49 protein-coding genes and 4 pseudogenes (1 of these 53 cut by a window edge) are annotated in these 57347 nt (G+C 68.4%); 19 read left to right on the forward strand and 34 right to left on the reverse strand.

Annotated features, from left to right (window positions below; translation table 11 throughout):
- Positions 1-209, forward strand: a 209-nt coding sequence (locus tag NBG84_RS15770) for a hypothetical protein (protein ID WP_250920075.1), incomplete at its 5' end; no start/stop codon positions are given.
- A gap of 713 nt (positions 210-922) precedes the next feature.
- Here NBG84_RS15770 and NBG84_RS15775 read toward each other — a convergent pair.
- Complete coding sequence (locus NBG84_RS15775) at positions 923-1636, reverse strand: hypothetical protein (RefSeq protein ID WP_250920076.1); 714 nt, start codon at positions 1634-1636, stop codon at positions 923-925.
- A 391-nt stretch (positions 1637-2027) separates the two neighbouring features.
- Between NBG84_RS15775 and NBG84_RS15780 the strand changes: the two genes are divergently transcribed.
- Entirely contained in the window at positions 2028-2276 is a 249-nt protein-coding gene (locus NBG84_RS15780; protein ID WP_250920077.1) for a hypothetical protein, read from the forward strand.
- 338 nt (positions 2277-2614) lie between these two features.
- Positions 2615-3379, forward strand: coding sequence for a class I SAM-dependent methyltransferase (locus NBG84_RS15785; RefSeq protein ID WP_250920078.1), 765 nt, complete (start codon positions 2615-2617; stop codon positions 3377-3379).
- 24 nt (positions 3380-3403) lie between these two features.
- On the opposite strand, the pseudogene NBG84_RS15790 reads toward NBG84_RS15785, so the two are convergent.
- Positions 3404-4126, reverse strand: a pseudogene (locus NBG84_RS15790) (IS5 family transposase); the annotation flags it as partial.
- A gap of 90 nt (positions 4127-4216) precedes the next feature.
- Between NBG84_RS15790 and NBG84_RS15795 the strand changes: the two are divergent.
- Both NBG84_RS15795 and NBG84_RS15800 read left to right on the forward strand, forming a co-directional pair.
- On the forward strand, positions 4217-4927 hold the full coding sequence (locus tag NBG84_RS15795; protein ID WP_250920079.1) for a DUF1259 domain-containing protein: 711 nt from the start codon (positions 4217-4219) through the stop codon (positions 4925-4927).
- Complete coding sequence (locus NBG84_RS15800) at positions 4924-5187, forward strand: DUF1259 domain-containing protein (RefSeq protein WP_250920080.1); 264 nt, start codon at positions 4924-4926, stop codon at positions 5185-5187. The genes NBG84_RS15795 and NBG84_RS15800 overlap by 4 nt, the downstream gene beginning before the upstream one ends.
- A gap of 450 nt (positions 5188-5637) precedes the next feature.
- On the opposite strand, the gene NBG84_RS15805 is transcribed toward NBG84_RS15800, so the two are convergent.
- A complete protein-coding gene (locus tag NBG84_RS15805; RefSeq protein WP_250920081.1) occupies positions 5638-6153 on the reverse strand; it encodes an SLATT domain-containing protein in 516 nt (171 codons plus the stop codon).
- A gap of 570 nt (positions 6154-6723) precedes the next feature.
- Positions 6724-7326: a hypothetical protein gene (locus tag NBG84_RS15810; RefSeq protein WP_250920082.1), complete on the reverse strand. Its 603-nt coding sequence runs from the start codon at positions 7324-7326 to the stop codon at positions 6724-6726.
- 410 nt (positions 7327-7736) lie between these two features.
- On the opposite strand from NBG84_RS15810, the gene NBG84_RS15815 reads away from it, so the two are divergent.
- The gene (locus tag NBG84_RS15815; protein WP_250920083.1) at positions 7737-8321 is read left to right on the forward strand and encodes a dihydrofolate reductase family protein; all 585 of its coding nucleotides are present in this window, start codon (positions 7737-7739) and stop codon (positions 8319-8321) included.
- 37 nt (positions 8322-8358) lie between these two features.
- Here NBG84_RS15815 and NBG84_RS15820 read toward each other — a convergent pair whose 3' ends face one another.
- A complete protein-coding gene (locus tag NBG84_RS15820) occupies positions 8359-9369 on the reverse strand; it encodes a LacI family DNA-binding transcriptional regulator (protein ID WP_308312070.1) in 1011 nt (336 codons plus the stop codon).
- Between the two features lie 178 nt (positions 9370-9547).
- Between NBG84_RS15820 and NBG84_RS15825 the strand changes: the two genes are divergently transcribed.
- The 6 genes from NBG84_RS15825 to NBG84_RS15850 all read left to right on the forward strand — a co-directional run bounded on the left by NBG84_RS15825 (position 9548) and on the right by NBG84_RS15850 (position 15948).
- Positions 9548-10843, forward strand: a complete 1296-nt coding sequence (locus NBG84_RS15825) for an extracellular solute-binding protein (protein ID WP_250920085.1) — start codon at positions 9548-9550, stop codon at positions 10841-10843.
- Positions 10840-11739 (forward strand): carbohydrate ABC transporter permease, encoded by a 900-nt coding sequence (locus NBG84_RS15830; protein ID WP_250920086.1) that lies wholly within the window; start codon positions 10840-10842, stop codon positions 11737-11739. Before NBG84_RS15825 ends, NBG84_RS15830 begins: the two co-directional genes overlap by 4 nt.
- Positions 11740-11741: 2 nt before the next feature.
- Positions 11742-12602 carry a carbohydrate ABC transporter permease gene (locus NBG84_RS15835; protein WP_250920087.1) on the forward strand — a complete coding sequence of 287 codons (861 nt, stop codon included), beginning with the start codon at positions 11742-11744 and terminating at the stop codon, positions 12600-12602.
- 105 nt (positions 12603-12707) lie between these two features.
- Complete coding sequence (locus NBG84_RS15840; RefSeq protein ID WP_250920088.1) at positions 12708-13598, forward strand: nucleoside hydrolase; 891 nt, start codon at positions 12708-12710, stop codon at positions 13596-13598.
- Positions 13598-14527: a ribokinase gene (locus NBG84_RS15845; protein ID WP_250920089.1), complete on the forward strand. Its 930-nt coding sequence runs from the start codon at positions 13598-13600 to the stop codon at positions 14525-14527. Before NBG84_RS15840 ends, NBG84_RS15845 begins: the two co-directional genes overlap by 1 nt.
- A gap of 368 nt (positions 14528-14895) precedes the next feature.
- On the forward strand, positions 14896-15948 hold the full coding sequence (locus tag NBG84_RS15850; protein ID WP_250920090.1) for a TolB-like translocation protein: 1053 nt from the start codon (positions 14896-14898) through the stop codon (positions 15946-15948).
- 262 nt (positions 15949-16210) lie between these two features.
- On the opposite strand, the gene NBG84_RS15855 is transcribed toward NBG84_RS15850, so the two are convergent.
- The 13 genes and pseudogenes from NBG84_RS15855 to NBG84_RS15915 form a co-directional block, all read right to left on the reverse strand.
- Entirely contained in the window at positions 16211-17614 is a 1404-nt protein-coding gene (locus NBG84_RS15855; protein ID WP_250920091.1) for a glycosyl hydrolase family 18 protein, read from the reverse strand.
- A gap of 732 nt (positions 17615-18346) precedes the next feature.
- The gene (locus tag NBG84_RS15860) at positions 18347-18700 is read right to left on the reverse strand and encodes a peptidase inhibitor family I36 protein (RefSeq protein ID WP_250920092.1); all 354 of its coding nucleotides are present in this window, start codon (positions 18698-18700) and stop codon (positions 18347-18349) included.
- 447 nt (positions 18701-19147) lie between these two features.
- Positions 19148-20566, reverse strand: coding sequence for an NADH-quinone oxidoreductase subunit N (locus NBG84_RS15865; RefSeq protein ID WP_250920093.1), 1419 nt, complete (start codon positions 20564-20566; stop codon positions 19148-19150).
- On the reverse strand, positions 20563-22068 hold the full coding sequence (locus NBG84_RS15870; protein WP_250920094.1) for a complex I subunit 4 family protein: 1506 nt from the start codon (positions 22066-22068) through the stop codon (positions 20563-20565). The genes NBG84_RS15865 and NBG84_RS15870 overlap by 4 nt, the downstream gene beginning before the upstream one ends.
- A gap of 5 nt (positions 22069-22073) precedes the next feature.
- Positions 22074-23897, reverse strand: coding sequence for an NADH-quinone oxidoreductase subunit 5 family protein (locus tag NBG84_RS15875; RefSeq protein ID WP_250920095.1), 1824 nt, complete (start codon positions 23895-23897; stop codon positions 22074-22076).
- Entirely contained in the window at positions 23894-24199 is a 306-nt protein-coding gene (nuoK, locus tag NBG84_RS15880; protein ID WP_250920096.1) for an NADH-quinone oxidoreductase subunit NuoK, read from the reverse strand. The genes NBG84_RS15875 and nuoK overlap by 4 nt, the downstream gene beginning before the upstream one ends.
- Positions 24196-24759: an NADH-quinone oxidoreductase subunit J gene (locus tag NBG84_RS15885; protein WP_250920097.1), complete on the reverse strand. Its 564-nt coding sequence runs from the start codon at positions 24757-24759 to the stop codon at positions 24196-24198. Before NBG84_RS15885 ends, nuoK begins: the two co-directional genes overlap by 4 nt.
- A 32-nt stretch (positions 24760-24791) precedes the next feature.
- Positions 24792-25736, reverse strand: a complete 945-nt coding sequence (locus NBG84_RS15890; protein ID WP_250920098.1) for an NADH-quinone oxidoreductase subunit H — start codon at positions 25734-25736, stop codon at positions 24792-24794.
- A complete protein-coding gene (locus NBG84_RS15895) occupies positions 25729-27039 on the reverse strand; it encodes a hypothetical protein (protein ID WP_250920099.1) in 1311 nt (436 codons plus the stop codon). Before NBG84_RS15895 ends, NBG84_RS15890 begins: the two co-directional genes overlap by 8 nt.
- Positions 27030-27410, reverse strand: coding sequence for an NADH-quinone oxidoreductase subunit A (locus NBG84_RS15900; RefSeq protein ID WP_250920100.1), 381 nt, complete (start codon positions 27408-27410; stop codon positions 27030-27032). Before NBG84_RS15900 ends, NBG84_RS15895 begins: the two co-directional genes overlap by 10 nt.
- A gap of 764 nt (positions 27411-28174) precedes the next feature.
- The gene (locus NBG84_RS15905; RefSeq protein WP_250920101.1) at positions 28175-28567 is read right to left on the reverse strand and encodes a hypothetical protein; all 393 of its coding nucleotides are present in this window, start codon (positions 28565-28567) and stop codon (positions 28175-28177) included.
- A 34-nt stretch (positions 28568-28601) separates the two neighbouring features.
- A pseudogene (locus tag NBG84_RS15910) lies at positions 28602-29228 on the reverse strand (TerD family protein); the annotation flags it as partial.
- A 66-nt stretch (positions 29229-29294) separates the two neighbouring features.
- Positions 29295-29831, reverse strand: coding sequence for a hypothetical protein (locus NBG84_RS15915; protein WP_250920103.1), 537 nt, complete (start codon positions 29829-29831; stop codon positions 29295-29297).
- Positions 29832-30290: 459 nt separating this feature from the next.
- Here NBG84_RS15915 and NBG84_RS15920 point away from each other — a divergent pair, with 459 nt between their 5' ends.
- Complete coding sequence (locus NBG84_RS15920) at positions 30291-30944, forward strand: hydrolase (RefSeq protein WP_250920104.1); 654 nt, start codon at positions 30291-30293, stop codon at positions 30942-30944.
- 235 nt (positions 30945-31179) lie between these two features.
- Positions 31180-31728 (forward strand): NAD(P)-binding domain-containing protein, encoded by a 549-nt coding sequence (locus NBG84_RS15925; protein WP_250920105.1) that lies wholly within the window; start codon positions 31180-31182, stop codon positions 31726-31728.
- Here NBG84_RS15925 and NBG84_RS15930 read toward each other — a convergent pair.
- From NBG84_RS15930 to NBG84_RS41120, 5 genes are all read right to left on the reverse strand, one after another.
- The gene (locus NBG84_RS15930; RefSeq protein ID WP_250920106.1) at positions 31654-32376 is read right to left on the reverse strand and encodes an antibiotic biosynthesis monooxygenase; all 723 of its coding nucleotides are present in this window, start codon (positions 32374-32376) and stop codon (positions 31654-31656) included. The two genes, NBG84_RS15925 and NBG84_RS15930, sit on opposite strands and share 75 nt — an antisense overlap.
- 140 nt (positions 32377-32516) lie before the next feature.
- On the reverse strand, positions 32517-33530 hold the full coding sequence (locus NBG84_RS15935) for an alpha/beta hydrolase (RefSeq protein ID WP_250920107.1): 1014 nt from the start codon (positions 33528-33530) through the stop codon (positions 32517-32519).
- A 752-nt stretch (positions 33531-34282) separates the two neighbouring features.
- Positions 34283-34747: a MarR family winged helix-turn-helix transcriptional regulator gene (locus NBG84_RS15940; RefSeq protein WP_250920108.1), complete on the reverse strand. Its 465-nt coding sequence runs from the start codon at positions 34745-34747 to the stop codon at positions 34283-34285.
- A gap of 181 nt (positions 34748-34928) precedes the next feature.
- Positions 34929-37667, reverse strand: a complete 2739-nt coding sequence (locus NBG84_RS15945; protein WP_250920109.1) for a helix-turn-helix transcriptional regulator — start codon at positions 37665-37667, stop codon at positions 34929-34931.
- Positions 37668-37958: 291 nt separating this feature from the next.
- A complete protein-coding gene (locus NBG84_RS41120) occupies positions 37959-40769 on the reverse strand; it encodes a helix-turn-helix transcriptional regulator (protein ID WP_250920110.1) in 2811 nt (936 codons plus the stop codon).
- Between the two features lie 584 nt (positions 40770-41353).
- Between NBG84_RS41120 and NBG84_RS15955 the strand changes: the two genes are divergently transcribed.
- Complete coding sequence (locus tag NBG84_RS15955) at positions 41354-42454, forward strand: ABC transporter substrate-binding protein (RefSeq protein ID WP_250920111.1); 1101 nt, start codon at positions 41354-41356, stop codon at positions 42452-42454.
- Positions 42455-42676: 222 nt separating this feature from the next.
- Here NBG84_RS15955 and NBG84_RS15960 read toward each other — a convergent pair.
- The 5 genes and pseudogenes from NBG84_RS15960 to NBG84_RS15980 all read right to left on the reverse strand — a co-directional run.
- A pseudogene (locus tag NBG84_RS15960) lies at positions 42677-42793 on the reverse strand (IS5/IS1182 family transposase); the annotation flags it as partial.
- A gap of 17 nt (positions 42794-42810) precedes the next feature.
- Positions 42811-44325 (reverse strand): sensor histidine kinase, encoded by a 1515-nt coding sequence (locus NBG84_RS15965; RefSeq protein WP_250920112.1) that lies wholly within the window; start codon positions 44323-44325, stop codon positions 42811-42813.
- Entirely contained in the window at positions 44322-45011 is a 690-nt protein-coding gene (locus NBG84_RS15970) for a response regulator transcription factor (RefSeq protein ID WP_250920113.1), read from the reverse strand. The genes NBG84_RS15965 and NBG84_RS15970 overlap by 4 nt, the downstream gene beginning before the upstream one ends.
- Positions 45012-45207: 196 nt before the next feature.
- Entirely contained in the window at positions 45208-45882 is a 675-nt protein-coding gene (locus NBG84_RS15975; RefSeq protein ID WP_250920114.1) for a TetR/AcrR family transcriptional regulator, read from the reverse strand.
- A 23-nt stretch (positions 45883-45905) separates the two neighbouring features.
- Positions 45906-47120: pseudogene (locus NBG84_RS15980) on the reverse strand (MFS transporter).
- Positions 47121-47892: 772 nt separating this feature from the next.
- On the opposite strand from NBG84_RS15980, the gene NBG84_RS15985 reads away from it, so the two are divergent.
- Positions 47893-48756 carry a prolyl oligopeptidase family serine peptidase gene (locus NBG84_RS15985; protein ID WP_250920115.1) on the forward strand — a complete coding sequence of 288 codons (864 nt, stop codon included), beginning with the start codon at positions 47893-47895 and terminating at the stop codon, positions 48754-48756.
- Between the two features lie 223 nt (positions 48757-48979).
- Here NBG84_RS15985 and NBG84_RS15990 read toward each other — a convergent pair whose 3' ends face one another.
- Both NBG84_RS15990 and NBG84_RS15995 read right to left on the reverse strand, forming a co-directional pair.
- Positions 48980-49630: a TetR/AcrR family transcriptional regulator gene (locus NBG84_RS15990; protein ID WP_250920116.1), complete on the reverse strand. Its 651-nt coding sequence runs from the start codon at positions 49628-49630 to the stop codon at positions 48980-48982.
- A gap of 143 nt (positions 49631-49773) precedes the next feature.
- A complete protein-coding gene (locus NBG84_RS15995) occupies positions 49774-50994 on the reverse strand; it encodes an FAD-dependent monooxygenase (RefSeq protein WP_250920117.1) in 1221 nt (406 codons plus the stop codon).
- Positions 50995-51847: 853 nt separating this feature from the next.
- On the opposite strand from NBG84_RS15995, the gene NBG84_RS16000 reads away from it, so the two are divergent.
- Positions 51848-52576: a hypothetical protein gene (locus NBG84_RS16000; protein ID WP_250920118.1), complete on the forward strand. Its 729-nt coding sequence runs from the start codon at positions 51848-51850 to the stop codon at positions 52574-52576.
- Between the two features lie 232 nt (positions 52577-52808).
- On the forward strand, positions 52809-52979 hold the full coding sequence (locus NBG84_RS16005) for a hypothetical protein (RefSeq protein ID WP_250920119.1): 171 nt from the start codon (positions 52809-52811) through the stop codon (positions 52977-52979).
- A 132-nt stretch (positions 52980-53111) separates the two neighbouring features.
- Here the strand turns inward: NBG84_RS16005 and NBG84_RS16010 are convergent, their stop codons facing one another.
- Positions 53112-53669 (reverse strand): DUF1062 domain-containing protein, encoded by a 558-nt coding sequence (locus tag NBG84_RS16010; protein ID WP_250920120.1) that lies wholly within the window; start codon positions 53667-53669, stop codon positions 53112-53114.
- Positions 53670-54206: 537 nt separating this feature from the next.
- Between NBG84_RS16010 and NBG84_RS16015 the strand changes: the two genes are divergently transcribed.
- A complete protein-coding gene (locus NBG84_RS16015; protein ID WP_250920121.1) occupies positions 54207-54986 on the forward strand; it encodes a YqjF family protein in 780 nt (259 codons plus the stop codon).
- Positions 54987-55841: 855 nt separating this feature from the next.
- On the opposite strand, the gene NBG84_RS16020 is transcribed toward NBG84_RS16015, so the two are convergent.
- From NBG84_RS16020 to NBG84_RS16030, 3 genes are all read right to left on the reverse strand, one after another.
- Positions 55842-56441, reverse strand: coding sequence for a hypothetical protein (locus NBG84_RS16020; protein ID WP_250920122.1), 600 nt, complete (start codon positions 56439-56441; stop codon positions 55842-55844).
- Positions 56438-56980 (reverse strand): hypothetical protein, encoded by a 543-nt coding sequence (locus NBG84_RS16025; protein WP_250920123.1) that lies wholly within the window; start codon positions 56978-56980, stop codon positions 56438-56440. The genes NBG84_RS16020 and NBG84_RS16025 overlap by 4 nt, the downstream gene beginning before the upstream one ends.
- 233 nt (positions 56981-57213) lie before the next feature.
- Positions 57214-57347: the 3' end of an ABC transporter permease gene (locus tag NBG84_RS16030; protein ID WP_250920124.1), read on the reverse strand. 1060 nt of this gene lie beyond the right edge of the window; the window shows 134 of its 1194 coding nt (coding positions 1061-1194); its start codon lies beyond the right edge, outside the window; it ends in the stop codon at positions 57214-57216.

The raw sequence follows: 57347 nt of genomic DNA on the forward strand, positions 1-57347 counted from the left end.
CGTGGAGCTTCGCCACCCCGGTCAGGCTGTACGACTGGTACTTCACCAAGTCCTTCAGCAAGCTCCCCGACGGAACGGAGTTCTGGGTCGACGCCCCGTCCGCGGCGACCTGGTGGAACGACACGGTCGGCTTCTCCGGCCGGGCTGACTCAGTCCGCACCGGCGCGAAGTTCTACAAGGCCCGATTCTGGTCCCACGCCCTCACCTAACACCCCCCACCCGGACCAGAAACACTCCTGCCCACCATCTGAAGGCGGTCTGGTCCGGTGCGTTGAAGTCGGTGGCCCCTGCGGTGGATCATCGGGTGCGCAGCTTCCGCCGACACGACCTGATGTTGCGTCAGGCGATATCACGTCGGGATGGCTTCGTCCGATTCCGTGTCCTCACCCGAGACGGCGCAACTGGACCGAATGTGCACGCCACCGGCTGGTCCCTCTGGCGTCACATCGGTGAGTACTGAGGCCGTTCGGCGGCGCTCGCCGGAGGTAGGGCGGTTGGGAGCGCGGCCCACCGGCACCGGGCCGGGAGGCCGCGCCGGGCAGTGCCCGGTACGCTTGAAGTCGCCCAGGGCCGGTCGGGGGCGTCCTGAGTGTCCAGGGCCCCGGGGGCGGCCCGCCCGTGTGTACGTCCTGGAGGGCCAGCCGCTCGAACCGCGCCTCCGCTCGGTCCCGACATCCCCCAAAGTGACCAGCCACCCCAACGGGTGAAACACCCTGGGTCACCGGTCAAGTGACCGGGGGGCATCGCGCACCGCGCAAAGCCGGGTGTCGTCGCGCGGCGATGTGCGGCACAACGGACCGGGTGTACGGCACAACTGGACCGGGTGAGCACGCCGCAGCATCCGCCGTCTCCCGCCCGGAGGCTGAGACCGTTCTCGCGCGAACGCAGCAATGCGAGCGCCGGGGTGAACGGGCACAGGCTTCTAAAGCTCCCACCACCAGGTTTCGAGGTCGTAGTGATCGGCGAACTCCACGGGAACCGCGTAGGGCGACCGTTGTGCGATGGGTAGGGCGTCGGTACGGCGGACTACAGCGCGCAGGTCACGTACGGCAGGCATCTCGGCGAGTTCGGCGACGTCGAAGGGGCAGCCCGCGGGGCCGCCGAGGAGGGTTTCACAGCCGAACGCGTACCACATGCCGATGAGTTCGCGGTCCTGCTCCATCTCGGCGGCGGCAGCCACCTCGTACGCTACTTCGATCAGCCGGGTGGGGCGCGGCGGGGCGGCGTCGGGGCCGCGGAGTTCGCCGGCGACGACCATGCGCCGCCACAGGTCGGTGCCGGCGTCGCAGTAGAGGAACGGCGGTTCGACGTAGCCGTCTTCGAGCCAGGAGTCATAGCCCTCGAAGTCAAGGGCCTCCTCGTCGAACGTGCGCAGGCCGGTGAACTCGGCCAGTGCGTCGAAGTACTCGGGCCGCTCAGCGTAGTCGGGGTGCCGGTCGACCGGAAACCGGTACGTGTACCCCCGACGCAGCAGAACGTCCATCACACGGAAGTGCGTGAACGAGCAGTCGTACCCGCGCTGGAAGTCGTACAGCACCGCGAACCAGTCCCTAACGCGTGGATCGTCCGACGCGGTGTGGGCGTCCAGCACACGGACGGAGTCCGCGACCAGATCCTCGATCTCATGCATGGACATCGAATTCTCCCTCCTTGAGCCCGCGACAACGTACCCGCTCCCGTCCGCCGGGCCGACCACCGCACACGACGCGAACACAGCCGCCGCCAGCCGAACCGACCACCCCCAGGGCCTCAACCTCCTCATCGAAGCGCCCGCTCCCTTCGCCATGAGGCCGGCTAGGGCCTGCGTCGGAAGCGGATCTCTTCAGGCGTCGAGTGGCAGTTCCAACAGCTCCTCTGGAGGTTGGAAGCCAAACCGCCGCCAGACAGGGCCGGCGGGTGTTTCGGGCGGGTGGGCGCCCCAGCGGAGTTCCCGCCTGACGACTGCGACGGACGCACCTGTCCGCCTCCGTGACTAAACGGATCACTAGTCCCGCCCTCAAGCGCAGGGCGGACATAGGCTTCTCTCCATGGACGTGAATGCAGGCCCCGAGACCAATCAGATGTACGAGATCGGACCGCTGACGTACCGCCAGGGGTACGTCTCCGTGTCGATGGAAAGCTACGGGTGCAGAGCTGATGCGCTCATGAACGACCGTGCGATGGTCACCGTGTACACCGGCACTCCAGAGCACCAGGGAAACCAAGTGTTCCGGGCGTGGGTGGACGCCGCGGAGCTGCCTTCAGTCCTGGGCCACTGGGCCAACACACTGAGCTGACCACACCCGCTGCTCCTCACCGGCTGGAAGGGAACAGTGCCGACCCTGAAGGCTCGGGTTGGCTGTTCCACCTGCTGGTCGACCCGCCACCGGAGGCATACCGGCGGTTTCCTGAGGACTACTACGAGATCCCGGTCGGCATCGACGCGGTGCGCCATGTGTGCGCCGCCCGCTGACACAGGAGGCCTTCCTAGGGCTTGGCTTAGAGCTTGCGCACATGGGCGTGCCTCATGGGCAGCAGTTCACCCGCTGCCGTACGTTGTTCCCGTAACGGTCTTGCTGGGGCCACAGCGGAATACTGTGTGCGTTCGGGTGGGATGGGGCTTAATGATGTAGGTATGTCACGTAGCTTTGAAGAGTTGGTCGCCGAAGCTGAGTCGGCTTCCGTGGAAGGCTGGGATTTCTCCTGGCTGGATGGCCGGGCGACCGAGGAACGCCCGTCGTGGGGCTATCAGCAGGCGATGAGTCGGCGGCTCGCGGTGGTGTCGGCGGCGCTCGATATCCAGACCGGTGGCGGTGAGGTCCTGGCCGCAGCGGAGAAGCTGCCGCCCACGATGGCCGCGACTGAGTCCTGGCCGCCGAACGTAGCCAAAGCGACCAGGCTGCTGCACCCGCGCGGGGCGGTGGTCGTCGCCGACCCGGACGAGCCGCCGCTGCCGTTCGCCGATGAGGCATTCGGCCTGGTGACCAGTCGGCATCCCGCGACGGTGTGGTGGTCCCAGATCGCGCGAGTGCTGCGACCGGGTGGGACATACTTCGCCCAACACGTCGGGCCTGCCAGCGTGTGGGAGCTGGTGGAGTACATCCTGGGGCCGCAGCCCGAGGCGCGCCGGAAGCGGCACCCTGACGACGAGACCGCCGCGGCGAAGGCCGCCGGCCTGGAAATCGTCGACGTGCGCACGGAGCGGCTGAGGGTGGAGTTCTTCGACGTCGGCGCCGTGATCTACTTCCTCCGAAAGGTGATCTGGACGGTGCCCGGTTTCACCGTCGAGCAGTATCGCAGCCGCCTGCGCGAGCTGCACGAGAAGATCGAGTCCGAGGGCCCCTTCGTCGCCCATTCCTCCAGGACCCTCATCGAGGCACGGAAGCCTGAGCGTACGTAAGAGCTCGCGGAGGCAGGCGTGTCCTCACGGACGGCGGTTCGGCCGGTTGTCCCAGCGGTGGGTGGGCCATGCCCGGCGGATCAGGCTACGGACGGTGATGATCGTGTCGGCAAGGTCGAAGAAGGCGTTGACGACGGTGGTCCGGCGTTCGTAGCAGCGGGTGAGCCGGTGGAAGGCGTTCTGCCAGGCGTGCGTGCGCTCGACGTGCCACCGCTGGGTGGCCTGGGCTGGCGCCTTGGTCCTCTTGCGGGCGATCCGGCCACGCAACCCCTCGTTCGTCGAGCAGCGCACGTGAAGTGGCCGAGTCATAGCCGGCGTCGAGGTGCACGGTGACCCGGTCGAGTAGTGTCCCAAGTTCGTTCAAAAGATCCAGAGTTGGAGCCAGCGGCGGCGAGTCGTGGCAGTTGGCGCGGGCCAGGACTCGGCCGATGGGGATGCCGTAGCCGTCGGTCATGCCCGAACGCTTCATGCCTTGCTTGCCTCGGTCGACCGGTGAGCGTCCGGCCACTTCACCACCGCCGGGGCCTTGGTGATAGCCCCGTCCACAGAGATCTGGTCGAGAACGAGACCGACGATGCGGTCGTAGGCGTCGAGCGCGATCTGCTTCAGCCGGGCGAACAGTCCGAGCTGTATCCACTCGTCGCGGCGGTTGCGGATGGTGGTGGCCGAGCAAGCGGAGTCCGCGATCGCCTCGTAGGAACAGCCGAAACAAAGGACTTGCAGGAGCTTGCCGAAGATGATCCGGTCGCCCGATCCGGCGTGGCGCTTCAGCAGTTCGGTGGCCCCGCTCGGTTTCAATGTCCTGACCGGCCGTCTGGCAGTGGAGGAGCTGATGTGGTGAGCGGGATTCCGGCGCGGGGTGCGATGGATGTCCGGGGGAACCCGTCGCGTCGGCGGCTGCTGGCCGCGGCGGCGGTGGCTCCGGTGCTGGCCGGCGCAGGTCCGGGGGTGGCCGCGGCACAGGCGGCACGGCAGCGCGGGATGCTGCCGGTGCCGACGGCGGAGGCGGACTGGAGCAGGGTGGCCGATGTCCTGGGCCGGACGGGGACGATGGTGGACGGCTCGGTCTACCGGGTGCGCTTCGCCCGGCAGGACCTGCCGGTGACCACCTACGGTGTCAGGCTGTTCCTGGGCTCCTACGCGGCGTTCACCCGCTACGGCGACGGCCGGACACTACTGATGGGCAGCCTGGCGGTGACCGAGTCCGAGCTGCAGCACGCCGCCGACGCGCTCCATACGGGCGGCCTGGAACTGACCGCGGTTCACAAGCACCTGCTCGCCCACGAGCCGGCCATGTGGTGGATCCACTTCCATGGACATGCCGGGGACCCCCTGGCCCTGGCCCACGGCGTGAAGGCCGCTCTGGCGGTCACGACCACGCCCTCCACAGCACCGGCCGCCTCGCGACCGGAGGTGGACCTGGACATGGCCGCCATCGAAGAGGCGCTGAACGCGAGAGGCGTCAACGACAGCGGAATCCTCCGGTTCACCTTCAACCGCCGGGAGACGGTCACCACGGACGCGTCCTGCCCCCGGCCACGGGCATGACCACGCTCATCAGCTTCCAGCCGATCGGCGCCCGCCGGGCCGCGGTCCACGGTGACTTCGCCATGACCGCCGGCGAGGTGCAGAACGTGCTGGCAGCCCTGCGCCGCAGCGGCATCAGCATCGTTGAGATCCACAACCACGGCCTCACCGAAGAACCCAGGTTGCTCTTCGCCCACTTCTGGGCAATCGATGACGGCGCGACCCTGGCCCGCGCACTGCGCACGGCACTCGACGCCACCAACACCACCCCAGCCGCCTGACCCAGGAGAGGAGTTGGCATGGCACATTCGGGCGCTGGTGGCCGTATTGCTGCGAAGGGCGCACACACTCGCGCTGTCCGAGGCATGCTCCCGGGGATGAGGAGTGGTGTCCTCACCATCAGGGAGGGATGCGAGGTCTCATGACGTTCCATCATGCGAGTGATGTGATCATGACAGTCCTTGTTGTGAGGGTTGATCGGCCGCTTCGGGATACCGTCGACCCGATCGGTTAGTTGGAGGAGAGCCTCAGCCTCGTCCAACGCCATCAACAAACTGCCGCCGCCTCAGATGGACGTGGAGGAACACGGAGGAATCGCCTCGGTGGACGAGGTCGAAACTCGCATACGACAGCGTGTACGGACTTCCCTCTCCACGGTCTGGCAGCCGCCCACTCCTTGCCGCGGTCCCACCGTCGACCCAGGCAGCCACCGGGGGGAACAACTGGAGGGTCTACGCCAAAGCCCCTTTATGCTCACGCTGTCGCGAATCCTCCAACTGCCTCTTGCGCCTCTCTTCCTTCTCGCGCTCCTTTACCGCCCACTGCTCCACACCGACCGATTCGTTCTCCAACTCCTTCTGTCGGAGTGTCAGTTCCTCCAGAGCCTTCAGTTGCTGCTCACGATCGCTCAGATATTGCAGGTTGTAGTAGGAAGTTCCCAACGCTCCAAAGGAGCTTCCAGCCCTCCGGTGGGCTTCAGCCTGCTTCGAGTATCCGAGTAGCGGTTCAATGGTGGCGAGCAAAGCACTAAGAAATCCCATGCCCGCAACAGCCGTTGCCCACCCACCAGTCAAGCCGGCCAGCAGCGATGCGCCTGCCGTCGCTGCCAACAGAGCGCCTACTACACTGATCACGCGAGACCACCTGCGGTAACGGTCATGCGACAGATTATGCTCAATCGACCTGTTCGAGACACGCATACTGAGGTGCATGCCCCGCTTCGCAATATCAGACTGGCCATCACTCATATAGCCAGGATACCGCCGAAATTTTGTTGAATTAAGCATCACACAGCTATTGTTCAGGTTTGGAATACGTTCCACACTGCGGTAGCGAGTCGAGACGGGCATCAGCATCTCGCGAATTGAGGGCCACAGGTACCGTGGACAAGGGCTCTCCCGCGCCGAAGGCCATCCCGGCGGGCCCGTTCTTCATCAGAGACGGCCCAGCCCCAGCCACTCGCCTAGATCGGCCGGCGGTGCGCGCGCCGGTCGCGACCTCATCGCCGGGTTGACCACCCTGCGCGTGCTCTGATGGCGGGCCCAGAGCCTTGAGCTCCTCGCTCTCACCCGCCGGGACGCAAACCGTCTACAGGCCCGCGAACTCCTGGAACAGGCGCGCGTGCTCACCGCGGCCAGCACCGCCTACGCCGCCACTTGCCCAGGACCACTCGCGCGAGGCACGGTATCCGGCCCGGGCCGCTCCGTCCGTCCCTGGGTGAGACCCATGGTGTCGGGGAATGGTGTCGGGGAATGCTCGGTCCGGTCGCGGCAAGCTGAAACGGAAGAGAGGACATACCCATGGCGTGGTAGGCCGGTTCAGCATTGTTCGACGGTTCCCCAGCCATCCCGGTCTAGTTTTTGCCAAGGGTCGAACCAGTCCACCCAGTATCTCTCCGCGTGCAGATTGGTGACGTGGAAATTGTTGTGTCCGCACGCTAGTTTTACCCCGGGACTCAGTCTGTGCTGGTAGACAATCCCGCCGGCTGAACTCCTGAAATTCAGTTGGACCGCCATCGGTCCGCCGTCGTAGCCGTCGAAGATGCGATAGCCATGCGAGGTCAGGCGGTAGTCCATGCCCAGCCAGAGCAGCGGCTTACCCGTCTGCGGGTCCGTTCCCTTGGTCGCGGCAACGGTGAAATCCGTAAGCGTAGCGATGGGTGTTTGGTCGCCTGTGTCAACGAAGCGCATGCGTTTGATCTTCCTGGTCTTCGATGTCAACTCGAAGTGGAAGTCGTCCCAGACGGAAGAGTCCAGAGGGAACCAGAGGCCGAGCTGAATGAGAAGTTGCGCCGGTGCAGAGAAATCACGCTGCACAATCTCCTGCTGATCGTCTTCATCGGTGATCAGTTTACCGTTGTATACGGGAGGGATTTTTCCCTGTACGGGCGAGGATGCCTCTTGCGGGCTCTTCTGCGTCATGGCTTCTCCCTTGTGCGTGTCTGGATGAAGTCTTGATCTGGCGCCCAGACCGCGCGAGCCGGAGTAGCCGACTGGGCTAGGCACGGCCCGACACCTTCCCCCTCTCGACCAACGACGTCCTTCTCTTCATTACCGACGGAGTCACCGAGGCCACACCCACGCGGGAGCCTTCCGCGACCTCACCGCACTCACCATCCCCGCAGTGGCCACACCGCCCGCCGACGTACCGACGATGCGTCCCGGTCACGGCATGGGTGGCCGCCCGCGTCGATGTGGAGATCCGGCGCGCCGTCCCCGGTCCGTCTCGGACCTACGCGATTCATCCGGCGAGCTCGTGTGTGGCGATGAGTTCCGCCATGGATTCGGGTCTGTACTTTTGATGTGATCAAACTGTGTTCAAGGAGAGCACGATGACGGTTACCTACACTTTCGACGTCTTCTCCAGCCTGGACGGCTTCGGCTCCTACAGCGGTGGGGACTGGGGCGGCTACTGGGGTAAGCAGGGCCCCGAGCTCCTCGACCACCGCCTCGCCCAGTACGGTGCGGAGCAGCGGATGGTCTTCGGGGCCAACACCTACCGGGAATTCCTGCAACTGCTGGGCCCGGGTGCCCAGGGCTCCGACGTGGCTGACCCGTGGGTCGCACGGATGCGGAGTCTGCCGACGACGGTGGTCTCATCGACGCTCGAAGAGCCCCTCGACTGGCCGGGGGACGCACACGTCGTGCGGGGCGACGCCATCGATGTCGTCGCCCGGCTCAAGAGGGAGTCCGCGGTGCCGTTGCGCTCACACGGCAGCCTGTCGATGAACCGGGCGCTGATGGCCGCCAACCTGGTCGACCGCGTCCAAGTGACGATCTTCCCGGTCATCACCGGTCAGACCGGCTCCGCGCCGATCTTCCCGGGCGCGGCCGACTTCGACCTTGAGCTGATCGAGCACCGGACGCTCGACGGCCGCATCCAGGAGCTCGTCTACCGGCCCACCCTCCACGTCTGAGTTCTTCCTGACCGGCCGTGGCGTGGGCGGAGGGCGGTCAGGCTGATTCCCGGGTCACAACGCGGTGTGCCAACACCACCTCACGTGCCGGTCCGTGGTCGTCGTCGTCCAGTCGCTGCATCAGGATCCGCGCTGCGGAGCGGCCGATCTCACGGGCCGGGTTGAGCACGGTCGTCAGCGCGGGGGAGACCAGGGATGCCGCTTCGATGTTGTCGTAGCCAGTGATCGCCACTTGCCCGGGCACGTCCACACCCCGCTCCCGCAAGGTGTCCAGGGCCCCGATGGCGATCAGGTCGTTGGCGCAGACCAGAGCGTCTGGCGGTTCGGTCGCGGCCAGGAGCCGCGCCGCGCCGATACGTCCGCCGTCACGGGTGAAGCTGGTCCAGACCACTAGGTCGTCGGGGATGTCCAACCCCGCCTCCGCCAGTGCGTCCCGATACCCCTGGAAGCGTTCGCCCCCGGGCTCGACGCCCTCTTCGCCGCCGATGAAACCGATGCGGCGGTAGCCGCGCTCCTTGACCAGATGCCGTACCAGATCCCGCATCCCCTCGACCTCGGCCGCGCGCACCACGTCGCCGGGACCCGCCTCCAGGGGGCCGCCGAGGCGCACCAGTCGGGTTCCGGAGCCGGTGATCAGGTCGAGGTCCCGGCGGGTGGCGCCGTAGCGGCCGAGCACGATGCCGTCCATGCGACGGGCGACCAGTTGCCGCAGGACGGCGGGCAGGTACGGTCCGCCCAAGGGCGCCTCGCAGACCACGGTGAGGTAGTCGTGGGCCAACGTGATCTCCTGCATTCCGACGGCGAGTTCCGCGTTGAAGGGGTTCGCGAGGTCGGGCACGACCAGGCCCAGGGTGCGGGTGCGCTGGGTGCGTAGTCCCCGGGCTGAGGGGTCCGCCTGGTAGCCGAGTCGGTGTATCACCTCCTCCACCCGTGCCCGGGTGGCCGCTGACACCGGGCGGCGGCCGCTGATCACGTGCGACACGGTCGTGACGCTGACCCCGGCTTCGGCCGCCACGTCCCCGATCTTCGCGCGGCATCCACCGTGCACAGCGCCCTCCCGTTCTCCGCGCGCCGAGGCGCCCCACTGTTCCGATGGTCACACTACCCAGAACGCAAAACGTTTTGTAGTGTGCCGTCCAAACGTAACCGGATCTCACCCATCCGGTCTTCTCATGCAATGCAAAACGATTTGGACATACGATGGTCCTTGATCCGAAGCGGACGCCATGACCGGCCTCCTCAGCCGCAGACGCCTCCTGGGCACGGCCCTCGCCGCCGCTTCCGGTGCGGCCCTCGCCGGCTGCGCCGACGACCGGCCGGCCGGCGGAAGAACAGCGGTGCGCTTCCTCGGCCCCGAGACCGCTGACACCTTCCGGCCCGTCATCCGGGGCTTCGAGCGGGCGCATCCCGACCTCCGCGTGGAGTACACCCCGGTCCCACCCGCCCAGCTGAACGACGTGCTGCAACTGCGCCTGTCCGCGAACGACACCGCGATCGACGTGTACTGCGTCGATCAGCCGCGCGTCCCCGCTCTCACCGCCCGCGGATTCCTCACCGACCTCCGCGCGGTGGACCGCCGCACGCGAGCCGCGGTGAGCCAGGAGCAGTACGGGATCAGCACCTGGGAGAATGTGCTGCGCTGCCTCCCGGTGTGGACCTCCACCCAGTACCTCTTCTACAACGCGGACCTGCTCAAGAAGGCGGGCGTCACGGCGCCCGGCGCCGATCCCGCCGACCGGTGGTCCTGGGAGCACATCCTCCAGATCGGGCGCCGCACCATGGAGCGCTCCGGCGCCGACTACGCGCTGCTCATCGAGCAGACCGACGCCTACTACGGCATCCAGCCGCTGGCCGAGTCACTGGGCGGTGGATCCGGCATCACCGGCGACGACATGCTCACCCCCGCCGTCACCACCCACGGCTGGATCGCGGCCATGACCTGGTACGGAAAGCTGTTCGCCGACGGGCTCTCCCCCCGCGGGGTCTCCTCATTCGAGATGGCCTCGCTGTTCACCGCCGGCCGGGCGCCCTTCTTCGTCGGAGGCCCCTGGAACCTCGGAGCCTTCGCGTCCCTGAAGGCCTTCTCCTGGGGAACCGCGCCGCAGCCCAAGTTCGCCCAGGGGCGGGCCGTCACCCCGACCGACTCCTGGTCCTGGGGCATCAACCCCTACTCCAACCGGGCGGACGCGGCCCTGCGCTTCATGGAGTACGCCTCCCTCACCACGGAGGGCAGCCTCGCCACCATCGCCGCCTCGCCCCTGATCCCATCCCACCGCGGGGCCTTCGACCGATACGCGGCCGACCTGGACCGCAACGCCACCCGAAGCACCCAGGGAGTTGCCGCGATCATGCGCCATGAACTGGCCGAAACGGCCGTCAGCCGGCCGAGGAGCATTGGCTACACACAGTTCGAGACCGTCATGGGCTCGGCGTTCTCCGACATACGCAACGGCTCGCCTGCCGAGGCCCGACTGGCCAAGGCGTCGGCGGAACTGGTTCGCACCTGGGAGCGATTGAGATGAAGACCGAGCCTCCCACCCGTAGGCGTCCGGTAGGTCCCTCACAGGGCCGGCTCGCGCTGTACTTCCTGGCCCCCGCACTGCTCGCGCTCGTGCTGCTGCGCCTGCTGCCCGCGCTGATGGCACTGATCAGCAGCCTGCGGCACCACAGCCTGACCGACGGCGTCACGCGCTTCGTCGGCCTCGCGAACTACGCAGACCTCTGGGCCGATCCGCAGTTCTGGCAGAGCACCCGAGTGACCCTGCTCTTCAGCCTGGTCATCAACCCGCTCCAAGTGCTGCTCGCACTGGGCCTCGCGGTGCTGTTCAACCGGCGATTCGCCGGCGCCCGCTTCTGGCGCTCGCTCGTCTTCGCGCCGATCGCGGTGCCACCTGCCGTGTCCGCCGTCATCTGGGGCATCCTCTACCGGCCGGAAGGCCCGCTGAACGCCTTCCTCGGCGCACTCGGCATCCCCGCCCAGCCCTTCCTCACCAGTCCCGAGCAAGCGCTCTACGCCCTGATCGTGCTGATGTCGTGGGTCGGCGTCGGATACTGGATGACCTTCCTGATCGCCGGGCTCCAGGACATCCCGCAGGAGGTGTACGACGCGGCCGGAATGGACGGCGCGAACGCCTGGCAGCGCTTTGTGCACATCACCCTGCCGTTGCTGCGTCGCCCGCTCTCGTTCGTCCTCGTCGCCGCCACCGTCTCCAACTTCCTGGTGTTCGCACCCGTGCAACTCCTCACCGGCGGCGGCCCCGACGGATCGACCAACCTGATGATGCACGACGTATTCCGCCGCGCCTACAGCGTGGGCGACATCCACTACGCCCAGGCGGAGGTGGTGGTGCTGGTCGCCGTCACGCTCGCCGTCGTCGCCGTGCAGTACCGGCTGATGCAGGGCAAGGGCGAGGAGTAGCCATGGCCATCGAAACGCACCGGAGCCCACGGCGCCGGATCTCCCCCGCGCGACACGCGCCCCTGATCGCCGCCGTAGTGATCGGCCTGCTCTTCACCCTGCCCCTGCTCTGGGTGCTGGCCGGTTCGCTGCGCCCCGGCGACCAGGTACTCGCCGGACTCGAAACGCTGTCCTGGCGCAGCGTCGTCCCCACCGACGCGACGCTCGACAACTACCTCACCCTGTTCCAGGGGGACTTCGGACGAGCGGTCCTCAACTCCGTGGTCGTTGCCGCGGTGACCGTCTGCGTCGGTCTGCTGCTGTCGGCCACCGCCGCCTTCGGCCTCGCCGTGTTCGACTTCCGTGGCCGCGGGGCCGTGTTCGCCGTGATCCTGCTGAGCTTCATGATCCCGTTCGACGCCATAGCCATCCCGCTCGCCTCCACCTTCCGCGCCTGGGACCTGCAGAACACCTACGCGGGACTGATCCTCCCGGGCATCGGCAACGGGCTGGCCATCTTCCTGCTGCGCCAGTTCTTCCTCGCCGTACCCCGCGAGCTCGTCGAAGCCGCCCGGCTCGACGGTCTCGGCTGGTGGGGCATCTTCCGACGGATCTACCTGCCGCTGTCCCGACCGGCCCTGATCGCCGCCGGCCTGACCCTGTTCACGTTTCAGTGGCAGTCGTACATGTGGCCGCTGCTGATCGGCACCGAGCCTGCCAAGCAACTCGGCCCCATCGCCCTCGGGACCCTCCAGGGACAGATGGTGGTCGACTACGGACAGGTCTTCGCCGCTGCCGTCGTCCTCACCGTGATCCCCCTGGTGGTCCTGCTGCGACTACAGCGCTACTTCACCCAGTCCATCGCGGGCAGCGGCCTCAAGTAGCCATCAGCGCCCACCGGCCGCACCGCCCTTCCACCCGCACTCCCGCACTCCCGCACTCCCGCACTCCCGCACTCCCGCACTCCCGCACTCTCCAAGAGGTATCCCATGAGCGCCCCCCGACCGTATGACGTCCTGCTCGACACCGACATCGGCAGCGATGTCGACGACGCCCTCGCCCTCGGCGTACTCCTGGGATCGCCCGAGGTATCCCTGAGTGGGGTGACGACGGTATACGGCGACACCCTGCTGCGCGCCCGCCTCGCCCACCGCCTCGCCTCGCTCGCCGGGCACGACCTCACCGTGGTCCCGGGCACCGCCGAGACGCTGTCCGGGCGCGAGGTGTGGTGGGCCGGACACGAGGGCAACGCCTTCGACGACCTCAACACCGAGCGGGTGCGCGATGACACCAGCGCCCCCCGCTTCCTCACCGAGTCCGTGCGAGCCCGCCCCGGCGCGATCGACCTCGTCGCCATCGGACCGCTCGCCAACGTCGCCCGGGCCATCGCACACGACGCGGACTTCGTGACCGATGTGCGTTCGCTGTATCTGATGGGTGGCCGGTTCCGTTCCGACGGCGCGCCAGAGCACAACATCGTCAGCGACGTCACCGCCGCCCGTGCCGTCTTCACGTCCGGTCTCCGTACCGTCGTGACCGGCCTGGAGATCACCACGCGGATGCGCATCGGTCCCGAGGGGATCGAGACGATCCGCGCATCCGGCCCCTACGGCACCGCGCTCGCCCGCGAGATCGACGCGTGGACCGGCTTCACCGGGGAGGGGTGGAGCGTCCCGCACGACCCGATCACGGTCCTGTCGATGCTGCGCCCCGACCTCTACACCACCGAACGAGGCACCGTCACCGTCGCTGACGACGGAAGCACCCGCTTCCACCCGGACTCGGACGGAACCGTGTCCCTCGTCGTCGACGCGGACCTGGAGACCATCGCCGACGAGATCGTCACCCGTATCGTCCGCGCCTCCGAGGGCGTCCGCTGATGCCCACCACCTCGCCGGTGCCCGACGTTCCGCTGGTGGTCGTGGGCTCCGCCAATGTGGACCTGGTGGTCCGGGTCGAGCGCAGGCCTCTCCCGGGGGAGACCGTGCGGGGTGGCGACCTCGCCGTCCACCCCGGTGGCAAGGGGGCCAACCAAGCGGTCGCCGCGGCTCGGCTGGGCGGTCGGGTGACCCTGCTCGCACAGATCGGGGACGACCCGCACGGAGAGCTGATCACCCGTGCACTGCGGGATGCCGACGTGGACTTCCCCGAGCTTCCGCACCGGGACCGGCCCACCGGAACCGCGATGATCGTCGTGGGCCCGGAGGGTGACAACAGCATCGTCGTCTCCCCCGGCGCGAACGCCCGACTGTCCCCGCGGGACATCGCTGAGCACCGGGAACGACTCTTCGCCGCGCGGGTGCTCTCCCTCCAACTGGAGATCCCGCTCGCCACGGTCACCGCGGCGGTGCGGGCCGCCGGCCCCGGCACCCGTGTGGTGCTCAACCCGTCCCCGCCCGCCGACCTGCCCACCGAGGTCCTCACCCGCTGCGACCCGCTCGTCCTCAACCAGCACGAGGCGCGGTACCTGTCGGGCTCGGACGCCACGCCCGAGGCGGCGGCCGAGGCACTGCTCACCCGCGGACCCCGTTCCGTCGTCATCACCCTCGGCGCGGAGGGAGCCCTGGTCGCCGAAGGCGACGGAACGATCACCCGGGTGCCAGGGGTGCGGGTGCCGGTGGTGGACACCACCGGCGCGGGCGACGCCTTCACCGCGGCTCTCGCCTGGCGGCTGTCGGAAGGCGAAGGCATTGTCGCGGCGGTGCGGTACGCGGTTCGCATCGGAGCCGAAGCAGTCTCCGCCACCGGAGCTCAAAGCCTGTCACCCCGCGGTAGGGCCATCGCCGCCGCCGGGGCCGATGGTTCGTAGGGCCCCCTGGAATCGCCCCTGGTAGCCCCCTGAGGAGGGGCGGACCTCACCCCCGGGATCCGGACCTCAGGCAAGAGCCGCCCCAGAAAGCCGGGCGGCTCTTGCGCTTCCCGCCCACTCGCACCGCCCCAGCCTTCCCGCGTCGGCTCATTGCCAGGAACGCCGCGTGGTCTGCGAAGTGGGCCGTTTCCACGTGGCTGAAACCGCGTCTCTCGGTCAGATGACGCATTGACCCCACAGCGCCATCGCGGTTGCATGCTCGTGGTCCTCCGGTGGGGAACCGGAGGAGAGACCGTGTCCTACATGGGGGGGAGAATGAGGGAGAGAACTCGAACCGGGGCTCCACCAGACGACGGGCCGTTCTGAGCGTGGCGGTCGCGATCTGCGCGGTCACGGTGGTGCTGCCCGGAGCGGCCTCGGCCGAGCCAACGGCAGTTGCGGGCAACCGCGGAGCCGGTGTCGAGAGGATCAGTGTCGCGGCTGACGGCACCGGGGCCGACGACAACTCCGTCGGCGCCTCGATCACACCCGATGGCCGGCATATCGTCTTCTCCTCGTCGGCGAGGAACCTCACACCCGACGGCACGACAGGAGGCGACCGGGTGTACGTCCGCGACCAGCGGACAGGGCAGACCAAGCGGATCGGCTCCTACTCCCCACTCCAGTCCCCGGTGATCACCGGGGACGGAGCATATGTCGCCTATCCGGTGCAGTGGATGAACGGCGATCGGATTCGCCAGTATCAGGTGAGCACGGGAGCCACCGCGTCCGCCAACTGCTCGGCCCACAGCTGCAACCAGCCCTCACTGAGCGCGGACGGCCGCTCCATCGCCCTGGTCATTCTCTTCAGGCAACCATCGTCCGGCCAGCGCATCGAGGTGCAGGGCTGGAACGGCACCGTGCAGACCGTCGCCAACCTCCATCACACCCACTCGTCCCGGCCGTCCATCAGCGGCGACGGACGCTCTGTCGCCTACCAGGACGGCCAGACGGAGGACGTCTTCGTGTGGGACCGCACCAGCGGCACCGCCTCAGGGCCGGTCGAGGGCCCGACCACGGGGGCGACATTCGTCCAGCTCAGCGACGACGGCAGCAAGGTCGTCTACCTCTCGGGCTCCGACACCCACGTCCACGACGTGCGCCTGGGAACAGCCCAACTGGTGCCGAACGTGCGGGGCGTGGCCATCGATCCCACCGGCCGCTATCTGCTGTACGCCCCACACCACACCAACGGACCGTCCCTCACGCTGCGCGACCTACAGACGGGCACCGAGGAGATCGTCTCGAACCAGCCCGCCTCGGCCCGGACCGACGCGGTCAGCGCCGGGGGGCGCGACGTGGTCTTCCAGTCCACGGCCGACGACATCGTGCCCGGCGACACCAACGGCAAGTCGGACGTCTTCGTCCGCCACTTCTTCTGACCGCCCGACTCCCAGGACCGTGGGCGTAGTTGAGGAACCAGCAATCCCGGGGTGAACGATCTCACCGACTTCCACCTGCTCCGGAGGGAGATCGGGCGCGCTGTGGCCGCTGTCTGGCCAGGGCGCGCTTCCTCCGCAGGTGTCGATCGCGCTATCGGTTGCTTCGCCACCGCGTCAGCGGTGGCGCTTGGCCTCCGTGTCGGTGGCCAGCGCCCCGGGGAGATCGCTCCCCGGGACACATGGCCTCGCGGCGCTCGTCGCGCTACCGCAGTCCGGTGTCGATCGCGGTCAGGAGTTCACCGTCGTCGGTGTCACTGCGGAGGTCGGAGAGGAAGGCTCCCCCGAGGCCCCACTGCTTGGTGTAGGCCATCTTCTCGGCCACCGAGACCGGGGTGTCGTAGGACCACCATTCGATCCCGCAGTGGGAGTAGGCGGCACCGCTGACCACCTGGGGCCCGGGGCACCTGGTCTTGATGGTGCGATAGGCCTCCATGCCCCGGCCCAAGGAGCCGTACGCGGGTCCGTAGTAGCCGTAGTCGGGCTCAGGGCGGGGGACGCCTTCCCATCCCCGGGCGTGGGAGGGAACACCGAAGACGATCTTGTGGGGGTGCACCCCCCGTGCCGTCAGATCCCGGTAGGTGTGGTGGCCGCCCCTGGCATCGTCCCAGTAGCCATACAGGGTGGAGTGCAGAAAGGCCGTTCCCCTGCCCTGGGAGCCCGATGTGGGGGTGTAGTAGTCGTAGGACTTGACATTGATCCAGTCGAGGTAGGGAGCGGCTCCGGCGTAGTCGGCGCCTTCGAAGACCCGGCCGGGGGTGCCGTGGATCGTCGCGGTGAGCAGCTTGTTGTCGCCCAGTGCGGTGCGGGAGGCTTGTGCCAGTGTCTTCAGGGCGGTGTGCCCGCCGGTGTCGCAGGCGGCGGTCACGGGGCATTTCCCGGGGAGTTCCCAGTGCAGGTCGATGCCGTCGAAGACACCTGCCCACTGCCGGTTGTTGATCATGTGGGCACAGGAGGCGGCGAACGCGGCCGGGTCCTTGAGCGCTTGGGGGAAGCCGGCGGAGTACTCACTGCCGCCGAAGGACCAGAGGATCTTGAGTTGCGGATGCAGTTCCTTCAACTTCCGCAACTGGTTGATGTTGCCGCTGACCGCCTGACCCGAGGTGTCTCGCTGGCCATCCACGCTCAGTTCGGCGGGAACCATGCGCTGGAGCGCCCGGTAGGGGTCGCCGAAGGTGCACTTGCCATTCTGGATCTTGCCGGACGCGTAGGTGAGATGGGTGAGCCTGGCGGCGCTTGCGCTGGTCACCAGATTCTTGACCTCAAATCTCCGCGGGCCTTGGTCGTCCTCGGGAAAGATGCCCATTTTGACGGGGTTCGCGGGCGGCGCGGGAATCGTTCCCGTCGTACGGGCTTTGAAGTGGACGCTCGAATAGCCTTCTCGTCCGTTGTTGCCCGTGGCGACCACGCTGAAGTCGTATTCCGTGGCCACATTGAGCTGGGTGGCGGTGAAACTTGTCTCCGTCGTGGTGTTCCGACTGTATCCGTGTCCATTGACATACACGGCGTAGGAGGCGATGCCACCGGGCGCGGTTGAAGGGGACCAACTGATCCTGATAGTGGTGTCGGTGATCGTCACAGCCTTGAGGTCACCGGGCGAGGTGGGCATGTCCGGGTCCGCCGCCAAGGCCTCCCGTGCTTCCCGGTCGGGCGTGGCCGCCTGTGCGGTGGTTGCCAGGCCGGCCGGCAAACACAGCGCAAGCGCCAACGCCCATGAAGCGGCGACTCTGCCCCTTCTCGACCGTGCGGGGAATAAGCCGACTTTCAACGTCACTCCTCAATCCGAATCCGTCATCCTGGAAGGGGACGCGGGGAACCGCACGGCTGAATAAAGCCGATCCACGGTGACCGCGGTAAGTGGAGGCTAGGACCGAAAGAGTGCAGGGGTCAATGAAACTGAAACGAGCACGGCAAAATGAAGTAACTCTCATTTCTGCAATGAAATTCCACTTTTCAAACACCCCGTCAACCGCACGAGGGGAATGCGCCGAACACCCCCGGCAGGGCATAAACCGTCGGCCGTAAGCCACCGCGACGGGGAACGGCCGACGCCGAGCACCAGACCGTGGAGGGCGTGCCGAGGGCGGCAGTGGCCTCGCCGACCGTCCGAGCGGACATAGGGCAACAGCGCAGGAGGCCTGAGCGCTCTATCCGGTTGCCCGCCGCCCGCCGCCCGCCGCCCGACCCGGCGAAACCGCCTACCGCCCCGCCCACGCGTGGGGCGTCGCCGACACCGGGCAGGTCGCCGGCGGCTGGGCTACCGAGGGGTGGAGATCAGACGTAGGCCGTCATGCCGGCTCCGCGGTTCGCGATGGCCGGCCGGTGGGCCAGATGGCGCCGGTCAACACAGGACGCCGATCTGGGTCCAGGACAGGGTGAGCGGAGCGCTGGTGGCCCAGGCGTGCGCGTTGGTGCCTGGCGGGGTGTACAGACAGCCGATCATCCAGGTTTCACGAGGCAGGTAGCGATAGATGACTTTGAAGCGGAGGTCGCCGGACGTGTTGTTGACGATGGACAGGCCCGATGGCGAGTACAGGTCGTAGACCTCCGTGGTGGACTGCCAGGTGGGAGGGCCGGAGTAGGTTCCGTTGGCCCAGACGCAGAGGTGTTCGTCGGGGCAGTCGCTCTGATCGGCTGTCGCCGAGGGGGCGAGCACCAGGCCCGTGGCACACAGAGTGAGGGAGATGGCTCCCATCGCTGCGGTTCTCCGTAAGCTCCTCATCGCGACCCCTTCCGATTTTCTGTTCGAATATCATCCTGCGGCCAGCATGCAGAACCGCCCCAAAGTCCGGAAGGCAGCGTTCCGGCCGTACCCGCAGTGGCCGGAACGCGCGCCCGGTTGCCTGTCCCCTCGGCTTCCGTTCGGCCTTGTCGGGGACCTGGGGGTATCCAGGTCTTGGATCATGTGAGCCGCGGTGCACAGAGCATTCGCCAGCGACCACGACCGGCTGCGGCCTGAAAGCACAGCCCGGCCTCGGCGCCGACGCGATGGCCGCCCTGGCGCGGCTCCACGGGTCCAAGGGGTGCCAGACGCTGGGCGGGAACCGGTGCGACTGTCCCCGCTGAGTCGGGTCGGGTCGGGTCGGGTCGGGTCGGGTCAGGTCAGGTCAGGTCAGGTCAGGTCAGGTCAGGTCAGGTCAGGTCAGGGCATGATGGGCGTCGCGAGGACTTCCAGGACGGGGTTGGCCAGTACGCCGAGGGCGATGGACGCGGTAGCCGCCATGCAGGCGACGCCCGCGGCCGTCTTGGGGCCAGCGGCTGCGGGCCCCGGAGTCCGGGGCGAGAACGTCGGAGCGATCCAGCGCAGGTAGTAGAAGAGTGAGGCGACCGTGTTGACGGCGGCGAGGATCACCAGCCAGGCGTACCCGCCGTCGAGCGCCGCGCTGAACACCTGGAGCTTGCCGAGGAACACGGCGGTGGGTGGGGTACCGACCAGGCCGAGCAGGCAGACGACCAGGGAGGCGATGAGGAGGGGCCGTTGTCGGGCGACTCCTCGGTAGTCCTCGATGGTGTGCGCGTCGGGCAGCGCGCAGACGACGGCGAACGCTCCGAGATTGGTGATGGTGTAGGCAGCCAGGTAGAAGAGCAGTGCCTGCTGGTCGAGGCCGGTGGCGCCGACGACGACGATGGGCATCAGGAGGTAGCCGACCTGGCTGATGGTCGAGTACGCGAGCAGGCGTTTGACGTCCTGTTGGAAGAAGGCCGCCAGATTGCCCAGGGTCATGGAGGCCGCGGAGATCACGGCCACCAGTTCGGGCCAGGGGATCAAAGTGTCCGAGAGGGGCACCGCGGCGAGCCGGTAGAGGGCGGCGAGGGCGCCGATCTTGGGCAGGGTGGTCAGGAACGCCGCCACGGGTGCCGAGCTGCCCTGCACCGCGTCCGGAACCCAGAAGTGTGCCGGCACTCCCCCGATCTTGAAGAGGACTCCGGCCACCAGTGCGGCCGTCCCGGTCATCACCAGCCCGGTGGAAGCCATGGGTAGTTCGGTTCGCAGCATCGGATACATGCTGGCCCGCCCGGCGCCGAGCAGGACGGCGACCCCGGCGAGCATCACCACTCCGAGCAGTGCGCCTACGACGTAGTACTTGAGCGCTGCCTCCGTTCCCGCGGCGTCCTTGCGGAATCCGGCGAGGGTGTACGCGGGAACGCTGGCCAGTAGATAGCCGGCGGCGAGCAGCAGCAGGTCCTGGGCTCCGGCGAGCATCAGGGCGCCGAGGGCCGCGAGTTGCAGCAGCACGTAGAACTCGGTCTCGCGGGGGTGCGCGTTGAGTGGACCGGCCGCCAGGGCGAGGACGAGCAGGGTGCCGGCGAGGATGATGATCCTGCTGGCTCCGGTGACGGGGTCGATGGCGAAGGAGTCCCCGAACGCGGTGGTGTCAGGACCGGCTGCGGCGACGGCGGCTGCCGCGATGCCCGCGATGCAGGCTGCGGCGGCGAGGGCACCGGTCATCCACTGCCGGTGTCGGGGCAGCCAGGCTCCGAGGAGCAGGCCGATGACCGCTGACGCCGCCAGCATCACCTCGGGGAGGAGGTCGAGGGGGTTCTCGTTCATTCCTTTCATCGCGCGAGCAGCTCCAGCACGGTGCGGGAGGCGGGTTCGATGACGTCGAGGACGAAGCGGGGCAGGAGGCCCAGCACAATGCCCAGGGCGATGAGCGGAATGACGGCGGCGCTCTCGTGCGCCCGGAGGTCGGGGAACGGTCTGGCCGCGCCGGGGGCCAGGGCGGGGAGCCGGGTCGGGCCGAGGAAGATCTGTTGCATGGCGCGCAGGAAGAGTGTGGCGGTGATCAGGATGCCCAGGATGGCCAGTCCGGTGGCCACGGGCCGGGGGCCGAGACTGCCGGCGAAGATCTGGAACTCGGCGATGAAGCCGGAGAGGCCGGGCAGCCCCAGTGAACCGAAGGCCGCCAATCCGGTCAGTGCCGCGAAGAGCGGGGCTCGATCGGCCACTCCCGAGTACGCGGCCATCTCGTAGGTGCGCCCGCGTTCGTAGAGCACGCCGGAGAGCAGGAAGAGCGCACCGGTGAGCAGACCGTGGCTGACCATCTGGAACACGGCACCGGTCACGGCGAGTTGGCGCGCCTGCTCGCCGGCGTCCACGGCGGCCGCCGCGCCGATCGCCAGCAGGATGTAGCCCATGTGGTTGACCGAGGTGTAGGCGATCATCCGTTTGAAGTCGGTCTGGGCCATGGCGACCAGTGCCCCGTACAGCACGGAGACCACACCGACGACGACGAAGACCAGGGCGTACTCCCGCCAGGCGCCGGGCAGCACGGGCATCGCGATCCGTAGGAACCCGTAGGTGCCCATCTTGAGCAGTACGCCGGCGAGGACGACCGACCCGATGGCCGGGGCCTCGGTGTGCGCGGGCGGTAGCCAGGTGTGGAAGGGGACGGTGGGGGTCTTCACCGCCAGGCCCACGCCGATGGCGAGCAGGACCAGTGCCCCGTACAGCGAGCGGGTGGCGAGGGGGTTGGCCTCGGTGAGTTCGATGATGTCGAAGGTGTGTGGATCGGCGGCGAGGTAGAGGCCGATGAAGCCGAGCAGCAGGGCGAGGGAGCCGAGGAAGGTGAAGAGGAAGAACTTCAGGGCGGCCCGGGGCGCCGCGGCGTGCCCCCAGCCGGCGATGATGAAGTACATCGCCACGATGGACAGGTCGAAGAAGACGAAGAAGAGGATCAGGTCGAGGGCGGCGAACAGACCGAGGCAGGTCGTTTGGAGGAAGAGGAAGAGCGCGGCGAACTCCCGTACCCGCCGGGTCTCCCGCAGTGCGTAGACGGCGCAGGCGAGGAACAGCACGCAGGTCATGGCCATCAGTGGCAAGGACAGTCCGTCCACACCGATGTGGTAGCTCACCCCGGCGCTGGGGATCCAGTTGACCTGTGTCTCGTACTGCATTCCGCCGCCGGGGCGGTAGCCCGCCCACACGGTCGCCGTGAGCGCGAGTTCGACTGCGGCCGTCGCCACCCACAGGGTGAGGAACAAGCGGCGCGGAGCTGTCCGCGGCACACACATCAGCAGTGCCGCGACAGCGGTGGGGAGCAGGATCAGAGCCGTGAGCAATGCGGTTACCTCACGAAGACGAGTGCGATGGCGAGGACGGTGAACGCGGCGACGGCCTGGGCGAGGTACTGGTGGAGCTGTCCGCTCTGTGGTCTGCGGGCCCATCGGCCCAGTGCGCGGGTGGTGGACGCGACGCCTTCGACGGCCGCGTCCACGCCCGCTTCGACCCGGCGGTCGGTCCAGCGGGCGAGTGAGAGGGCGCTGTGCGCGGCGGCGTCGATGGTCCGGTCCAGGACCCGGTCGTCGAAGACGGCCAGCGCGTGTGCGGCCCGGATCGTCGGGCGTACGAGGAGGAGTCGCGCCGCGGCCTCCAGACGGAGCCAGTCTCGCCACGGTGCTCCGATGGCGGGCGCGCCACGGGTCCACACCACGGCGGACGCGAGCAGGGCGAGCCCGCCGGAAAGGACGAACTCCCAGGCGAGGGGGGCCGGTTCCGCCGTGGTTCGAAGGACTCGGGCGACGGCTTCCCGCGCCGGAGGCAGGGCAAGGGCTGTGAGGCCGACGCAGGCGACGGCGAGGAGGAGAAGCGGTGGTGGTTCCGAGTGCGGCAGGCGGCTGCCGGACACGGGTGTCGGACGCCATACGAACCAGAGCGCCTTGACCGCGTACACCGCGGAGATCACCCCGGCCGCCAGCCCCACCGCGTACAGCCAGACGCTCTCCTTGAGCGCGCCGGCCAGCAGGAGGTCCTTGGCCGCCCAGAGCGACAGCGGCGGAATCCCGGCGAGGGTGAGCGCGGATACGGTGAAGGCGATGCCGGCCGTCCGGTAGCCACGGGCCGCTCCGCGCAGGGCCCGCAGTGTTTTCGCGCCGAGGGCGGTGAGCCAGGCGCCGGCTACGAGGAAGGCCAGGCTCTTGGCTGCCGCGTGGGCCATGAGTTGCACGGTCCCGCCGGTCACGGCGCCCGTCCCGGCTGCCAGCACCATGAAGCCGATCTGGGCGCAACTGGACGCCGCGAGGAGTTGCTTGAGGTCGGTTTGGGCGACAGCGACCAGACCGAGCAGTACCGCCGTGACGGCGCCCGTCCACGCGACGACCGGACCGCCCCAGCCCGAGGCACTGAGCAGCGGCTCCAGGCGGAGCAGCAGATACGCCCCGGCCACCACCATGGTGGCGGAGTGCAGCAGTGCCGAGACCGGGCTGGGGCCCTGCATGGCGCTGGAGAGCCAGAAGCTGAAGGGCAGTTGGGCGGACTTCCCCAGTGCCGCCACGATCACCCCGGCGGTGATGGCCGAGAGCCAGGGATCGGCGGTGTGGGCGAGTTCGTTCAGGGCGAGGGTGTTGGCCTGGCCGCTGGCCAGAGCCGCGCCGGCGGCCAGATAGAGACCGAGATCGGCCGCGCGGGTGGTGAGGAAGGCGGTATTGGCCGCGTGTCCGCGTGCCGGGTCCCGCCACCAGAAGCCGATGAGGGCCCAGGAGGTCGCTCCCATCACCTCCCATGCCATCAGCAGGACGGGGAGGGAGGCGGCGGTGACGGTGGTGAGCATCGAGCCGCTGAACAGGAGCATCAGACCGAAGAATCGGGCTCGGGATTCCCCGCGGCCGATGTCGCCGACGCTGAAGAGGAGGACGGCCGCGGTGATCGCCGCCACGGTCACCGCCATCAGGCCGGACAGGCCATCCACCGCCAGGCGTACGGGCAGGTCCTCCAGCAGCGGCGCCTGGGCGGTCGGGTGCCGCAGGGCGACGGCGATCGCGAGACCGAGGGTCACGGCGGCGCAGGCCACCCCCACCGCCGGGGCGGCCCGGTCGGCGTGCCGTCCGGCCGCTGTCAGCAGTGTCCCGACGGTCAGCGGCAGGGCGATCAGGGCCCACAACAGCGCGCTCACTCCCTGAGCTCCGCCGCCATGTCGGTCATATCGACCTCGCGTGTCCGAAACAGTGCGGTGACCACCGCGAAGCCGACGGCCATTTCCACCGCCATCACCGTCACCGCCAGAACGACCAGGACCTGCCCGTCCGCCGTGTCGGGGGTGATGTAGTGCCAGATCGCGGACGCGCCGACGATGATTCCTCCCAGCATCAGCTCCAGGCCCATCATCAGCATCACGATCGACTGCTGGGTCAGCGCCCCGAACAACCCGATGCTGAACAGGGCCGCGGCGAGCAGCAGAAGCAGGTCCAGACTCACCGGCCGCCACCTCCCGGGACCGGGTCATCGGCGGGACGGGTACGCAGATCGTCGCCGAACCGGTCGTAGCGGCCGCGCCGGGTGGCCAGGACGACGGTCGACACGATGGTGGCGAAGAGGGCCATGCCCAAGGTCACCATCGTGAGCATCTGCGGCCCCATGAGTGACATGCCGAGCGACATCGTGGGGTCGGTGGGCGGTCCACCCCGTCGGGCCGGCCACCGGGCCAGGAGAACCCCGCTGGCGAGTGCGGCGAACACCGACACGCAGATGACGGCCGCGCCCTTCTTGTTGTGCAGCATCGACATCGGCATCAGACCGGCCGGGTTCATCATGTACATCACCATGAAGACGGCCATGATGGCCATCTCCAGGGTCATCATCAGCACGATGACGACACCGAGGTAGTCGAGCCCCAACAGCAGGACCTCGCCGCCGACGCAGAGCAGCGACAACAGCAACGCATAGGTGGCACGGGCCATCGAGTCGAACCGGAACACCATGACACCGGCAGCCACGGCAAGGACCGCCAACACCCAGAAGACGATGTCCTCGGACACCGGTGACACTTCCTCTCCGTCATTCATATGAGTCAGCGATTCAGTACGACCACGGCGACGACAAGGGCCTGCAACAGCGTCGCGGGCACCAGCACCAGCCAGGCGAACTCCGTGTAGCGCTCCATCCGCAGGGTGGGCAGGAGCCTGCGGCCGGCGACCAGCGCCGCCAGGACCAGCGCGGTCTTGACCAAGGTCCACGCCCAGGCGGGCAGTAGCGGACCGTGGCCCCCGCCGAGGAACAGCGGCACGCTGACACCCGCGGTCACGACCATCAGCAGCCATCGGCCGCCCAGGAAGACCAGGCGGTCGACGCCCGACAACTCCATGGCCGCGCCGCCCGCAGCATCCCTGCCCAGCGGATGTCCGAACGGTCCCCAGAAGGACATCGCCATCGCACTGAGCAGATAGACGAAGAACGCGACCGGCATCCACACCGCGAACCACAGCCCGTCCTGAGCCGCCACGACCTCCCCGACCTGGAGCGACTCGGCGCCCAGTGCCGCGGTCGTGATCGCGAACATGTGCGGCAGTTCGTACGCCAGGCCCTGCGCGAGGAACCGGTATCCACCGATCAGTGACAGCGCGGAGTTCGGACCCCACCCCGTCAGCCACACCGCGGCCCAGGCCAACGCCTCCATCGCGTTGAACCACACGATGCCGACGGTGGGGTCGCTCAACGAGCGGAACCCCAGCGGCAGTACGGCTCCCGCCAGTACGGCCGCCACGGGTACGAGCACCACCCCGATCCGGCCCAGCGCGGTATCGGCCGCGGTGGTCCGGCGTGACGGCTGGACGAGCAGCCGCAACACCTCACGCAGCGGGGCCGCCGCCCGGAATCCCAGCTCGCGCAACGACCCCGGGCGCCCTCGCACCGCCGCGGCGGACAGCACCGCGTCGAAGCCGACGGTGACGACCGCGACGGACACCAGGGCGATCGGTAGGATCACCACCGCCCACGGGGGTACGGCCTCAGACATGCGCACCGTCCCCGGCGGATACGGCGACGGACTCATCCACGTCGGGGTCCAGGCTCGCCACGATGAGCCGCGCACAGCCGAACTCGGCACCGGCCAACAGCTCCGGAAGGACGTCGAGCAGCGCCTGCGACGGAGGTCTGCTCCCCCCGACCGTGCCGCGTGGTCCGATCAACTCCCCGGCAGGCAGCGGCCGTACGTCGTCGAAGTCCCGGACCGCCCGGCGGGCCTCCCGCAGCCACACCAGAAGCCGGTCGTGGACATCGCCGTCCGCCTCCAGCGCGGGACCGGTCACTCCCCACCGCCGCGCCCGCTCCGCGGGCAGCCTCCCCAGACCGGCAAGGCCCCAACGCAGCGTCCGCGAGCGTTCGACCCGTCCCGCCACGGCCCGGAGCCGCTCACCGCACTGTCCGGCGGGCGCACCGTCCAGTACCTCGTCCCGCAGCCGCCTCAGACGCGCTGCCGGATCGCCCCAACCCGCGAGGGAAAGAAGCCGGCCGAGGCTGTCCAGATGAGCTGCACAGCGTCGGCGGGCCCCAACGCCGAGCGCGACCGGCTCCCCACGGGATGCCCGCAGCCAGGGCTCGTTCCAGAAGGAGGTGCCGTCCGGTGGACCAGGGAGGCGGTCCACGCGGACTTCCTGCACGATGTCGCCCTGCAACGCGCAGCGCAGGATCAGCCCGGCGGGCCAGTCGGCCAGCACGGGGCCCAGCGGCAGGAGCAGCCGGTCGAGTCTGAGCCCGTCCCGGTCATCGGCCCGATCGGCCATCGGCAACCCCGCCACCGTCGACATCGCATGGTGGTCATGGCCCCCATGACCACCGTGCGCATCCTGCTCCGTGTGACCGGCCGCCTCGTGACCTGGATGCTGGTGCTCGTGCCCGTGGGGTGCCCCATGGCCGGGCTCGGCAGGGGCGGATCCGCTGCCGGAGTGCGCCTGGTGCTCCCCGGCACCGGCGTCCTCGTGCCCGGACGCGGATTCGGAAGGCGAGGCTGCCCTTTCGCTGAGCAGGGCGAGACCCTCGTCCAGGGCCTGTGCGGCGCGACCGGGCCGAGACACGTCGACGCGGAGTGCGGGTTGCGGCATGGCGCGTCGCAGGGTGTCCAGTCGCCGCCCCACATCCGGGTCCGGACTGCCACAGACCACCAGGAGATCCGCGACCGCCGGAGCGCCCGCGATGTCCCAGCCTCGCCGCCGCAACTCCGCCTCGACGTCGAGCCGCAGCTCCGTCGCTCCCGGCAGGACCGCCACCAGAACCACCGGGCTCTGCACCGCCCTACGCCGCAATCGGCTTCTCAGGTCCACCGAAACGCCCCCTCGCGCCCGGCATACAACACACCGGCGAACAGGATCGCGAGGAAGAGGAACATCTCGACGACCGCGGCGACTCCTACTTCCGAAACCACCTTCACCCACGGGTACATGAAGAGCATCTCCATGTCGAAGGCGAGAAAGATCATGGTGATCGGGTACCAACGCACATGGAACCGTGAGAAGGCGTGCTGCTCCGGTGCGAATCCACCACTGAACGGCTCGACTTCCCCAACGGAACGGGCGGGCGCGAGCCACATCGACACCCCGTAAACCACTACCAGCCCCGCCACCACCACCCCCAGGAGCAGCAGGATCGACGCCCATGCGGTCAACACACCGGGTCCTCCGCTCTCTTCGTCCATGCCCCCGGTGCTTCGGCGATCCGGCAGCGAGAAGGGCCGGCGAGAGCGTCAGGGGCTCATGGTGGCTCACCCGGAAGGCAGCGACGGGGAGGCGCGACCGACGAAAGTCCCAAATCGCTGCGAAATACCCATCACCTACTAAAAGGGCGACGCCCCAGAGACCGATGATCCGACCACCGCACGAAGTCGTCTCCACCTCCCCTTCGACCGCAGCCGACCCGGTGACGCCCTCGGCCAGGGAGCTCGTGGATTTCGTCGAGTTGAGCAGCTCGAACCCGGTGCCGGCTGCGCGCCGTCGTTGCGACGGTCTTTGCGGTCTGGAGGAGGTCCGAGTCGTGGCGCGGGGCCTTCTTGGTTGGGAGTGGCCGGTCACTCGGCCTTCCAGTTGTGCCGAGTGCGTCAGGCTGCCGTCTGCCGGAAGAGCGCGCGGAGACCTCTCCAGGCGGGTGCCAAACGGCGCCCGCGTCGATCCCCTTCCGACGGAGTAGCGAGCCGTGGCCGTCCAGCGCCGAACCTGCTCGCCGGCAAAGCCCGCTCCTGGCATGGCGGTTCACCCGGATCTGGCATCCGCTGGCCACAGCCCTTCTCCCCGCGGCGCCAGGCTTCACCGACCGCATCCGCGCCATCACCACAGCGGCGACTCAACCCGCCGCCTCCCCCGCCCGAACGCCGTACCGTTCCCCTCGGGTAGAGCCGCAGGCCCCGGAAGAGGCGGGCGCGGCCCGCCGGCACCGGGCCGGGAGGCCGCGCCGGGCGCGTACGTCCTAGAAGGCCAGGCGGTCGAGCCGTGCCTCCCACTCGGCCCCGCCATCCCCGAAAGTGACCAGGAGCGGGCCCTGCACCAGGGGGAGGATCACGCTGAAGGGGCCGGACATGCTGAAGATCGAGTCACCGTAGTCGGGGAGTTCGCTGCGGTTCGCCACCTCGTAGCAGCGCACGTTGACATACGTCTCGCTCCGGACGTCCAGATACAGATCGGCGGGGCCACCCGTGTGCAGGAAGACCTCGGGGCCCCTCCCGCTCAGGGTGCCTTCGAGCCGGCGGGCGGCCGTCAAGGGCAGGACGCGTACCGTCCAGGGGCGCTTGTCGTCGATCTCCAGGCGCAGGGGTCGGTCCCGGGGGACCTCGACGGTGGCGGATCCCTGGAAGTCCTCCATGCTGCCGCTCAGGAGGTAGCTTTCGGCCTTGTCGTCAGGGCCGAGCGGGCGAAGGGAGAGGTACCCGTCGCCCGTGCACTCGATGTGGACCAGGGCGGGACCCGGCCGGCACGTGCCGGCCGGTGTCCACCACCTCCCTGCCGTGTCCCGCCACGACATGGGGTACGAAGGCCTCGCCGAAGGACCAGTCGGAGGCCGCTGTGTCCGGCCCGTGGGCGCCGACGGGTGCGGTGGGGTGGGGTACGGGCGCGGCCGGGGCCGGGACGGGAGGCGCTGCGGGCGCTGCCGCAAGCGGTGTCGCGGGGGCCGGAGCAGCGGGGTCGTCGGCGACCTCGATGCCGTGAGCCGATACGAGACCGGCGAGCCCGGAGGCATACCCTTCGCCTGTCGCGGAGAATTTCCAGCCGCCCGAGCTGCGGTGAAATGCGCCGAGTACGAGCGCGGTCCCGGCCGCCGCGTCGTCCACCTCGTACCGGAGGACACCCTCCCCGTCCTCGGCGAACGCCTCCATCACCAGGCCGGTCCGCGCGGAGAAGGGGATGCCGTCCCTGGAGGCGACGACGAGGACCCGTTCGATCTCGGCCTCGATCACGGCGAGTCGGAGTTCCAGCCACGGCCCACGGTCATTGGCCCCGAGGTACCGCACCGTCCCGGAGGGGTGCGCGGGCTGTCCGTCGAACCGGGGCGGCTGAGGGCCGGCGGCGACATGGCGACATCAGCCGTTGCGCTACAGCGGGGGCGTTGGTGTAGGGAGCAAGCAGGCCACGGGGAGCGCTTGGGGGCTCACCCTTCTTGTCCCGTTGGCATGAGGTCTACGCGTGGAGGGTGAGGGGGTTGTCCGGGGTGTCGAGCCAGGCGTGGTTGCCCCGCCCCGGGTGTCCACCGTGAGGCCGAAACGTCCGGGGGTTGGTTCACCGGCGTCGGTCCACCAGCGGTAGGCGGCCTCCAGTTCGTCCCACAGTCGTCTCGGACCGCTCTGGTACACGGTCGACGTGGGTGTGTGGTCGTGGAGGACCGCCGCTGCCCAGGAGCGGTCGGTGAGTCCGTAGAGCCAGACGCTGCGGCTCTCCCGACGCCGGTCCCCGAGGTAGGCGCAGCCGCGCACCAGGAGGCGGGCCGCGGTCATGAACGGGTGGCGAAGCGGGGCGTCGAATCCGATGGTGCGGGAGGTGAGGGTGGTGGGGCTGGTGGTGGCGTCGCCGGGGAATCCGTTGGAGAGGTAGGCGGCTTGGTCGAGGTGGCGGCGTTGGGTACGGGCTTTCATGAACTCGACGGGGTCGCCGAGGGTTCCTGTGGCGCTGGTGCCGTCATGGGAGACGGTGAGGCGGAGGATGTGGTCGGCGTTGGTGAAGTGGGTGCCCCAGGGGGTGACGATCAGGCCGCCGGGTCGGGTCTGTTGGACCCAGGTGTAGGGGATGGTGCGCAGTGCCAGTTGTTGTCGAGGAGACGCCTATACGGCTGCAGCGCGACCTCGGCCGTGTGGAGACACTCGCCCGCGCCGCCCGGGTCGGCTTGTTCCGCCAGCCCTCCCCCAGTCCCGTCGCGAGCGAGGCCCCCGGGTGGACAGGAGGTCACTCGCCATGGAGCGGGAGCCTAACCAAGCTGGTGGCAACCGCTGAGGTCTAGGTGGTTGTCGCCGATGCGAGGGATAGCGGCTCGATGGAATGGTCGAAGTGTCGGCGGCAGAACGGGCCGCGGACCGACACGACCAGCGGGAGAATTCATGGCAGCCCAAGGCATCACCTATACCGGCCTCGACGCTCTCCTCACCCCGGAGAACTCCGTTCTCCTGTTGATCGACCATCAGGGCGCCCAGTTCGCGGGCATGCGCAGCATGGACGCCAGCCTGGTGGTCAACCATGTGACGGCGCTGGCCAAAGGGGCCAAGCTGTTCGATGTTCCGACCATCCTGACCACCGTCGTGGCGGATCGCGGCGGCCGGCTCATCCGCCAGGTCCAGGACGTGTTCCCCGATCAGACTCCGATCGACCGTACGACGATCAACACCTGGGAGGACCAGCGGGTGGTGGACGCGGTTGCCGAGACGGGCCGGAAGGACATCGTCATGGCGGGTCTCTGGACGGACATCTGTCTGGCCTGGCCGGCTGTTCACGCCATAGCCGACGGCTACCGGGTGTTCGCGGTGACGGACGCCTCGGGTGCCACCAGTGTCGAGGCCCATGAGCGCGGTATCCAGCGGATGATCCAGGCTGGTGTGATCCCGACCTGCTCCGGAACCGTCATCGGGGAGTGGCAGCGGGACTGGGCCCGTGAGGAGACCGTACCGGGCATGAGCGAGATCCTCCTTGAGCACGGTGGTGTCTTCGGCACCAGCCTGGCCTGGGAGTTCCAACTGCTCGGCCTCGACAAGAGCTGACCCGGTCGGACCCTCGGCGACCGGCCAAAGCCGCTGAGGCCGTCCGGACCTCAAGCCCCGCCTTCCGAACAGAGCCCGCTCACGCGGCCCTGCGGCGCCGTTACAGGCCTGCCGCAGGGCCGCCCCTCGGCCTCGGACCCATACCCCGACCTCAGGTCTTCGGCACACCCACCGGCTGCCATTCGACCGCAGGTCTCGCGAACCGGGCCATCGGACACCCTCAAGGAGTCGCACAATGAAGATCACGATTGTTGGCCGTGGCCGGGTCGGCGGCGGGCTCGCCCGCCTGTGGACCAGTGCGGGCCATGCGGTGACCGGGCTCGGGCAGGACGGCGGGGACGCCGCAGGCGCCGACGTCGTGGTGGTGGCCGTGCCCGGTCACGCGATCGCCGACGCGCTGGGCAAGGTGTCCGGTCTCGCCAGTCAGATGACCCTCGACGCGACCAATGTCTACCAGGAGCGCGACAATTCGTTTCCGTCGCTCTCCCACCAGGTCAAGTCGATCGTCGGGGGCCCGACCGCCAAAGCCTTCTCCACGGTCTTCGCCGCCGCCTACACGCAGATCTCGGCGCAGAGGATCAGGCCGAGCAATCTCTTCGCGAGTGATCCTGCGGCCCGCAGCACCGCCGAACAACTCATCCGGGACGCCGGTTTCGACCCTGTCCACGTCGGGGAGCTCGACCCCGGGGCGCGGCTGCTCGAAGACAGTTCAAGCCTCACCCGAGCGCTCGCCACGCAGATGGGGCCCTTCTTCTACCGGTACGGCCGACCCGGCGAACTCTGATCCACGGCGACTCCGGCGTCCGGCGGTCATGGCTCTGCGGCCGGGCCCGCCGAAGGGCACCGAGCGCCCTGTGCTGGGGAAGAGCCATCGGCGTAGGAGCCGGGTGAGCACGGGCATGACGGCGTAGGACATCAGGGTGCTGAAGAGGGCCGCGATGATTCCGGTGCGTACGACGAGGGGCAACCCGGCCATCGCCGGCTGGAGCACCGTGCCTGCCAGCAGCGAGACGGGGAAGATGCCGAGGAACGCGGTTAAGGTCATCTTCCCCTGGGAGGGGGCCTGTCGGGTGTCCGCCCCGGGCACCGGGAACCAGCCCTCCAAGCCGGTGAGCCAACGCCTGTCGATCTCCCGGTGGTGGCCATCCGCGCGGGCGAACCAGGTGGTGCGTTCGCCGGAGGCGTGCCAGTGCTCGTACGCGTCGTTGTCCCGGAAACGGTGGACCAGGAACCAGGGTTCACCGGGTGAGGCCGGCCGAAAAAGGCCATGGCCGAGGTGCCCGGGGAATCGGGCCGCCACCGAGAAGAGGCCGTTCGCCCATTCCTCGAAGGCCGCCTCGTGGCCGGGGTCCACCTGGCGGGCTATCAGCAGGGACACCTCACCGGAGGGCAGCGGGGCCGACCTCTGCTCATGACGGATCTCTGGACTCAACTCCGGGCTCCCCTCTCATGTCTGCGCCGAACGGTGATGCCCGGTTCCGGTGGTCTGTCCCCTGGCCTTTGGTGCTGTCCGGTCAACCCAGAGCGGGACCGCGGTCACCTCCGGGGCCCGCGACTCCGGGCGGGGCGGAATCATCCGTTGAGCAGGCGTTGCAGCCAGCGCAGCCGGGCGGCACGGGCAGCCTTCGACAGGGTCGCCTCCGGTACGAGGGCGTCGAAGCCGTGGAATCCTCCGGGCCACACATGGAGTTCGGCCACTCCCCCGGCCTGCCAGACACCGCTGGCGAAGGCGACGACCTCGTCGCGAAATGTCTCGGCGGAGCCGACGTCGAGGAAGGTGGGAGGCAGCCCCGACAGGTCCTGGGCATGGGCCGGTGACGCGTAGGCGGGTATGTCCGGGGTGCCGCGGAGCGGGCCGAGCAGGGCGTCCCAGCCGGTGTTGTTCGACGTCCGGTCCCAGGCTCCGAGCCCCGCCATCTGATGGCTGGAGGGGGTGTTGTTGCGCTCGTCGAGCATGGGGCAGACGAGGAGTTGTCCCGCCAGGCGCGGACCACCCCGGTCGCGGGCAAGCAGGGTCAGGGCGGCGGTCAGGCCGCCGCCCGCGCTCGGGCCCGATACGACCACTCGCCCGGGATCGGCATCCAGTTCGTCAGCGTGGTCGACCGTCCACGTCAGTCCGGCCCATACATCGTCCAGAGCCGCCGGGTAAGGGTGTTCCGGGGCCAGCCGGTAGTCGACGGAGACCAGGACGATCTCCAGTTCGACCACCCAGTCGAGCATTTCCCCGATGAGGTTGCGGTTGTCGCCGAGGATCATTCCACCGCCGTGTGTGAAGTACACGAGGGGCAGTGGCCCCCGGACCCCTGAGGGGCGGCACAGCAGAAGGGGCACATCGGGGGCGCCGGGAGGTCCGGACACCAGCCGCTCCTCGAACTCGATGGCACCGCCGCGCCGTATCTCCTCGTCGGGTGTCCGCATGCGATGGAGAGTGCGGCGCAGAGCGGGGATCGCGCCCGGAGTGATGGCGGCCGGGAGCCGTTCGCTCAGCGGGCCGAGCGCGGGTTCGAGCTCGGGGTCGAACGGTGGTGGCGTACCCGCGTGGGCGGGGCGCGCGGGCATCGGGTCGGAGGGGGATGCGATGGTCATGAGAGCTCCTGGTTGAGACAGGGTGCGGCCGGCCGGTACGGGCGGCCTCGGGGCATGGCCGTGCCTGCACCGGCAGGGGGAGTGGGTGGTCCGGCGGGGTGGATCGGAGGGTGATGCGGCCACGGTCAACGGGGTGCACACCACCGGTCGCGCAGCAGGTCAGCGGTACGGCGAGGCAGCGGACCTGGTCGACCGTCCTATCGGGTCGTGTGTCCTGGCTTTCGTCATGGCGCTCTCGGTCAGGCCCGGGACGGTCGTGTCGCGGCACACCCCCCTTTGGCGTAGGCGACTGCCCCTGTCGGGCCGACAACCCTGTGCCTCATGACCCGATGACCCGATGACCCGATGACGCCTGACGCCACTCTGTCAGCGAGGTCTCTCGTTTCGCGTCGGCGATCGCTACCTAGGACCACAACCCGGGGGCGACAACGGGGAAGCCTTCCCCGCCGAGGGCGCGTTCCGCGGCAGCTTCTTCGCTTATGCCGAGGAGGCGGGTACGAGGCGGCGCCTTCGCCGGTGGTATCGCCGATTCGGGGCTCGGCGGGGACAGGTGGGGAGACGGTTGAGAAGACCGGGGCCGGGGCGACAAACGGCTGGGGGATTTCGTGGAATCCAAAGAAAGAGCGCCACTCAAGGCGGAAATGAACCCAGTATCCAGAACCAGGCCGCAACTCGAAGTCGCCTGCTTTGCGCCCATCAGTATCAGGAACGAGCCTCCGAAGAGGTGCGAGACTTGGTCCTGGCCGGATTACTCAACCTTGTTCACGGCTGAGCGCGTCCAGCATTTTCCCGATCAGGGTGCCCAGTTGCTCCACCTCGTCAGAGGTAAGAGGATCGAAGAAGTACCGGCGAACCGTCTCCACATGCTGGGGGGCGGCGCCTTCGATGGCGGCCCGCCCCGAAACGGTCAGCCGCACCATGGCCCCCCGGGCGTCATCGGCGCATGCCTCTCGGGTGACGAGCCCCCGCTTCTCCATGCGGATGATCTGATGGGACAGCCGACTGCGCTCCCACCCGACCTCCCGCCCGAGGTCCCGCGACCTCATCAGACCGTCAGGAACCTCGGACAGCGGAACGAGCAGGGCGTAGTCGGCACCCGACAGCCCGGAGTCCCGAAGGAGCTGACGGTCCTGTGCGCTCTGCAGATCCCGGCGCAGGTCCCGGTACTTCCTCCAGACCTGCGCCTCCTGCTCGTTGAGCCATCGAGGTTCTCCCATGGCAGGAATGTAGCAGAAGGTTGATTTATCACCGAAGTAGCCTTTCCCTATCGACTTCCCGTATCCGCTGAGCCTGGCAGAGAAGAACCAGGTTGCACAGAAAGGGAACTTGGAGGATCAGGAATGCACAGCCAATCCATTTCCCTTTCCCCACCCTCGCCCAATTCGGCTGAGCACTGTTTCAACGAAGGGGAATCGTGCCATGGAGTTGCCGGCGAGAAGAGATGCCCATCTTCTTGAAGACGCTTCTCAGATGGGCGTCGACCGTCCTGGGGCTCAAGTAGAGTTCGGTTCCGACTTCCCTGGAAGTGGCTCCTGTCGCCACCAGTTGTGCGATCTTCAGTTCTTGTGGGGTCAGACAGGAGAAGTCGACCGGTCCGGTCCGGAGTGTGCGGGTGTGCTCCCCCGCCGCGCGCAGTTCCCGGGTGGCGCGGGCGGCGAAGGCGGTAGCGCCACAGGAGGAGAAGACGAAGTTCGCTTGCCGCAGTTGTCTTCGGGCCTCGATCCGGTACCCGCCGGCTCGCAACCATTCTCCGTAGAGAAGTCGGCCACGGGCGGCGTGGAGTGTCGCATCGCTGAGATCGAGCCGCCGAATGGCCTCCTGGTGCAGATCCCCGGCCTCCGATCCGCCGCTGAGAAGTGCTACGGAGCCAAGTCGCACGCCGAGCGCCCAGTCCGTGGAACTGGTTTGGGTACGTCGCAGGACCTCCTCCAGCGCGGCGACGGCGACGTCGGGACTTCCCGACCGGGCAGCCGCCTCCACGAGTTCGACCAGACCCCAGGTGTGTAGGCCGGTCTCATCGAGGTGGTGGACGGACCGCCACATCCGCACGGTGTCGGCAGGACGGCCGAGCCCGTTGAACAGCACCGCCCTGGCGTAGTCGACGGCCGTGAGCAGGTGCCCCTCCCCGCGTGAGATCGCGTCCCGCCGGGCCTCGGAGGCGAGTTCAGCCGTTCGGGCCCGATCTCCTCGCCAGGCCGCGAGGGCGGTCCGTACACAGGGCAGACCCCAGCGGCCCGTATCGCCGGGCAGTGAGCCGATCTCCCGGATGAGCGCCGCCGCCGCCTCGAACTCGCCGGCATGAAGATGGACCAGCGCTCGCCGGCTCAGGGCGGCGGGGAGCAGGGTGAGCGCGCCCGCGTGCCGGGCGTTGCTCATCTGCCGGTCGGCGAGTCGTCGCCACGCGGAGTCGTCCCACAGGTCGATCGCCGCACTGCACACGGCCCATGCCTCACTCTGTCCGTAGGGATGGGCGTCCTGGCCATCGAGATACGCGCGCAGCGCACGCTCAAGCGCCGGCGCCGCGACCGTGATTCCCCCGCTCGCCCGGTCGGTGAGGCCGTCGACGAGCAGGTCGAGAGGGCGGGGGAAGTCGGATGGTGCGGCGCGGGGTGGGCTGTCGGCTGTTTCCAGGGGCTGCGGCTCGGTGGCGAGGCGGCCGGCGCAGGTGGTGGCGGCCAGCTCGTCCAGGCGGATCTCTCGGGCCAGGAGCGCGTCCACGGACGACATGAGAGTGGCCGCACGCCGAAGGAGACCGGCGGCGTTGTCGCACCGGCCGCGATGGAGGGCCAGGCGGGCGCGCACGGTCTCGACACCGGCGGTCAGGCGTTCGTCGGGTTGCCCGGAGTGTGCGAGCGCCAGGAGTCGTTCGGCTGCGTCGTGGGCTCCGGCGTCGCATTGCGACCCGGCCGCGCTGAGGGTCCTCGCGGCACGGTCCGAGGCGTCAGGGGTGAGCCGGGCCGCAGCTTCGAGAAGGGCAGCCGCCTTGCCCGGCGTCCGTTCCAGCGACGCGGATCGCTCAAGGGCTCTTGCCGTGGCTTCGTCCGGGCCCGCGAGGGACTGGGAGTGATGCCAGATCGAGCGATCCGGCTCGTGGGCCGCAGTAACCACGGCGAGGGCGCGGTGGGCGGTCCGGCGGTCGGTCAGTTCGGCATCGTGCCAGACGATGGACCGTACGAGGGGGTGGCTGAACCGGATCCACAGGTCGACGGAGAGGAGTGCGGCCTCTTCGGCGGGTGCCGCCGCCTCGACGCCGATGCCCAGGTGCCGCGCGGCCCGCCACAGGTGCAGGGGGTTCCCGGTGGGTTCAGCGGCCGCTACCAGAAGGAGCTGCCGGGTGTCTGCGGGGAGTGCGTTGATGCGTCTGCGGAGACTGGCTTGTAGGGGCGTTCCGGGTGCGGCGGCGCCGGCTGGGGTGTCCAGGTCGGGGAGGCCGGCGGTCCGGGAGAGTTCGAGAAGGGCGAGCGGGTTGCCTCGGGCTTCCGCGATGATGTGGTCCTTCACGGGGCGGTCGAGGGGAGCTCGGACCCGTTTCGACAGGAGTCTGCGGGCGTCCTGCTCCGGAAGTCCGGTGAGGAGCAGTGAGGGAAGGCTCGTCAGTTCGATCCGGTCGTTGGGCTGCCGGGCCGCGACAAGGAAGGCGACCCGGGCGCCGCGCAGTCGTCGGGCGGCGAAGGCGAGCGCCCGGGTGGAGGCCCGGTCCAGCCAGTGCGCGTCGTCGACGACGCACAGTACGGGGCGTTCGGCCGAGGCCTCGGACAGGAGGCCCAGAGTGGCCGTGCCCACGAGAAAGGGGTCCGGATCGCCGCCCGCGTTTGACTGGAACGCCGCTTCCAGGGCCTGGCGTCGCGGTTTCGACAGCTTGGTGACCGCGGCCAGCAGGGGGTCGCACAACTGGTGCAGCCCGTCGTAGTCGCGCTGTCTGTCGATCTCCCTGCCGCAGGCGCGCAGGACGGTAGTTGGTGGTGCGGTCCGCACCGATTCGAGGAGGGCGGTCTTCCCGATGCCCGCTTCGCCCAGGATCAGCAGCGCTTTTCCGTTCCCGGCGTCGAGGTCATCGACGAGCCGGTGGAGCCGGCGGGTCTCATGGGATCGACCGATGAGCGCCGGTTCTTCGCGTAACACTCGGTGTGTGGGCACGGTTCGCGTCTCCCGCTCCTGAGATGCGGCTGCCGTACACCGAGTCGCCGACCCGCCCCGGTGACGCCTGCCATCCCCGGGCGGCGTGCCCGGACCGGCCCTCGCTGGAGCCGCTACGGGCGCCAGCGCTGAACCGAACGATCCAGCACCCGCCCATGCGGCACCGGCGCGTCCACCGACACGTTTGAGGACACGTCAACAATATCGCCTCGGCAGCACGCCGCGACAGATGCGGCGGTACGCGGATCGCGGCCGTCGGCCGGGCGGACACCCCTGGCGCCCGAGTACGGCTCAGTCGTTCCGATGGGCCCGGCCGTGGCTTCCTCCCCGCGGGTCATCACGCCACAACGGCATATGCCTGAGTTGTCTGCGTGAGGTGATGCCGAGCTTCCTGAAGATGTTCCGCAGATGAGCGTCAATGGTCCGGGGGCTCAGAAAGAGGCGCGTTCCGACCTCCTTCGAGGTCGCGCCCGTAGCGACCAGGCGGGCGATCTGGAACTCCTGGGCCGTCAGCCCGACCGGAGGTGGGGTCTTGCGGCCCCGGGGGTGCTCCCCCGTGCTGTCGAGCTCGCGAGCCGCGCGGGCCGCGAAGGCCCCGGCACCCATCGCGGAGAGCCTGTCGTGAGCGGCGCGCAGCATGGTCCGGGCTTCGAGCCGGCGCCCTTCGCGCCGCAGCCATTCGCCGTAGACCAGGCGGGCACGGGCCGCGTGTACGGCGCCCTGGGTCCGATCGAGTCGTGTGATCGCCTCTCGGTAGTACTCCTCGGCTTCGGAACCTTCCGTCAGGAGTGCCTGGCTGCGCAGGGCCGCTCCTGACGCCCAGTCGGTTCCGGTGCTCTCCGTGCGCTCAAGCAGGCGCTGGAGCGCCGGGAGAGCGATCTCCCGGTCGCCCGTGCGGACCGCCGCTTCCACGAACTCGGTGAGAAGCCATGCGTGGAACCCCATCTCGTCGAGTCGGCAGGCAGGACCCAGGGCTTCCAGGGCGGCGCCGTAGCGGCCGAGACCGTTGAACAGAACGGCTTGGGCGTACTCCACCGCGGTGACGAGTCTTCCTTCGCCCCGGGCCTTGGCACCGGTCCTCGCGAGGTCCGCCAACTCCCGGGTCCGGGTCTCCTCCCCGCGCCACGCGGCCACGGTCACCTCGACGTACTCCAGGCCAGGCGCGCCGACCTCGTCGGCGATGGCATAGGCCTCGGCGACGAGGCTGGAGGCGTCGTCGAACTGCCCGGCGTGGACATGGGCGAGTGCCCGATAGCTGAGCGCCACCGGCAGCACCGTCAGAGCGCCCGCCGCTCGGGCGTCCGCCAACTGACTCTCCGCCAGAGCGAACCACGCGCCCTCCTCCCACAGATCCATGGCGGCACAGCAGGCAAGCCACAGCTCGCCCGTCGCGGGACGGCGGCCGTCGCCCCACTCCCCGTAGGTCCTCACCACGCGGCGCAGCAACGGGACCGCCGCTGAGAAGCCCTTCGTCGTCTGGGTGGTCAACGCGTCGAGGAGTAGATCCCCTGGCCGCGCGGGGGCGTCGTCACCGAGCATGGCCTGGGCGGTCTCGGCCACGTCGGACATCCGCACCGAGTAGGCGAACCGGCCGACGAAGACAGCGGCGGCGAGGGCGTCGAGGAGCGACGCCCTCGCCGCCGGAAGGTCGATCGCCGCCATGGCCCGTGCGGCGTCGAGGAGTTGGGCGACGGCCGCGGAGTCCCGGTTCTGGTCGAAGGCGATCCTGGCGCGCAGGGTCCGGGCCTGCGCCCGCTCACGCGGTCCCAGTGGTCCCCTCCGCGCCACGGAGAGCAGCCCGAGCGCCTCGTCGACGGCTCCGGCCTCGTGCTTCGCTGCCGCGGCGGACAGTGCCCGTTCGGCGCGCAGAGCCCGCTGAGGGGTCAGTCGGGCCGCCTCGGCGAGGAATACCGCCGCCGCGGCGGAACCGCCCCGGGCCCGAGCACGAGTGGCCGATTGGTACATCGCGTCAGCGGTTTCCTCGTCGGGTCCGATCGCGGCCTGGGCCAGATGCCAGGCCCTGCGGTCACCGTCGCTCTCCCCGTCCAGGACGCGGGCCAGCGCTCGGTGGGCGGCGCGGCGCTGGTCCGGCGAGGCGGAGCGATAGACCGTGGAGCGTACGAGGGGGTGGCGGAACCGTACCCAGTTCCCGAAGGAGACAAGTTCGGCCTCCTCAGCGGACTGGGCGTCGCCGGGGCCGATGTCCAGTTCCGCCGCGGCACGTATCAGGAGCGAGGGGTTGCCGGTGGGCTCTGCGGCAGCCATCAACAGGAGGGTTCGCGTCCGGGCCGGAAGTCCCGCCAGTCTGGCTCGGAAGCTCGACTCGATCACGGCCGGGGCGGCGGAGGCGTCGGGGCGCGCGAACCCTCCGGCCAGTTCGCTCGCACGGGGTAGTTCGAGCAGGGCGAGCGGGTTGCCACGGGCTTCGGCGAGGATGCGCTCCCGTACCCCCGGGTCGAGGGGAGCCCGGATCCGGGACATGAGGAGGCTCCGCGCGTCGGCTTCGGCCAGCCCGTTCAGCGGCAGGTGCGGCAGGCCACGCAACTCGGGGCGGGCGGCGGGGTCGCGTACCGCGAAGACCAGCGCGATCGGCTCGTCCCCCACCCTGCGCGCGGCGAAGGCCAGCGCCTGCGCCGATGCCGGGTCGAGCCACTGGGCATCGTCGACGACACAGAGCAGCGGGCCGCTGTCCGCGGCGTTCGCCAGCAGGTCGAGTAAGGCCAGGCCCATGTGGAAGGGGTCGGGAGTGTCGCCCTCCCGCAGCCCGAATGCCGTCCCCATCGCCTCACGCCGAGAAGCCGGCAACGCGGCGATTCCGGAGAGGACCGGCCCGCACAGTTGGTGCAGTGCGGCGAAGGCGAAGTCCCTCTCGAACTCGGCCCCCTCGGCCCGCAGCACGCGCACACCCGCGGCGGACCGCGCGTACCCCAGCAGGGCGGACTTACCGATCCCAGCCTCGCCGCAGATCACCACACAGCCCCCGTTCCCGACGGTCAGCGCTTCGATGAGGCCGTCGAGAGTCGCGCACTCGCACTCCCGCCCGATGAGACGGGGCCGCTCCGGCCCAAGGTGAGGATTCGGACCAAGGTGAGGTAGGGACACACCGCCATTCTGCGGTGCCCGGCATTCGTACCCTCAGCGCGGCCCACTTGACGCCCACGGCCGGGACCTGCGCATCCGCCCCGCGCACCCCACCGCCCTCTGACCGGTCGGCCGTGCCCTGGTGCCGGTGGACCGCTGGAGACGGGATGGCCCGCCGGCCGCAGTTGATCAAACTCCCGACAGGGTTCGGCCGCCAGTCGACGACTACCAGCGGTACGCGGCCCTGCCGCGGCAGGCTCCAGGGCCGACCCTCGTGGAACAGGTCCGTACCTCCGCGCCGCAACACGGTGATCAGTCCGCCGAACTGAGGTGGGATCAGCCCGCTGGAACGCGGCTGTCCAGGCAGGGCTCCGACGCTGTGATCGCACCCCGTCGAACCAAGACCGTCCCACCCGTGAACTGTCCTCGCGGGACGGTCCTTATGGAGGATTGCCCCTCGAATGCGAGCCGGGAGCCAACAGCGGATTGGTTATCAAGAACCTGTCGGTTTCTCCCAGGTCGGCAATGCGGTGGCAGGGTGTTCACGTCAGCGGATGACGCCTTCACTCATAAGGGCCGCACAGCAAGAGCCAAAGGAGAGAGAATTGACGAGTCCTGATCCGGTGACGCGTGGCATCGGGCGACGCGGCATCCTCAAGTACACCGCGGTCGGCGCGGTAGGCGTGAGTGCCTCGGCACTCGCGCCGAATGGCGCCTTCGCGGCGTCGGCCGCGGTCGGCGGCGACTCAGCTCAGTACCTGCGGAAGTTGTACCAGGACGCGCTCGACGAGGGCGGCAAGCTTGTCGTGTGGGCCGGCGGCAGTTCTCCCCAGCAGGAGGTCCGGACCCGTGAGGCGTTCGTCACCGCCTTTCCCGGAATCGACGCCGTCTTCACGGTTCGCTACAGCCCCGTGCAAAGCGCCCTTGTCAATCGGCAGTTGGCCCTCGGCGGTCTGGAGCCTGACCTCGTGCAGATACAGACCCTGTATGACTTCGACCACTGGAAGGCCCAGAACGCGCTCCTGCCGTACCGGCCCCCAGGCGCCCAAGCGGTGTTCCCGCAGTACCGGGACCCCGACGATGCCTACATCGGCATCATGACCCGTTCCTTCGGTCGCGTCAGCAATAGCGCCCTCCTCACCGAGGCCCGGGCTCCTCGGGACGCCAGTGACTTTCTGGCGCCCGCGTTCCGCGACAGGATCGTGATTCCGGACCCCACCGCGGAGGACGCCATCCTGTTCGCCTTCTACCTGGTGACACAGAAGTACGGTCTGCGATACATGGAGCAGTTCATGGAGCAGAGGCCGCTGATTGTCGCGAACGCAGGGGCGACCACGGCGTCGCTGGTCAGCGGCGAGCGCACGGCGACTCTCGCTCACATCGCGTCATTGGCGCCCGTCCCTGGGCAGCCCCTTCGCTACGTCGTGCCGCGGACGGACCAGTTCATGAGCTGGCCGCAAACGGTGGCGATCTTCCGTAAGGCGCGCCACCCGGCGGCTGCGAAGCTCTACATCGCGTGGCAGCTGACCGTGGAACGACAGCGCGGGGGCTTGCAGTGGCCGACTCGCCGCGACGTCGCACCCGCTGGCGGCTGGAAGCCCATTACCCAGTACAACAGTCGATTGAACGGCTTCCGTGAATTCCTGCGCGATCGCGCTGCGGTCGAGCGCTACCGGGCGTTGATCAAAACCTTTGTCGCTCCCTAGCGAATCCATCCGACGTTTCCCTCCCGGCGTGACCGATAGCGCGCTCCGGTCGTCACCTATGCACCCACTGCCCGGTCCGATGGTGGACAGGGAATTGCGCGCAGGTGAAAGACGATCCCCGTATGCAGTCCTAGGGCCTCCCATAAGTGATTTCCGCGTTGCCTCAGGAGTGGTCGGCCGTCGGTCGGGTGGACCGCTCGCCATTCCGCGGAGATGGGATTTCGCGACCAGCAGTGCCCGGTCCTCCCGTGGAACGGTCCACGGTCGGCCCTCGCGGACCGCGTCCGCGTCTTCGCACCGCGGAACCGTCACCAGCTTCCCGAAGGCGCGCGGGCCCAGCCCGGCGAACGGGCCGTCTAGGAAGGCCCGGACCTCATGTTCACACGGGTCACACCGCGATCATCTCGCCTGGGAACAGCGGTTACGGGACGGTCCTCGGCCGGTCCCACCCGCGGCAGCTCCAGGACGAAGGCGGTGGCGCCCGGCTCGCTGCGCAGGGTCAGGGTGCCGCCGTGCGCGGTCACCAGGGAGCGGGCCACCGCGAGGCCGAGGCCGCTTCCACCGTTCTCGCGGCCGCGGGCCGTGTCGACGCGGTAGAAGCGGTCGAAGACCCGGCTCTGGTCGGCGTCCGTGATGCCGGGTCCCGTGTCGGCCACGACCACCCGGGCCGCTCCCGGCGTCACGCCCACCGTGATGGACACGCGCGTCCCCGCGGGCGTGTGGACAGCCGCGTTGGTGAGCAGATTGTCGAGCACCTGGCGGACCCGGACGGGGTCGACACTCAGCGGCAGGGGGCGGGGCCCGGAGTCGAGGGTGAGCGGATGGCCGGGGTGGGCGGCGCTGAAGGCGTCAGCCGCCTGCCGGGCGAGGTCCGCCAGATCGCACGGTTCCCGGCGCAACGGCGCGTCCACCTCGGCGGCGTCGAGCCGGGCGAGCAGTAGCAGGTCGTCGAGTAGGACGCCCATGCGAGCGGCTTCGGAGCGCAGCCGGGCGAGGTGCTTGTCGCGCTCTTCGGGGACGTTGGCGGCGGCGTACTGGAACAGGTCCGCGTAGCCGCGCACCGACATCAGCGGGGTGCGCAGTTCGTGCGAGGCGTCGGCGACGAAGCGGCGCAGCCGCTGCTCGGCCTCGGCGCGCACGGCCAGGGAGCCGTCGATGTGTTCCAGCATGGTGTTGAAGGCGGTGCGCAGTTCCTCGACCTCGGGTCCGCCGCCGGAGCGGTCGGCGCGCAGTGGCAGGCGGGCCGCCGACTCGGTGAGGTCGTGTGAGGCGATGCCGTGTGCGGTGTGCGCCATGTCGCTGAGCGGTTTCAGTCCGCGTCGCAGCAGGAGCCGCCCGAAGACGACGAGGGCCAGCAGCGCGACCGTGAAGGCGATCACCTGGACCGTGATCAGGTACTCCATCGTGTTCTCGATCTCCGCCATCGGGGCGGCGCTGACCAGGATGACTCCGGGCACGACCTCGCAGGCTCGCAGCCGGTAGGCACCCTTGCCCGCGACCTGCGCGGTGCTCGTCACATCGCCGCTGGAGTCGGCGCGCGTCTGGGCGAGGGCGGTGAACTCCTCAGTGTCGTGCGGCACATCGGCGGGCCGGCGCAGCGCCGCCGTGCCGTCGCTGATGTGGTAGACGGCCGTGTACCACCCGTAGTACGGCTGCCGCTTGACCGTGCCGTGCTGGGCGGCGTCTTTGGCCTGGATGTTCTGGACCAGCTTCAGCTGGGCGACCTGCTGGTGTCCCAGGTGGTCGCGCATGTATGCGGTCAGGGCCGTGCCGACGACGGCGAACGCCGCCAGTGACAGCACGCCGAGACCGAGTGCGAGCCGGGTTCCGAGGCGGAGTCGGCGGTAGGTGTCGCGCGGCCGCGCGCTCATTCGGTGGTCCGCCTGACCACGTAGCCGAAACCGCGCACGGTGTGGATCAGCGGACTGCCGGTGGCGTCGAGCTTGCGGCGCAACCGGCTGATGACCAACTCGACGACGTTCGAGCGGCCGCCGAAGCCGTACTCCCACACATGGTCGAGGATCTGCGCCTTGGTGAGCACGGTGGGGGAACTGCGCATGAGGTAGCGCAGCACGTCGTACTCGGTCGGGGTGAGCGTCACCTGGGCTTCTCCACGCCGCACTTCCCGCGTGTCCTCGTCCATCGTCAGATCGGCGACGCGCAGGGAGGACCGCTCGAATCCCGGCCCCGCACTGCGCCGCAGCACGGTGCGCAGCCGGGCCATGAGCTCCTCCACAGCGAACGGCTTGACCAGGTAGTCGTCGCCTCCGCGGGTCAGTCCCGCGACCCGGTCGGCGACGGTGTCGCGCGCGGTGAGGAACACCACGGGCACCATCGCCCCGGCCGCGCGCAGCCTGTCGAGCACGCCGAAGCCGTCGATGTCGGGCAGCATCAGGTCCAGGACGACGATGTCCGGGGAAAAGTCGGCGGCCAGCCGCAGCGCTTCCCGGCCCGAGTGGGCGGTGACCGCTTCCCAGCCCTCGTAGCGGGCGACGGTCGCGACGAGGTCGGCGATCGGCGGGTCGTCGTCCACGACCAGCACTCGTGTCTTGTCCACCTGTCCATCGTGCGGCACGGGGACGGCGGCGCGCTCCCCTCTGATCAGGGCGGGCTCACCTTGATACGGAGTTGACAGTTTCCTGACAGGGAATCGACAGGTCCCAGCGGCCGGGCTCTCGCCGACGACTCGATCCAGGGTCAGGCCCCTGAGCGCGGTCCGCACCCCCCGGGTGCTGCCGTCCGCGCGGTGACACCTATTCGGGCCTGATGATGCCCATCGCCCGTTCCACCATCTCGTTGCTCAGGCTCGGGGTCGCCAGTGAGGGGTTGTCGGGGCGCTGGCGAAGGCCGTTGAGAAGGATTTCAAGGTAGCGGCGCCAGATGTCCGGCTGTTGACCCCGGGTGAACTGGGCGGCGGCGTACAACATGTGCTGAATGACAGGAATATCGGAAGGGGTCACCTCCGGGCGGAGATCCCCGCTTTCCTGCGCCCGGCGAATCAGGGCTTCGAGGAAGGGCAGCATGCCGCCGCGTGCTGTCTCGATGGGCCCGGACGTGTGCTCGCCCAGCATGAGCACTTCATGCAGGCCACGGTTCTCGGCAAGGCCGGCCGACATCTCCACCAGGAAGTCGACCAGACCTTCCCAGGGGTCAGGGTGGGCGAGAGCGCGCTCGGCCGCCTCCTGGCGCATCTGGAGGTCCTGTTCGAACAGGGCGCGGATCAGGGCTTCCTTGGTGGGAAAGCGGCGATAGACGGTTCCGACACCGACTCCCGCGTGGCGGGCCACGCCGTCGAGCGTGACCCCCAGTCCCTGTTGACCGAAGACCTCACGTGCCGCGTGGAGAATGCGCTCACGGTTACGGGCGGCGTCTCGCCGTAGCGGGCGGCCGCCCTCGACCGGATCGCGCGGCCCGGAACTCTCGGTCATGCGACACAGGGTAGTCCTCTTGATCAGGCCGGTTCTCGGTGCCCCCGCTCGCGTGTGACCAGCCATACACAGCCGAGGCTGAGCAGCGTGACTCCGGTGAGGTACAGGGTGATGGGCGTGGTGGAGGCCCAGTTGCCGTAGAGGGCCGTGGCGACGGTCGGCGCGATGCCGCCGCCCAGGATGGACCCCAACTGGTACCCGAGAGAGGCTCCGCTGTAGCGGATCTCGGCCCGGTAGAGCTCGGAGAAGAGCGCGGCGATCGGTCCGTGGACGATGCCCATGAACACGGCGGTCGCCAGCAGGGCGAGCAGGATCAGCGCGGAGTCAGCGGTGTTGATGAGCGGGAACAGCGCGGCCGCACAGATCACCAGGCCGATCGAGCCTGCGGGGAGAACCCTGCGTTTGCCCTGCCGGTCAGAAAGTGCCGAGGCCAAGGGGATGGCCGCGAGCCAGACTCCGGAGGCCAACAGGATGAAGGTGAGGATCAGGTCCCGGCTCAGATTGAGCACCGCGGTCGTGTACACCGGCAGGTGGGACATAAAGATATAGCCCCCGGCATTGATTCCAATGAACGCCCCCGCGGAAAGCAGGAATTCCCGCCAGTGCTCGCGGAGTACGGACACCAAGGGTATTCGGTGTTCCGTCCTCGACTGCCTTACGGCCTCGAACTCCTCGCTCTCCGAGATGGTCAGCCGAATGACCAGACCGGCGATCACCATGACGGCGCTCGCCAGGAAGGGAACCCTCCAATCCCATTCCAGGAATTCCTGATCACTCAGGCTCGCCGTCAGGCCAAGGAACATGAGGTTGGCGATGATGAGGCCTCCCGGAACGCCCATTTACGGAAAGCTTCCATAGAAGGCCTTCCTGCGCTCCGGGGCGTGCTCGATGGCCATGAGGACCGCGCCACCCCATTCGCCGGCGACGCCTATCCCCTGAATGAAACGCAGCGTCACCAGCAGGATCGGGGCCCAGGCACCGATGGTCTCGTACGTGGGCAGCAGCCCGATGCAGATGGTGGCGAACCCCATGGTCAGTAGGGAGATGACCAGCATGGACTTGCGGCCGACCCGATCGCCGAAGTGGCCCATGACGATGCCGCCGAGGGGACGGGCGAGAAATCCGACCGAGTATGTGGCGAAGGACGCCAGGGTGCCCGCCGCCGGGGAGACGGAAGGGAAGAAGAGCGGTCCGAAAACATCGCAGCCGCCACGCCGTAGATGAAGTAGTCGTACCACTCTATCGCGGTCCCGATGAAACTTGCTGTCGCCACTCGAAGCGGCCGAATCCTCTTCTCTTCGGGCGAATCCAATGGGCTTCTGTCGATGGTCACGGCTGTCTCCTGGCAAGTGAGGTCTGCCACCGCAGATATTTGCAGAGAGTGCAGCACAAGAGGAGAACTGTCGCGCAACTCAGAGATTTACAGGCCTTGTTCGCACCCAACAAGAAGAGGCTCGGGGCGTGGTGACGCGGCATTCCGCACTGCCGGGCAACCGTCGCCCCGAGACACCGACCGAACGATTGGTCGCCTGATGCGCGGCAAGCGAAGGGAGCCTCCGCACCGCCTGCCAAGGGACCGGAAGCGGAGGGATGTCCGGCCGGCCGGACCGCCCCCGCGCCCGTCGTCTCCGAGCACCCCGGGAGGGGCGCCGAGGCCTGGCACTCCGACCTCGGCGGTGCTACGGTTCCAAACTGGAGAACCTTTCTCCACTTAAAGGAGGCTCAGCTCAGATGACTGCACGCGGCAGGTTAGGCGCGCTCGCGGGGACCGCACTTCTCGGCCTGGGTGCGACGGCATGGCCGTCCGCGGGACCCGCCATATCCCCCGAGCCGGTGGCACTTGCGGCCTCGATGAGGTCGGTCGACTGCCCGCGATCCCCCGTCGGCCCCGGCGGGCCGCCCGGCGGGGCCGTTCCGATCGCGAAGACGATCAAACCGACCAGTACGAGATCCAGCAGGGTCATCATTCCGAACGGGCCGCAAATCAGTTGCGGACAAACGCATGTGACGATGCATCGGGACCTTGTGTACGCATCGCCGACGGCCGGAGGCGAGCGGCGCGACCTGAGGCTTGATCTACAGGTACCGCAGACGAAGGGCCCGAAGCCCCTGGTGGTCTACATCACCGGCGGCGGGTTCATCACGGCGAACAAATCGGGCAACCTCGACCAGCGGACCTACGTGGCCGAGCAGGGTTACGCCGTGGCGAGCATCGAGTACCGCACCACGAGTACCGGCTCCACCTACAGGGACGGCGTCGTGGATGTGAAGTCGGCGATCCGCTATCTGCGGGCCCACGCGGATGAGTTGGGCATCAGCACGGACAAGGTGGCTGTCTGGGGTCAATCGGCCGGCGGCTACTTGGCGGCCATGACAGGCGCAACCAACGGCACGGACCGGTTCGATCAGGGTGACAACCTCGACCGGAGCAGCGACGTCCAGGCCGTCGTCGACCAGTTCGGCGCCCATGACCTCTCCAAGGTGGCCGACGACTTCGACCCGGAGACCAAGGCCGCGTACATGGATCCCGGCAGCTTCATCAACGCATACGTCTTCGGCCCGAATTCGACCAGGACCGTCGCGACGGACCATGCCGCTAACAGGGCGGCCAACCCCGCCACCTACCTCAGCCGGTCATCGGCAGCCGTCATCCTGCTCCACGGCGACAACGACCACATCATTTCGCCCAGCCAGTCACTGATCCTGCTCGACGCCCTCAGAGCGAAGCGAGTGGAAGGCACTCGATATGTCGTCAGCGGAGCCGACCATGGGGACCTGGCCTTCCTCGGCGATCCCGAGGCCGGAAAGAAGTGGACCACGCAGAAGGTGATGGGCACGATCACGCGATTCCTGGACAACAAACTGCGGGACTGATGCCAGGTGCCGCGCGATGGTGCTCGGCAAGGTGGTCGGCCGGTGCGCCGGACAGCCGCGCATCGGGGAGTCCGGAACATCGTCGCGGATGCAGATCGGCGACTCCCCACCACAGCCGAAGACATGAAGTGGCAGGGCCAGGACCGAACCATGCGGGACAGTGTTCCTCCGCTCCAACACGCTCCACACCCGCCGGGGTCACCTCAGCCGGCTGGAGTCCCGTTCAGCCGACCCGATGACGAAGACCGTCGAGGATGAGGTCAAGCCCGAACTCAAAGCGATCGTCGAAGTTCACGATCGCTTCAACGGGTGTGGCGAACAGCTGAGGGTATGCCTCACGCCCGGCGGCCGAGTCGAGTCTGTCGAGGGCACCGGCGCTCTGGCCCTGTTGCTCCAGGGCCTCCCCCAGGACATAGCAGAAGACCGTGGACGTCGCCCAGAGAGCCGCGGTGCCGTCGAGACCCGCCTGCCGCATGATGCCCACGAGCCGATCCGCGTACGTCAGGGTGTTCCGTTTCGACGCATAGCTGCCGCCGACGATCCTGGCGCCGTCGCGCTGCGCCAGGAGGGCTGTCCTCAGTTGCCCGGCGAGCAGGGCGACCTCCTCCGTCCAGTGGTCCCCGTGGCCGTCCGGCAGGGCTTCGGCCAGAATTGCCTCGGCCAGCTCGTCGAGGAGCGCCTGCTTGTTGGTGAAGACGCGGTAGATGGCTGGCAGTTGCAGCTTGAGCGCGTCCGCCAGGCGCCTCATGGTCAGCGCCTCAAGACCGTCTGCGTCCACGATGCGACGGGCAGCGATCACCAGCGCTTGGGCGCGGACCGCGGGCGGCGGAGCGCTGGATTGCCCGGATGGGGATCTCTTACGAGCGATCGGCATGTTAACGATGTTATCGCCCTTCGGGGGAGCCGCGCACGACCCACGGCATGCGCGGCTCCCGCCCCGGACACGATGAACGGCGGATCCGCTCGGTCATCGAGGAGGCGGTCCGCCTTGGGGACGACACCACCGAGGCGAACAACTCAGGGGCGCCCGGCCCCCACCAGATACCGGGAGTAGTCGTCGAGGAGCATGGAATTGGACATCCGGACCGTGCTCCGCAGAAGAAGCTCCTTGCGGGGAAGATGTCCGGCCAGGCGCGTCACTCCGTTGCGCAGCGCGATGCCGCGCGACGTCCGGGGCGTCATCACTCTGCCCTGACCGGGAGCCGACCGCTGGATCCGCTCGACCCATGGGCGCAATCCGGCCTCGTACCGTGCGAACGCCCCCGTGATGTCGTCCGGTGTGCGGGCCAGTTCGCCGGCGAGGACGTACGCGCCGACCATCGCGATCGTCGCGCCATGACCCGACAGCGGCGAAGCGCAGTACGCCGCGTCGCCCACGAGCCCGACACGTCCGGCCGACCAAGCGGGAAGGTTCACCTGACTACAGGTGTCGAAGTAGAAGTCGGGGGCGGTGTCGATCTGCGACAGCAAGGCGGCCCCCTCCCACCCCATGCCATACGCCCTGGCCTGGGCGATGCGCTTCTGGGCATCGACATCACGCCAGTCGTACGAAGGCCGCCCCCCGCGGAAGGTGAGAAAGGCCATCACCTTGGTGCCGCCGAGGATGGACCGCATTCCGATCGTCCTGTCCGGTTCGCTGTAGACGACCGTCCAGTCCTTCAGCGCCAGATGGTTCCGGGCGGTCCAGAAGGACACATAGGTGCCGAGATGGCGCACGAATTGGGCCTCGGGGCCGAACAGCGTCCCGCGCAGCTCCGAGTGCAGCCCGTCGGCTCCGACGACGACGTCGAACGATTCGGCAGGTCCCGTCTCGAACTCGACCCGGACCTTCGCACCCTCGTCGCGCACCGAGGTGATCCGGTCGCCGAAGCGGTAGTCGACGCGATCCCGCGACCGTTCGTAGAGCACGCGCGACAGGCTGCCGCGCAGAATCTCGATCTCGGCGACCGGTCCGTCACCACCGAACTGGTCCGACCTGATCTCCCCCCTGGTGCGCCCTCGGGTGTCGACGAAGGAGAGACCGAAGTTGTCCTCGCTCGCGGCCCTGATGTCGGCCTCGACGCCCATCCGCCGGATCACCTCGCGTGAGACCCCGCGGAGGTCGACCAGTTGACCGCCCGTGCGCAGCTCGGGCCACCGCTCCACCAGGGTCACGGCCGCGCCGTACCTGGCCAGCCATAACGCCAGGGCGGGACCGGCAATGCTCGCACCGGAGATCAGAACCTTGAGTTGCCGCATCAGCTGCCTCACTTCGCCGTCGACCCGACCGCCACCTGTTAACGCTGTTATCGCCACGCTAGTGTTAACGCCGTTACCGCGTCAATGGTTCGATGGCGCTCTGTCGCACAGCAAGTGCCCCGGCCGGAGCCCTCATGCCCTCATGCCCACATGCCCACATGCCCACATGCATGCAGGATGTCCGCACGTCCGCATGACCGCGCGCGGCAGCCGCGTACCCGGCAATGGCCTCCCAACCAGGGGTGACCCTAGGAGAACTCCAACGGTGGGTTCCCTCATCGGCTTTCCGCCGGCTATCACCACGTGGTCGGGAACCAGTTGCGTGGAGCGGGGTTCAACCCGCTCACCAGGGGCATTCGCTATCCGATTGACGGCTGTGGGACACACACCACGGGTGCCGGTCGCCACGACGACGTAAAGCTCGGGGCCGAGACGGGTGACGGCATGGTCGGCTCTTCATCGAGCGGACGGGTCCCACCCCTCGCCGCGAGGACTGATAGGAAACACCGGACGGAGTTGCTGACATCATGAAGTGGATACTGTTGATCGTCGTTCTGATCGCTGTCGCCATGTGGTTTCAGGCGAAAAGGAAACGCTAGCGCGACCTGTCGACTTACTCTCCACCAGGGCAGCCATTCGGTTTCATCATGCGCGTTTTTCCATCCGGCAAGACCGGATGGAAAAACGCGCATTTCTGTCTTCGGGCCAGCGAAAACCATGCGGATCCTAGGCGACTCCTGCTGTATGTATATGGGTTTTCAGGGCACTCGAAGGTCAACGATTCATGAGCACAGCACATTCGGACAGGTGAGATGCCAGCATCCACTTGGCCTTTGACAGGAAGGAAATCGTCGTGTCGTTGAAGAAGTCTGTCACCCTTGCGGTCGCGGTCTGTCTGGGAACAGGCGCCCTGGTGGGCTGCGGAGAAAGCGGTTCGGATGAGCCGTTCGAAGGGAAGAACGCGGACAAGATCGCGGCAGACGCGGTTCAGGCGACACGCGACGCGAAATCCGTGCGCATGGCCGGCAGTGTCAAACAGCAGGACGGAAGCACCATCCAGGTCGACTTCCGTGTCGACGAACAGGACAACTGCACTGGGACCCTGTCCGGGCAGGGCACGAAGGCGGAGATTATCCAGACCAGTCAGTCGGCGTATGTCCGGGGCGACGCGGCGTTCTGGAAGAACTCCCTGAAGGGACAGCCCGACGCGGACAAGGCCATGGGCAAACTCCAGGGGAAATGGGTGAAGGCCCCAGCGAACGAAGGCGGTCTTCAGGGAATGTGTGACAAGCAGGCCTTCCTCGCCGCGATGGACGGTGACAAGTCCGAGCGCAAGGGTATGAAGAAGGGCGAGACCACCAGTGTCGACGGCAAGAAGGCCCTGAACCTGGAGAAGAAGCAGCCGGGCGGCGAGAAGCTCACGCTGTTCGTCGCCACCGAGGGCAAGCCTCACATTCTCAAGTCGGTCTCCCAAGGAGGTAAGACCCCCGGAGAAATGGTCTTCACCGAGTACGACAAGAAGGTCGACGCTCAAGAGCCGCCCAGCGATGAGGTTGTCGACCCCAAGACGGATCTCCGCTAGAAATCCGTACGCGCTGATCCCGGTGCGGGACGCCCCGGCCGGCAGCCGCCCGGGGCGCGCCTCTCGGCCGCTCCCCCGCTTCCCTATGACCATCTCGAAGCCGCCCTGAAGTCGCCAGACAGTGCGTGGCGGCCGCCAGCCCCGAAGCTACGCGGGGCCCTCCGGCGGTTCCTCCCGCACACCGAGGAGGGAGTTGCGGAGCGGCCAGGGCGAGCACCGGTACCCGCGCACCATGGACAGGCCGGTGCTTCAGTTCCAACTCCGGGGGGACAGCGCGTACACCTCGCGGGTGCGCTGTGCGGGGCTAGATCCGGCCGACGCGCGGTTCAGGGAGCTGATGGGGCTCGTCCATCTGATCGAAGGGCTGGAGAGGTATCACCTTGCCTTCACACGTGCGCTGTAGGGGCTTGCGGTGGCGGATAGCACCCCGGCAGTGTCCCGCCGCTCCATGGTGCGGAGGCAGAGCGGTGAACACACCTCCAGGGCCTGCCCGGCGGATCGGATCCTGCCGGACAGACCCTGGGCCCAGAAGGACTCAGCGCTTGAGCACAAAGGTGAAGTCGGCGGAGAGCTTGCCGCTCAGACGCACGGTGGATACGAGGTTCCCCTCGGCGAGCAGTCTCTCGACCTCGACTCGCGGAAGGCCGAGACCCTTCGCGATCAGTCGCACCGGCCGCACAGGAATCCGTGCCACGAAACCGACGGAGACCTCGATCGCCTCGCCCTGCGGCTGATCCGGTTGGTCCGGCCCGCCGCTGTCAAGGCGCCAGGCGTTGTCCCAGTCGAGGGCGATGCGATTGCGGCGCCGCACGACCGGGTCCTGGAGCAACTCGGCAGCCAGGCCGCGGTCGTTGTTGTGCAGGAGGTCCAGCAGCTCAGGTCGTACGGAACGGACGTGCGTCCGCTCCAGGACAGTGAGTTTGGTGGTGTCCCCGCACCCAGTGCACAGCGCCAGAATCCAGGCGTCGAGGAGCTTGTGGTTCGCGTTGACACGGAATTTGCCGTTCGCCCGGAAGCGCACGGAGGCACACCTGTGGCAACGGCGGAGAACGATTGGCAGGCAGGTGGGAACGACCACCCAGGTTCTGGACACAGAAACACCGGTTTCCAGTGAGAAGACCGCAGCGAAAAGGAGCACGGCGCACAGGTGCGCCGCGCGACGGATCAGCGCTAGGGGTGTCTCACTTGGTGTACAACGGCACGTCCTTGACCGGGTGGCGAGGGGCGGTAGCACGCTAGCGCCACCTGGAGGCGCGATTCCACTGGTTTTCCGGGCGGAGGGTCAGCAGACCTGCCGGTGACCTCTGTCAGCCTCTGTCAGCGGTGGGGCGACGTGATCGGTACTCCCCGGATCGGGGCGACCTGAACATCGGCGTGCGGCCGGCACCGGCATCGACAAGCCCGCGGCCACCGCCCTCACTTGGGATGTCGACGCGCACGTGTACCTCGAACTACCGCCTCCGGCGCACCAGTCTGGGCTCCGCGCACGCCTCGGGTTCTCGCCCACCGTACTGCGGTCAGGATGGGGAAGCGCCCGTGGGAAGTGGCCTTCCCGCCCGTGGGAAGTGGCCTTCACACACACCACTCCACTGCCTGGGGCCATTCCCGGCTGTTCTGCGATGCTGTCGTCATGCCGAGCACAGAGCGCTCCCTGGGCCCCGTCAGCCCGGACGCACCCAGCGCGATATCGAGTCCGCTACTCACCCAACGGTGGTTGGACCTCGCCTTCGTCCATTGGGAAGTGGACCCGGCCCTCGCGGCTGGGCTGCTACCGGCAGGGACCGTTCCCGACACACTCCACGGGAAGACGTACGTCGGCCTTGTGGCCTTCCGGATGGACCGGGTCGGTTGGTTCCGGTTGCCCGGGGTCCCCTACTTCGGAGCTTTCCCGGAGACGAACGTGCGCCTCTACTCGGTCGACGCCCATGGCCGGCGCGGGGTGGTGTTCCGCTCGATGGACGCCGCCAGACTCGTGCCGGTGCTCTTGGGACGGGCCGGCTTCCGGCTGCCGTACGTGTGGTCCCGCATGTCCGTACGCGCCGATGGCGACACCCTCGTATACGACAGCTCCCGGCGTTGGCCCGGGCCTCGCGGTGTGAGCAGCCGGATCACCCTGCGCAAGGGCGAACTCGTCGAGGAGCCCACAGAACTGGAGCACTTTCTGACCGCCCGGTGGGGAATGCACAACGCCTTTCCCGGCGGTGTCGCCTATCTGCCCAATGACCATCCACGCTGGCCGCTGCATCGAGCAGATCTCGTCGAATGCCAGGAGGAGCTGGTGGCGGCGGCCGGATTGCCCGAACTCCAAGGGGAGCCGGTCAGTGTGCTGTACTCGCCGGGAGTCCCGGTCCGCCTCGGCCGACCCGCGCGCCCGCGCGCGATGTCCACCCCGTCCGTCCCTTCGCAGTAGGGCGGCGATTCAGGCTCTCACCCGGGTCAGCCTGTGTGACGGCCTGTCCCAGGGGTGGCCAGCCGGGTGCTCAGGGGTCGCGTGTCCGGTGGATCGGATCGGTGCCTTTCAGCATCGCTCCCACCCGGTTGGCGATACCGACTCCGGAGTCGGCGCACGCGTCCACTACCGGGCGCCTGTCAGGTGCGGATCAGATCGTCTCCACAACGACGTCAAGGTGGGTGTGCCTTTGCGGTGCCGGGCGTTCCCCCTACACCGCGGCACCTGTGCCGGCCGCGCCGAACCCACTGGGTGAGGGAGTTCAGCGCCCGCCCCTTACCGGGGGTGGGACGGAGGCGGGCGCTGAAGTATGTGGCCGGTTGGCGAGACCGTACAGTCCTGTGCGAATTCCCCGGTGCCACCCAGCGGACGGCCCGGAACTCAGGACGGCGCTGCGGACGCCGCAATCGAAGAAACGGTTCAGCTTGTGATGGCAGTCTGCCATCACAAGCCGACTTTGCACCCCGCCGCGCACCGGCAGTCCAGCGACTTTCGGCCACCATTCAGTGTTCAGTTCTCGTCACAGCGGTGAATGCGGGTGATCTCGGGTGCTGATGGTGGCCTCTGGCCGGCTGGTAAGGGTGACCGACAATGACTACCGACGGATGGTCGCGGCCCCGGAGCGGCAGTTCTCCGGGGCCGCCAGAGCGCCCAGGCGTAACACCTTGGAGTCTGCCGTGCGGACAGCCGTACCAGGCGCGATCCGTGTGGACGGTGGCGACCTGCCGCACCGGTGGCCCCGGGAGAGCGGGTGGATCATCTGGATGGCTGTCGGGGCGAACCGGACTCGGCCGGCCAGAGACCCGCCCCTGCCGACTATCGCTCCGGTGTTTCCCGATCAGCCCGGGCGGATCCGAGTCGGAGCGGTGGTGAGGGAAGCCCAAAGTGGTCGGCGATGATCCGCACCGTGTAGGCGCCATCGGCGTTGAAGCCGGGATCGGTGTCGTACTTCGAAGCGTCTCGGCCGACGATCCCCGCCTCCAGTAGCTCCTGTACGAGCAGGTCGGCCTCGCCTCCACCACGCCGGGATTCACGGCGCTGTCCGACGTTGAAGTACACCTGCTCGAACCCGGCGAGGCTGTAGACGAACTGCAAGGGGTGCTCGGCACAGTGGGGAACCATGAGGTTTCGCCCGTGTGGGCACGTACACGCGGGCGTGGATGCCAGGAACACGGTTTCCACCCGATCCGGAGCACCCAGGCGACTCGCGAGGCGGCTACTGGTGATGCCGCGCGCCAACTCCAGGGCGGTTTCCCGGTACGGGGCGGCGTAGGCGTCGTGCGTCGCCCAGGCCCAGCCGCCGGATTCGCCGACGGCAAGGGCAGGACGCCCCGCCTCGGAGAGGATGCCGGACAGGATGGGCAAGGTCAGTCCCTTGCAGAAGGTGACGAACGTGTTCGGGGCCAGCCAGGTCACTTCGCCCTCACCTCCGGCGGCAGAGACGGCGCGGGCAGGGAGAAGGCATCGGTGATCACTTCCACCAGACGGTGTTCGACGTCGAAGTGGTCGAGGCAGTCGTCACCGGGGCAGTCGGGAAATCCGCATGTCCTGTTGGGGCCGATGAGGTGTGCCGCCAGGAGTTCGGCGGACAGGTAGTCGGGGTTCTCGCCCACCCGCTGCTGAAGGTCCTCGAAGCTGAAGCAGAGGATCAGGCGACCGTCCCGGTAGTACTCGAACTCGGGCGGAAAGCCCTTGGGGCTGCAAGGCTCGGTCACAAACACAACGATCTCCGCCCCGCCCGGGCACATGCTGGCGTAGTCGACGGCGCCGTAGTCCTCCTTCTCCCGGTTGTGCATGTCGTGTGCCGCCCACACCCACCCGTTTCCCTCGCCACTCGCCAGGGGTTCTCGCAGCCGGTCGCCCAAGCCTCGGGTGAGCTCATCACGTGGTATGCCCCGAGCGAAGACCACGTTCGCCTCGTGGTGGGGGACTGGACTGTCTATCCAACTGGTCATGCCAGCACCCTAGGAGGAGGGACTGACAGTTGGACGTTCTCCGATCCCGGTCGCCGCCGCGGTGCCGGGCAACGAGGCATCGCTGCCCGGCGGTAGGGGCTCACACGATGATCGAACGCTGTCTTGGGCGCACTCACCCCACGAAGTCGCAGTACACCGTGCGGGGCTGAAACCCCGCGGCGTCGTCGACCGCACGGACCGCGTCTCGCGGGGGCATCCCGTGCGCCGCCGGCTCATGTCGCGTTCAGAGCCACTGTCGGGTGCAGGCGGGAGGCACGGATCGCTGGATAGAGGCCGGCGACCACGCCGATCAGGAGGGTGGCCGCCACGCCGCCGGCCAGGGACCAGAGCGGAACCACCGCCGTCC

This window comes from Streptomyces albipurpureus, assembly GCF_023701525.1.
Classification (GTDB): Bacteria; Actinomycetota; Actinomycetes; order Streptomycetales; family Streptomycetaceae; genus Streptomyces; species Streptomyces albipurpureus.

What these genes read in the sequence shown, in the direction of transcription:
- NBG84_RS15925 (WP_250920105.1), top strand. Translation starts at nt 31,180, where the DNA reads ATGAAGATCACGATTGTTGGCCGTGGCCGGGTCGGCGGCGGGCTCGCC.
- NBG84_RS15915 (WP_250920103.1), bottom strand. Translation starts at nt 29,831, where the DNA reads ATGAAAGCCCGTACCCAACGCCGCCACCTCGACCAAGCCGCCTACCTC.
- NBG84_RS15935 (WP_250920107.1), bottom strand. Translation starts at nt 33,530, where the DNA reads ATGACCATCGCATCCCCCTCCGACCCGATGCCCGCGCGCCCCGCCCAC.
- NBG84_RS15985 (WP_250920115.1), top strand. Translation starts at nt 47,893, where the DNA reads ATGCATCGGGACCTTGTGTACGCATCGCCGACGGCCGGAGGCGAGCGG.
- NBG84_RS15775 (WP_250920076.1), bottom strand. Translation starts at nt 1,636, where the DNA reads ATGTCCATGCATGAGATCGAGGATCTGGTCGCGGACTCCGTCCGTGTG.
- NBG84_RS15905 (WP_250920101.1), bottom strand. Translation starts at nt 28,567, where the DNA reads ATGGAGGACTTCCAGGGATCCGCCACCGTCGAGGTCCCCCGGGACCGA.
- NBG84_RS15990 (WP_250920116.1), bottom strand. Translation starts at nt 49,630, where the DNA reads ATGCCGATCGCTCGTAAGAGATCCCCATCCGGGCAATCCAGCGCTCCG.
- NBG84_RS15860 (WP_250920092.1), bottom strand. Translation starts at nt 18,700, where the DNA reads ATGGGAGCCATCTCCCTCACTCTGTGTGCCACGGGCCTGGTGCTCGCC.
- NBG84_RS15815 (WP_250920083.1), top strand. Translation starts at nt 7,737, where the DNA reads ATGACGGTTACCTACACTTTCGACGTCTTCTCCAGCCTGGACGGCTTC.
- NBG84_RS16015 (WP_250920121.1), top strand. Translation starts at nt 54,207, where the DNA reads ATGCCGAGCACAGAGCGCTCCCTGGGCCCCGTCAGCCCGGACGCACCC.
- NBG84_RS15840 (WP_250920088.1), top strand. Translation starts at nt 12,708, where the DNA reads ATGAGCGCCCCCCGACCGTATGACGTCCTGCTCGACACCGACATCGGC.
- NBG84_RS15900 (WP_250920100.1), bottom strand. Translation starts at nt 27,410, where the DNA reads ATGGACGAAGAGAGCGGAGGACCCGGTGTGTTGACCGCATGGGCGTCG.
- NBG84_RS15800 (WP_250920080.1), top strand. Translation starts at nt 4,924, where the DNA reads ATGACCACGCTCATCAGCTTCCAGCCGATCGGCGCCCGCCGGGCCGCG.
- NBG84_RS15845 (WP_250920089.1), top strand. Translation starts at nt 13,598, where the DNA reads ATGCCCACCACCTCGCCGGTGCCCGACGTTCCGCTGGTGGTCGTGGGC.
- NBG84_RS15940 (WP_250920108.1), bottom strand. Translation starts at nt 34,747, where the DNA reads ATGGGAGAACCTCGATGGCTCAACGAGCAGGAGGCGCAGGTCTGGAGG.
- NBG84_RS15975 (WP_250920114.1), bottom strand. Translation starts at nt 45,882, where the DNA reads ATGACCGAGAGTTCCGGGCCGCGCGATCCGGTCGAGGGCGGCCGCCCG.
- NBG84_RS15785 (WP_250920078.1), top strand. Translation starts at nt 2,615, where the DNA reads ATGTCACGTAGCTTTGAAGAGTTGGTCGCCGAAGCTGAGTCGGCTTCC.
- NBG84_RS15920 (WP_250920104.1), top strand. Translation starts at nt 30,291, where the DNA reads ATGGCAGCCCAAGGCATCACCTATACCGGCCTCGACGCTCTCCTCACC.
- NBG84_RS15830 (WP_250920086.1), top strand. Translation starts at nt 10,840, where the DNA reads ATGAAGACCGAGCCTCCCACCCGTAGGCGTCCGGTAGGTCCCTCACAG.
- NBG84_RS15810 (WP_250920082.1), bottom strand. Translation starts at nt 7,326, where the DNA reads ATGACGCAGAAGAGCCCGCAAGAGGCATCCTCGCCCGTACAGGGAAAA.
- NBG84_RS15855 (WP_250920091.1), bottom strand. Translation starts at nt 17,614, where the DNA reads ATGCCCACCTCGCCCGGTGACCTCAAGGCTGTGACGATCACCGACACC.
- NBG84_RS15890 (WP_250920098.1), bottom strand. Translation starts at nt 25,736, where the DNA reads ATGTCTGAGGCCGTACCCCCGTGGGCGGTGGTGATCCTACCGATCGCC.
- NBG84_RS15865 (WP_250920093.1), bottom strand. Translation starts at nt 20,566, where the DNA reads ATGAAAGGAATGAACGAGAACCCCCTCGACCTCCTCCCCGAGGTGATG.
- NBG84_RS15805 (WP_250920081.1), bottom strand. Translation starts at nt 6,153, where the DNA reads ATGAGTGATGGCCAGTCTGATATTGCGAAGCGGGGCATGCACCTCAGT.
- NBG84_RS15780 (WP_250920077.1), top strand. Translation starts at nt 2,028, where the DNA reads ATGGACGTGAATGCAGGCCCCGAGACCAATCAGATGTACGAGATCGGA.
- NBG84_RS15825 (WP_250920085.1), top strand. Translation starts at nt 9,548, where the DNA reads ATGACCGGCCTCCTCAGCCGCAGACGCCTCCTGGGCACGGCCCTCGCC.
- NBG84_RS15835 (WP_250920087.1), top strand. Translation starts at nt 11,742, where the DNA reads ATGGCCATCGAAACGCACCGGAGCCCACGGCGCCGGATCTCCCCCGCG.
- NBG84_RS15965 (WP_250920112.1), bottom strand. Translation starts at nt 44,325, where the DNA reads ATGAGCGCGCGGCCGCGCGACACCTACCGCCGACTCCGCCTCGGAACC.
- NBG84_RS16005 (WP_250920119.1), top strand. Translation starts at nt 52,809, where the DNA reads ATGGACAGGCCGGTGCTTCAGTTCCAACTCCGGGGGGACAGCGCGTAC.
- NBG84_RS15995 (WP_250920117.1), bottom strand. Translation starts at nt 50,994, where the DNA reads ATGCGGCAACTCAAGGTTCTGATCTCCGGTGCGAGCATTGCCGGTCCC.
- NBG84_RS16025 (WP_250920123.1), bottom strand. Translation starts at nt 56,980, where the DNA reads ATGACCAGTTGGATAGACAGTCCAGTCCCCCACCACGAGGCGAACGTG.